Genomic DNA, 57,671 nt, shown 5'->3' on the forward strand with positions numbered 1-57,671 from the left:
CGAGCCCCGCGGGGGAGTCCGAAGCGGCACCGGTCACGCTGATCGCAGTGTCGGATGAAGCCGCTTGGAACGACTCGATGAGAGGAGCGGACTTATCGACGACGAAGCTGACGGAGCGCTCGACCGTATCCGTTCCGTCGTCTACAGCGAACTTTATGGTATGCGTACCTTCGGATAATGTACTGAGGTTGATTGCATTAAAGCTGACCAACTGTTCCGTTGCAGTGTTAGAGATTCTCTTAGTATCTCTTGGCGAGGCCTCCGAATCGATAAAGTACTTGATAGTGAGGTTCCCATTAATCGTATCGCGTACCTTCACCGTTGGAACAAAAGCGGTATCCAAGTCACTCAGCATTTGTTCGTTCATCGGTGTGACGATCTCCAGTTTGGAAGATTGAACCGGGATCTGTAGAACTCTGCACATAGAATTCCAATCGCAAATCAAGAACATTGCGTTATCGGGGTCGCCTGCGTTTCTAGCTGATAAAACTCTCTTAATTTTAGCTCCAGCATTGTATGTTGACGCCTGCTTTAGGATGTTGCCATTGCTTCTATCTATAATGGTGTACTTGACTCCGCCGCCTGCCGGGTCCGGGATTGCTACAGTCGCGTAATTTCCGTTCAAACTCGTAGCATATTCAGGCGGTTCCACATAAGAATATGTATTCCCAACCAATGAAGTTGGGAAATAAACTTTATTCGGCAGCGGCACGCTCAATATTACATTTCCCGACGAATCCGTTTCCTTATATGTTATATCGCCTTCGTAGTACGTCCCCTCTCCTGTACCTAGCGGCCCCGCAGGCCATCCGACGACAACATAGGAGAATCCGGTACCATTGTACTTAATTGCATCCGGAGAATACGCAGAGTATGAACTCTTTAAGTCATCCGCCGGGAACTTCCCATCCGTACCTTCAATTAGTCCCGAGAGGCTCCCTGTATCTGGATCGAAGTCCTCGTAATAGACTGCGTATCCTCCTCCGCTGGTCGCTATCGAAGTGTAAATACGGTTTCCGACTTTAATCGTTTGAGTTGCCGGACTGAATGCATAGGAGTTCAACGGACGAGTCGTATTGTTTGTCGGAGAAGCGCTGTAGCTGTTCCAGTTCGTCCTGTCATCCGTTCCTGCAAAAAATCCCCCTTGTGTGGCACTTAACGCTTCGGCAAGGCGAGAAATATACAGCACCTTCGCTCCGTCCGTTTTAGTAAGGAAAACACCGTCCAAGTCGCCGATTTTCTCCAGATTAAAATTGTAGTAGCCCGCCGTAAGCGCCCCGGAATCTTCCAGTGTACTTGAATACACATAGGATCGCCCATCATTCCAGAGAGCAGCGGCATAGGCAGAGAATGGTCTCCCTTGGTCATCGACACCAAGAGATCCCATTCCTCCCCACGCGATTTGAGATAGGGACAAATCCGTATTTATTTTGGAGCCGCCGGGAATGTAGTAGTTCCCCCTGGCATATACCAAATCTTTTTTCCCATAATAAGTGAATCTTTGGGTGCCTTCTGTGTACTTAGGGAAAACCGCTTGTTTCTGAAACACCTTAACCTTTATATAGGGGGTTGAAGTCGTAATCGTATCCAACACCGTTTCACTGGTTGATCTATTGATAAAATCATCCCAGGCCCCGACCAGGTTCACCTCGTTATAGGAGTAATCCATGGTCCAAACTTCCACTCTATACGACATTAACGGATCGTAATCCCATTGCCATCTCATGGAAGGATTCGACGAAGGATACACACTGATAGTGGAAGAGTAATTATTTACATTCATCGTTTGGATTAGTTGATTATTCGAGTAAATCCGTGCATCGCTATAGCTTCCAAACGTCTTGATCAAGGTCCAACTTATATCTGCTGCCTCCGCTCTTCTATTCACGTAATCTTTAAGCGGCGTGACAGCCCCTATGAACTCAAGAACAAGCAAAACAATCAACAAGCATGAAACTATTTTTTTCATTCTCAATGCCCCTTAGAGTGCTTTTCCGCTATTCCACCAAATAAGCAACCTTGGTATTCTCGTTCGTCTTGGCCAAGAACACGACCGTGTTGACGAACGTTTTATTCACATTAACAGCTTCAATAACGATCTCCCCCGGTACGAATCGGGTGACCGTCATGTTCGTCCCTTCGATCGGACCGGCTTGCCGTTCTGCGACCGAAGTCAACCCGCTTAGATCCAGCACTTCAAGGGACTTCGCATCGTAGGTGATCGTGATCGTTCGACGCGTAACTCCGTAGCTCTGAGGCACGGCTATCAGCAGGTTAAACTTATTGTCTTTCCCCGGATTGACGACGATTTCGGGAATTGTGCTCTTTGTATATTTTTCCGACCATTCACTTGCACCGCCCGAATTAATCGTTCTCACGCGGAACACATGCATCGTATTGGCTTTAAGACCTTTAAAGACGTAGTTGGGAACCTCCGAGGCCGCAGAGGCAACTCTGGCAACAACCTTGCCGTCCATCTCCACGTCGTAGCTGCTGCTTCCCGATACGGTTGACCAATAAAGCGTGATGGCTTCGGTTGTCGCAGTCGCGTAAAGAATTGTCGGCACGTTCGATTTCACGATTACGACAACCGCCTCGCTCCACTCGCTATAGCTTTCGCCCGTTTTGGCCCTGACCCTGTAGGTATGCGACGATCCGGGAACCAACCCTTTATGGAGATACAGCTTGTTCGCTGCGTTGTCGACGACAGTCCCATCCACTTCAATGTCATAGCCGGATGCCCCGTCGACCTCATCCCACTGGAGCTTGATCTCCGTGCTGAACGACTCTACTTTCGTAATAACAGGTGTCCCCAAGCCCGTCATTCTCCGATAGGTCTCGCTCCATTCCCCGACCAGATCCGCACTCTTCGCTCTCACGCGGAAAATATGCCAGGTGTTCGGAGTTAAGCCGCTAAGAGTAAATTCCGTTACATTCCCAACTTCGACAAGCTCTCCATCGACGGCGAGCTCGTAACCCGATGCCCCGTCGAGAACATCCCAAGAGATGGTTATCGAATCCGAATTCGATAACAGCTTGATATTCGCCGGAATGCCCAGTCCTGTCGTTTGAGTAATCGGTTCGCTCCACGGTCCATTCCCCGCCGCCGTCACGGCACGTACCCGATAAGTATGTTGGGAATTAGGCGCCAGACCTTCATGGACATAAGATAAGCTCAATCCATTCGAGATGACCTTGCCGTCCGCCTCAATGTCATACCCCGCAGCGCCGATGACCCGATCCCACGTAACGGTAATTTTGTTGGAAGCGGCCGCAGCGCTTAAGTTGACAGGCACTGCTGATAGAGTTGTCCGGATGAGCAAGTCGGTCCAATTCCCCTTAATGCTTCCGTTAACCGCGCGAACGCGATAAGTATGTTCGGTATTGGAATCCAATTCGGCATGAATATAAGCCGCAGCGAGCCCGTTCGACACAACGACTCCATCGACTTCGACCTCGTATTCCGTCGCCCCCGATACTTCCTCCCACTCCAGTCTGATCTCCGCATTCCCGACCGTCGCATGCAAGCTCTGCGGAATGGAAGGCAGCGTCGTTACCGCTACAATCTCGCTCCATCCGCTAGTTCCTTCATCATTAATGGATCGAATTCGATACGTATGAGACGTATTGGGCAGCAAGTCCCGATGAACATATTGGGTTTGATAAACAGGGTCCAATACAACCCCATCCACTTCCAGGTGATACCCCGTCGCTCCCGAGACCGCATCCCATGAGAGCGTAATGGTCGTATCCGTTGCCGCTGCGCTCAAGGCGGCCGTTAAGCCGGGCAGCGTCGCCTTCGAGACGATCGGGCTCCATTCCCCGTAGCCGCTGCTATTCTTGGCCCGAATTCGATAGGTTCGCTGAAGGTTGGAATTGAGACCGGTCTCCGTATATTCCGTCGAATTGCCGTTATCAATGACGTTGTTATAGGTCTCAATATCGTACCCCGTGGCTCCCTGTACCTCGTTCCATTGAAGGGACACGGAGCTGCTGGTCGATTGCGTGCGAATGTTCTGAGGAACTCCCGGCAGCGTCCACAAGGACGAAGCCGTCGACCACTCTCCTTTAATATCGCCGCCGTTCGCTCTGACTCTGTAAGTATGCTCGGTTCCCGAAGTTAGCGGATCATGGACGAACGAATCGACTGCTCCCAGCGGGTAAACGATTCCGTCCGCTTCTACCTCATACCCGTCGGCATTAAAGGACTGCGACCACCGCACGGTCATGTCCGTCGAGGAGGGGAATGTCGCCGCAAGAGGTGCGGCAAAAGGCTTCAACTGGTTCTGCGGAATGAGATTATACGACTCCAAATCGCTCTCCCAATACAGCGCCGCCTTGGGCTGACCTCCTAAGTTGGCGTAATCCATCCGAATCTCATAAGGCACGCCGGCTTCCAAATCCAATTCTCCGGTAAATCGATTGGTTCCATTGCCTGCATCCGTCCATCGATCAATGAGCAACACATCGTTCACCCACAGCTTGACGCCGCCCTTCGCCTCGGTCGTGAAGCGGTAATGTTCCGAATAACGGGCCTGAAGAAGCCCCGTCCATCTTGCAGAGAAGATGCCGTCGTCGAGCCCGGCGGAAGTAATCGGGGATTGCAGACTAATGTCTATCTGCGGATCGAGCGAAGTGATTCTCTCCCCGCTTAAATCCGCTTCGGAGTAATACTCCGCCTTTAACCCGTAAGAAGTAATCTTCAGCTTCGTCCACCCGCTGCTCCCTGCTCCCGTATGTACGGTGGGAAGCTTGTTGGAATTGATGTTGCCTCCAACCGACAATACGCCGCCTGTATCGATCTGCAACTGATCGTTGACCTGCACGTCATCCCGTACGAACATATCCCCGTTATTCACGACGATATTAGCGGTTTGGTTATTGGATACCAGAGCACCGACCATCATCTCATTCTCGATAGTCATCCATACCTTCGTATTAATATGAAGGCTGTTCTGAACGATCAATCGACTCGCCCCTACGTTAAGCGAACCGTTGTTGTAGATTAATTCTCCCGCAGCGAAATCCCCGTCTGCGAGAACGCTCGAATCGCTGTTGAGATGCATTGAGCCCTTCACCCACAGGTTGCCCGCCCCAGTCATCGTGGACATATTCGGAGCCTTAACGGTTAAAGACAGATTGGTGTTGCCATTAATGCTGCCATTGACGACCATGGCCCCGTAGACAGTGATGGATAGATTACGGTTCGAATTGATACCGTCAACGATAAGAAATACCGGTTTATCCGCCGAACCCAACGTAACGGAAGACTCTAAATTCAGGTAACCGCTCTTCAGATATACGATAGAGTCCGCACTATTTGCAATTGCCGCGGCCAAGCCTTGAGCGTCACAGCCTGAGCAAGATTTAGCCTGTTGTTCCGCCAACTGCTGGATTTGTTGCAGAGACTGCAATTGAGCGTCCAAATACCCGCCGATCGTATCCTTAAGCCCGCTTGCCTTGATAAAAGGAAGGGTTTGGTGCACGTTGCTTTGATTGCCTTCAAGAATGATTTTGTCTCCTGGAATCTTGTTCTGAATCGCCGGCAGCCCGATGTACGGAAGGTCCATATTTACCGTTTGAGGTTGCACCGGATCGATCGTAATTCGGCTAACGTAGGTTTGGCTCGACTCTTCGTTTCCCCGCAGCGTCAATTTTCCGTCCTTGACGCTGATCTTCTTCTGAACCGTGTCCCGTTCTCCCGCATTCAGAACCTTATGGTCCCATAACAGCGTATTTTCCACGAATAACGTATTGTCGCTCTCATAGACGGCACTGCCTACGCTCACCGATACTTGATAGGAACCGTTCGGGAGCGCAACCTCCCAAGCCCCGTTCGCCAAGACCGGGATGGAGCTGTCGGCATCAGGCGCATATACGCTGGCGACCACGGAAGTATCGCTCTCACCGGTCGTATCATAAACAGTATCCGTAATCGAGCCTTCGTCCGAAGGTTCATACACGGGCTCCGATACCGGAGCAGCAACTGCCGAAGTATGGTCGAAGTTCCAGCCGTATGAATATCCATTGCGATCCCCGTATACTTCACCGTAATCAGGCAAGGTGCCTTCTTCGACCGCAATAACCGGAGATTGGAAGCGAATATCCAGGCTAGGCACGGACGTGTCGGCAGAAACCGGCTGCGCCTGCCATGGGATTCCCCCTGTTAGCAGCAGTGTGAGACAAACAAGTCTGGCAATCCATGCAGTAAACTTTCCATTCATTCAATGATTCCCCCTACTAGAATCTGGTCCCAGAAAAACAAAAAAACCACTCAAACCGGCAACCCGGCTACCCTAACAATCTCGTTTGTTGCGACGATTGTCTTAGGCCCGTGGCTTTGCGCCCCTGTCTTTCGGTCAGGTTTGCCTTTTTCAATTAAGTTGGTTTCTGAATAAACTCATTACCAAATAACTAATTCGAAATATGTTTATTCTACATTTTTCGCTAAATTCCTTCAATTACCTTGGGTAAATTTTCCGTTTACATTGCCGAAGGCAATAAGAAAAGCGGCCCCGACGGAGCCGCTCGTTCTTCTTGAAGTCACAACAGTCTGCTCAGCGCAATCCCCGCCAGCAACGCGCTGCCGACCGGGATGCATTCCTCGTGCAGCGTGAACTTCGGGTGATGCAGGCCGTACGCCTTCTCGGCATCGCGCTGCGGGCCCGATCCGAGCCAGAAGAAGCAGCCCGGCACCTGCTCCAGGTACAGCGAGAAGTCCTCGCCCGCCAACGTCGGCTCGGCCGCGCCGCGATTGTCCACGCCGATGATCTCGTCGATCGCCGCGTCGACGAACCTCGTGTTGTCAGCGTGATTGACGAGCACGGGAACCTGCCGGATATACCGCAGCTCCGCAGAGCAGCGGTGGGCGGCGGCGATGCCTTGCACGATGCGCTCGAGCGCGTCCGGCAGCCGCTCCTGCACGGCAGGATCGAACGTGCGGATCGTACCGATCAGCTTGCACGTCTGCGGGATGACGTTGTTCGCCTCGCCCGCATGGATGGAGCCGATCGTGACGACAACCGGGGCGAACGGCGACACTTCGCGGCTGACGAGGCTCTGCAGCGACTGGATAAGCGCGGCGGCGCAGACGATCGGGTCGATGCCCTGATCGGGAATCGCGCCGTGGGCGCCCCGGCCCTCCACCTCGATCTCGATCCGGTCGACCGACCCCATCATCGGGCCGCTCCTCGTCGCCACGCGTCCGGCGGGAAGCGTCGGCAGGTTGTGCAGGCCGTAGATCTCGGCCACGCCGTCCAGCGCTCCCTCGCTTAACATCGCCCTCGCCCCGGCGTTGATCTCCTCGGCCGGCTGGAAGAGCAGCCGCACGACTCCGGCCATGCGGTTGCGTTCCTTCATTAGAATCTCCGCCGCCCCGAGCAGAATGGCGGTATGCGCATCGTGCCCGCAGGCGTGCATGACGCCGGGCCGCTCCGAGGCGAAGTCGACCTCCGCCTCCTCCTGTATGGGCAGCGCGTCCATGTCGGCGCGCAGTGCGATGACGGGCCCCGGCTGGTCGCCTGCAATATCTGCGACGATGCCGTGGCCGCCGATGCCGGAGCGGAAGGGGATGCCGAGCGCGGCGAGCTGTCGGGCGATCTCGCGGGCGGTGTAGCCCTCGTCCCCGCTCAGCTCGGGACGGCGATGGATCTCCCGGCGCAGCGCAATCCACTTGCCCGAATTCTCGCGGGCATCCGCCAGCAGCAATGGAGTGCATTCATGAATGGAGTCCGTCACTCCTGCTCCCCTCCCTTCTGCTCATCCTTGGGTTCGTCCTTGGGTTCGTTCTTGTTCCCATACAGCTCCTTCATGATTCGGCGGCCGGTCGGCGTCTGGGCGAGGCCGCCCTTCGCCGTCTCGCGATGCTTCTCCGGCATCGCGGAGCCGACCTCGAGCATGACGCCGATCACCTCGTCGGATGGAATCGCGCTGCGGACACCGGCGAGCGCCATGTCCGCGGCGGCAAGCGCCGTCACGGCGCCGAAGCCGTTGCGCACGATGCACGGAATCTCGACGAGCCCGGCGACCGGATCGCAGATGAGGCCGAGCGAGTTCTTGAGCGCCAGACCGACGGCATGCATCGCCTGCTCGGCCGTGCCGCAGCGCATCTCGACGAGCGCGCCCGCGGCCATGCCGATCGCGGAGCCGACTTCGGCCTGGCAGCCGCCTTCCGCGCCGGAGACGAACGAATTGTTGGCGATCACGTAGCCGATCGCCCCGGCGGCGAACAGGCCGCGCACGAGAACGTCGTCGTCCCAGCCGAACCGCTCCTGCGAGCTGACGAACACGCCGGGAATGATGCCGCACGAGCCCGCCGTCGGCGTGGCGATGATGCGCCCCATCGAGGCGTTCACCTCGGAGACGGCGAGCGCATAAGCCATGGCGGTCGCGGCTTCTCCCCCAAGCGAGGACTCCCCCGCCGCCGCATAGTCGCCGACGCGCTTCGCATCCCCGCCGGTCAAGCCGCTCCGCGACCTCGTCCCGCCCTGCACTCCCTTGCGGACGGCTTCCTTCATCACCTGGTAGTAGACCGTCATCTGCTTCACGACCTGCTCCTCGGCCGCTCCGCTCTCCCGGGCCTGATCCGCGATCATGATGCCGGCTATCGTCTCCCCTTCGTCCTCGCACAGCTTCCTTAATTGAGCCAAGCTGGCAAATCTCATTCGATCCCATCCTTCTTCGCCGCGAGATCGATCAATCGGACTCGGCGGACGCCCGCGATCGCCGCGATCCGCTTCAGTTCCTCGTCACCCGGAAGCTGATCGCACTCGATGACCGTCAGCGCAGCTCCGTTCCGGGATTCGCGATCGACCTGCATATGGCTGATGTTGACCTGCGCGCCCATCAGAATGGCGGACATCTCCGCGATCATGCCCGAGCGGTCCGCATGGAAGACAAGCAGCGTCGGCTGGATCGCCGAGAACTTCACGTCGAAGCGGTCGATGCCGACGATCTCGATGTTGCCGCCGCCGATCGAGCAGCCCTTCACCCGGACCTCGCCAATGGCGCCGCGAAGCAGCAGCGACACCGTGTTCGGGTGAACCTCGGGTCTGGTCTCGGCCCGGAAGCTCACCTTGAGGCCGCTCTCTTCGGCCAGCCGCAGCGCATCCGGTATCCGCTCGTCGTCGGTGCCGTAATCGAGCAGCCCCGAGACAAGCGCCACGTCGGTGCCGTGTCCCCGGTACGTCTCCGCGAACGAGCCGTACAGCGAGACGACCGCCTCGAGCGGAGGCTCGCCGAGCGCCTGCCTCGCCGAGCGGCCGATTCTGGCGGCCCCCGCCGTATGCGAGCTGGAAGGCCCGATCATGCTCGGGCCGATAATGGAGAATACGTCCTTGAAGCGCATTGTCGCATCGCCTGACTTCCCATCGTGCTAACTTCTTTGCGTCTTATCCTTCTTACATAATTTCGACTGCATATCGCGGCCAGCGGCCAGACCGTCCCGCGTTCAGAACGACTGGCTTCCAATTGAAACCCCCTATATAAGCCGAACTAGAGAACTTAACAGACTCCCCTGTCACGATGCCCCGCGCAATGTGGACGCAGGTCACGAAATGTAGTCGGAATTTCATGTTTATTCATTCGTTTGGGGCGCAGACGAAGCCAACGCATATGAAATTTCACATACATTCGGCGAAATCGCGGCTGGATCGGGCAACGAATATGAAATTTCACATACATTCGGCGGAATTGCGCGGTTGGCCACGGATTGTAGTCGGAATTGCTTGCTTATTCGCTCGCCCCGGACAGCAGGTCAAGAGCTTCCGGTCCGCAACGATACGCGGTTTTAACTTACCGGGTTAGCTTCATTCGTTCAGCTTATATAGTTCAACTCATATAGCGTCCCGTCTTCCCGGCGTCCCATCCACTTATTCGTCCGCGAGCCATTCCGCCAGCCCGGCCGCGACGAACGCGTCGTCGTTCAGGTGCGGATACATCGCATACATCCGGTCGATCTCCTCGCTCTGCCCCGGCGAGAGCTGCTCGTGCGGATTGAGGCACCAGGTTCCCTTCATCAGGCCTTGGCGGACAAGCACCTCGTGAATGCCCGGAATGCAGCCCGCGAAGAGATGCGCCGGATCGAAGAAAGCCGCGTTCGTATCGGTCACCTGAACGGCGCGGGTCATCCATTCCGCCGCAATCGTCTCGTGATCGCGAACGCGCTTGACTTCCTCGAGCAGCTCGACCGCCCGCCGCGTCCACACCGCCCAATGCCCGAGCAGACCTCCGACGATTTTTTTCTCCACTTGTACGCCATCCACCTCGAACCGATACGTCGTCAGCAGATCGACCACGATGTTGTCGTCGTTGCCCGTGTACAGCGCGATCTCGTCGCGACGGGAGGAGGAGATGACCGCCCTCGCCACGTCCAGCGTCTGATAACGGTTGAACGGCGCCATCTTGATCGCGACGACGTTCGGAATGTCCGCAAGCCCCCGCCAGAACTCATAGGTGAAAATCCGGCCGCCGACGGAAGGCTGAAGATAGAAGCCGATGACCGGCATTCTCGTCGCCACCGCCCGGGTCCGCTCGAGCAAGTCGCTCTCCGTCCAGTCCTTCAGCCCGCCCATGCTCAGCAGCGCCGCGTCGTACCCATGCTTCAGCGCCACATCAACCTCTCGCAGCGCCTGCTCGGTTGGCCCGCAGATGCCGGCCACCTGGATGAACGGACGATCAAGGTTCGACTTGCGCACCTCCTCCGCCGCCATCGCCAGCACCGTCTCGAACAGATTGTGCTCGGGATCGCGAATCTCGAACTGCGTGGAATGAACGCCGACCGCGATGCCTCCGGCTCCGGATGCGAGGTAATAGCGGGACAATGCACGCTGGCTGGCTTCGTCCAGCTTGCGCTCCTCGGTCAGCGCGAGCGGATGCGCCGGAATGACGAGCCCGTCGTGCAGCGCCGCCAGCAGCTCGGGGGACAGCTTCTTCGTCCTCTGAAGCCTTTGTTGTCCGTGCTGTCCCTGTTGTTCGTGTTGTCCTTGTTGTCCTTGTAGTCCCTGTTGTCCGTGCTGTCCCTGTTGTTCGTGCTGTCCCTGTTGTCCTTGTTGTCCGTGCTGTCCTTGTTGTCCTTGTTGTCCTTGTTGTCCCTGTTGTCCCTGTTGTTCGTGCTGTCCCTGTTGTCCTCGCTGATCTTGCATTCCTTGTGCCATCGCTCAGAAGTTCCCCTTTCTCTCCTGGAAGTGAGTCGGCTTGTTCCACGTCGCGCCGCCCTCCTGCACCCACTCGGCCGTCCAGTCGATCATCTGCAGCAGCGGCACGCGCGGGTAGCCGAACAGTTGGTGCGACTTGGTCGCATTGTTCAGCAGCGCCGTCTCCGATTCCGTTCCCGTGAACAGCGCTTCCTTGCCGAGGCGCCTCGCGAATTCCTTCGCCGCCCAACGGATCGACATCGTCTCCGGTCCCGTGATGTTGATGACGGTCGGCGGGCTGCTGCACTGCGTCAGACAGCGGATCGCCATCGCGTTGGCGTCGCCCTGCCAGATGACGTTCGCGTAGCCCATCGTCAGATCGATCTCGCGGCCTTCGTTGACCGCCTTCGCCAGCTCGAGCAGCACGCCGTAGCGCATGTCGATCGCGTAATTCAGCCGGTACATCGTCATCGGCGTGCCGTTCTTGTGCGAGTGATACTCGAAGATCCGCTCGCGGCCGAGCGTCGACTGCGCATATTCGCCAAGCGGCTCCGGAGCGACCTGTTCGGATGCCCCGCCGCTGGCGACCGGCTGGAACGGATAGATGTTGCCCGAGGAGAAAACAACGATGCGAGACTCCTTGAACTTCTCCGCGACGCGCCCCGGCAGGTACGCATTCATCGCCCAGGTGAAGTGCTCCCGCCCCTTCGTCCCGAACTTGTTGCCCGCCATGTAGATGACGTTCTCGACGTTCGGCAGCGCGCGAAGCGCATCGTCGTCCAGCAGCTCGCAGGAGATCGTCTCGACGCCCGCTTCCTCCAGCTCCCGGCGAGCCTCGTCATTGGAGAACCTCGATACGCCGATCACCCGTTTATGCAGCCCGCCCTCGCGGATCGCGTTCTTTGCGAGCCTGGCGAGACTCGGACCCATTTTGCCGCCGACGCCCAGCAGCACGATATCGCCCGGGATGTTCGCCAGGTCCCGCACCAGCGCTTCGGACGGCTCCGCCAGCTTCGCTTCCAATTGTTCGATCGTTCTCATTCGTCCAGCTCCCTTCGTGTCCGTTGCCCTGCTATCAGCATACGTCTCCAAGGGATATAAAGACAGGAGATTAAATCGTCTTTAAATAGAGCGGAACAGCCTACAGCGACTTGCCCATCAGAAAAGTAAACCGGTAAACCTGACGCGGACGGCCCTTCGGCATCTTCTCGTACCCGGCGATGTCCACCAGGCGGCCGTCGATCCACTGAAGCAATAGGCGGTGGGCGCTGCGGACGGTGATGCCGAGCAGCTCGGCCAGCTCATGCACCTTGTACTCGTACTTGCCGGTCTTCGCCATGTGCTGCAGCAGCTTGCTCAGGTACGCGCTCGTCATGCCGGCTTCCTCCGCCCGCTTGATCAGCTCCGCATCGGTCGGCGAGAGGATCGCCTGCACCGGGTCCGCCATCTCGAGCGGCCCGATCAGCGTCGCGTCCTCGCGGATGATGAAGCATGCGTTGCCTCCCGCCTCCTTCGCCTTGCGCAACGCGCTGCGGGCGTTCGTCCCGGCATCGTTCGCCGACGTGCCGAAGCCGATCCCGACGCTGAGCGAGAGACCGTAGCTCGTATAGGCGTCCTTGGCCAGCGGAATCGTCTTATAGCCGCCGGTCTCCCTCTCGAAGATGCCTCTTGTGGTGAGAAAAAGATATTCGTCGCCGCCCAGAGCCGTCAGGTACCCATCGAGCAGCTCCACGTAGTTCAGCACCATGCGGTGGATGTCCAGCTTCAGCTTCTGCACCTCGTGCTCGCTTGTCCGCTTCATCGCGAGCTTGCCGAAGTCGTCCACGTTGATCATCCCGACGACGATCTGCGACTCCTTGCCGCGGCGCGATTCGGTCGACAGCAAGGCCCGCTCCAGAATAACGATGATGTCCTGATCCGAGGGCGCGATTCGCTCGCACGGGATCGCCAGCTCCTGCAGCCGCTTCGCCGCCTGCTCCGCGCCCGTGAACGCCGCCCGGCATTGGCCGGACTCGGCAAGCTGTCGGTGATACGCAACCAACTGCTCGGGGGAAGCGTACGCCGGACCGTCGTAGACGAACACCTTCGTCTCCTCGAGCCCCAGATCGGTCAGCGTGCGCATGACCATCGCCTTCGTCAGCGAATCGACGGAGATGCCGCCGTCAAGCCTCCCCGCGCGGAACGCGGCGAACAGCGCCTTGTACAACCCCGCCCCGTTCAGCGGCACATGGAACGTCGGCACGCTCGGTGCGGCGCTCAGCTTCACCGCCCGGCCGGGCAGCGCGCCGGACAGCACAAGCGCCTCGACCTCAGGGCCGACTTCCTCTGCGGCTTGAACGGCCTCGCGCTCGTTCGCCGCCGCCCGAGCGACCGGCTCGAACGTCGGGAACGACTTGATCACCCGCAGGACTTGCCCAATGAACGCTTCCGTTCCGATAATTCCGACTTTGATTCGCATGAAGCGAGGCTCCCTTCCGGCCTCCGCGGAGCGGACGGCCGACCACACATTCCGAATTTCAAGCTTGCTATGGAATCTATCATACTTGAATAGGCGCAAGAGGTTCAAGGAGCCGAGGCGGGCGGCTTCACTCCCAGCGTCGATTCCCTTGCGACCAGGCGATGCGGGACGATCCGCGATCGGGGAGTGGGAGCTTCTCCCTCGCAGAGCCGCAGCAGCAGATCGACCGACGCGGTGCCGATCTGGTCGATGCCGACGTCCAGGCTTGTCAAGGAAGGGATCGTCCAATCGGCTATGGAGCTGCTGTTGAACGCGACCAGCGCCAGCCGCTCCGGCACGGGAACGCGCAATTCGACGAGCGTGCGGAGCACGAAGATGCCGAGCCGATCGTCTCCGACGATGAGCGCGGTAGGCGGATTCGGCTGCCCCAGGAACAGAGACAGCGTGCGAAGGGCGCCGAACGACAACCCGTCGCCTTCGAGCAGCCACATCTCCGCGGGCTCGACGCCGATCTCCCTCAGCGCCTGCTCGTAGCCTTCGAGCCGATCCCACGACGAGGTCAAGCCCCGCGGCCCGAGGACGAAGCCGATCCGGGCATGGCCCAGCTCCGCAAGATGGCGGACGGCCTCCCTCGCTGCGAGCCGGTTATCCGTGTCGACGGAAGGCACTCGCTCCCGGAACTGATGCCTTCCGATCCGAACGAACGGAAGGGACGACTCCTCAAGCCGATCGAGAAGCGGATCGTCCTCGCCCGAGCCGAACAGAACAACGCCGTCCACCCGCTTCCCCTGAAGGAGACGATCCAGCGAGGACAGCTCCTCGAGCATCGATTCCCCGCTCGCCAGCAGCAGATCGTAGCCGGAGCGCGCAGCCCGGGAACCGATGCCGCGGAGAAGCTCGGGCAGCAGCGCATGGGAATCCCCGTACGCCGCCGTGCGGGACAGCATGATGCCCAGCCTCCCGCTGGCGCCGTTAACGAGCCCGCGGGCCGCTGAGTTGGGATAATAGTCCAACTCAGCCAGCGCCCGACGGACCCTCCGCCTCGTCTCTTCGCTGATCCTCCCCTCGTCCGACAGAACTCGCGATACGGTAGAAGGAGCGACTCTTGCCCGCCTGGCCACCTGCCGGATCGTGACGGGTCGCTTCATCCCTTCGTCGCCCCTGCCGTCAAGCCTTCGACGAGGTAGCGCTGCAGGAACAGGAACAGAAGCGTTACCGGAACCGCAACGAGCACGGCGCCCGACGCGAACAGCGTAAACTCCGTCGAATTGCGTTGGCTGACCATCTTGTACAGCCCGACGGCGAGCGTGCGCTTCTCTTCCGTTCTCAAGATCAGGTCGGCGAAGATGAAGTCGACGAACGCCCCGTTAAAAATCATCAGGCTGGCATAGGTAAGCATCGGCGTGGACAGGGGGACGATTACGGCGAGGAACACCTTCATGTGGCTCGCGCCGTCGATCCTCGCCGCATCCTCCAGGCTTCGCGGGATCGTGTCGAAGAAGCCCTTGGCCACGAACATGTTCGCAATGATCGAGCCGGAGCTGTACACCAGAATAAGCGCCCCGTGCGAATCGAGCAGGCCGATCGCGTTGAGCATGACGAAGATGGCGATCATCGCCATGAAGCCGGGGAACATCTGAAGCACGAGAAAGGCTTTAAGCGTCGCCTTGCGGCCGACGAACCGGTACCGCGAGATGGCGTAAGCGGATATCAGCAGCAGGAATGTCCCGAGCACCGTCGAGCATACCGCCACCTTAAGCGTGTTCAGGAACCAACGGGGATACATCGTCGTCTCGAACAGGTCCCGGTAATGCGCCAAGGTCATCTCGTGCGGAATCAGCGTATCGCTGTACAGGCTGTTCCCTTCCTTCAGCGAGGAGAGAACGATCCACAGCGCCGGATACAAGCTTATGAAGGTCAAGAGGACGAGAATGGCGTACGTCAGCAGCAGCTTCCCGCGATCCGCGAATCGGCTCATTGAATCATGTCCTCCTCCCGGTAAGATCTCGTGCGCGTATAGCTCCATATGGAGAGCGAGCCGACAATCAGGAAGATAAAAATACCGATGACGGACGCGAAGCTGAATTGCGACTGGTTGAGCGCGAGCTTGTACAGCCAGGTCACGAGCAAGTCCGTATGCCCGGCGAATTGATAATGGATGTTGACCGGCTCCCCGTTCGTCAGCAAGTAAATGACGTTGAAGTTGTTGATATTGCCCGCGAACTGCATGATGAGAATCGGCGCCGTCGAGAAGAGCACCATCGGCATCGTGATATAGCGCAGCCTATGATAGGCTCCCGCGCCGTCCGCGTCCGCCGCCTCGTACAGGTCCTTGGGAATTGTCGTCAACACGCCGAAGGCCAGAATCATCGAGATCGGAATTCCGATCCACATGTTGACCATCAGGACGGTCGCCTTCGCCCAGAACGGGTCGGTCAGCCAGGGCAATCCGCCAAGCCCCATTCTCCGCAAGTAATCGTTGATCGGTCCGAATTGATTGTTGAACATGTTCCTCATGACCAATAACGAGACCATGTTCGGGATCGCGAACGGGATGATCAGCGCCGTTCTCCAGAACTTCTTGAACCGGACGCGCGGCTGGTGAATCAGAACCGCGACCAGAATTCCCCCGACATAGGTCGTCGCCGTGGCGATGACCGCCCATACGACGGTCCACAGAAGAACTCCTCCGAACGTATGGCTCCATTGCCGCAAGCGCAGCATCTTCGAGAAGTTGTCCAGGCCGACCCAATCGACCAGCTTGGCCGGCGGCAGAATCGGGTCCGCATAGTTCGTGAAGGCGATCAGAATCGAGAAGACCAGCGGCAGAACGGTTAGAAAAGAAATCGAGACGAACGCCGGAAGCAGAACAAGATACGCGAAGTTCCTCTGCCCCATAGAAGAGAGCGACTGCTTGAAGCTGCGCGCTGCTCCTCCTGCCTCTACCGCTTTGGCCACGAGATAAGCGTCCCTGATATTGAGCACGTAGAAAAAAACGAACAGCAGCGCCGCAACCAGCGCGACGAGCCCCCGGATCATCATGAAGATGGAGTGGTCGCCTTCCACCATCTTCGTCAGCTTCCCGACCTTCACGAAGCCGGTAGGCTGGGTGCCGAGCGTAATCAATCCCTTTAATTCATCCGCCAGCCCGAAGATCAGGGCGTACAGACCGGCGGCTCCCAAGGCGGCGAATACGAAGCCTTTGATCCACTGGCGATTGCTCCATTGCCCCAATCCGCACAGAAGAGCGGACAGAATCGCCGCCGCGGCAGGTTTCCTCATGCTTTGTCCCTCCTTGCCCAACGGGCACGGCGTGGAGACATCCCCGTTCGCGGCCTCGGCCGAGAACGGGGACCGCTCCCGCCCCCGCTTATCCTCTGGATGCCAATCCGTCCTGAATCGTCTTCACCATGTTGTCCAGCGTCGTCTGAATATCAAGGCTCGGATTGTCCCAGAGGGAGATAAACGTTGCCTTCAGCGCTTCCCAGGCGAGGTCCATGCCCGAATTCGACGGCATCGGAGTGGAATGGGCGAACTGCTGAACGAATCCGCTCGTAATCGGATCGCCGGCGATCAGCGGATCTTCTCCGGCTTCCTTGTTCGCCGGAATCGCCCCGGTCATCCGGTAGTTGAGCAGTTGGTTCTCCTTGCTGCTCGCGAAGGAAGCGAACAGGCGCGCCGCTTGCGGATAATTCGAATAGGAATTGACGTAATACGACTTAACGCCCGAGAAGGACATCGCGTCGTTGCCGTTCGGCAGCTTGGGCAGCGGAGCGACGCCGAAGTTGACCGAATCCTTGAAGGCCGCAACGGACCAAGGACCGTCGATATTGAGCGCAAGCTTGCCTTCCTTGAACAACTGCGTCTTGACGTCGTAGGTAATGTCGCCCGCGTTCATCGGCAGAATCTTCTTCAACGAGCGGAGGAATTCGAAGCCCTTCGCCGTGTCTCCCTTGTTCAATCCGATGTCGTTGTCGTCTGCACCGAACAGATAGCCTCCGTACCCGCCGATGAACGGATAGGAGTAATAGCCGACGAACTCCCACATGATCGCGTATTTTTTCTGAGCGGCATCCGTATAGGTCTCGCCGAACTTCAGAACCTCATCCCAGGTCTTCGGAGGCTCCGGGAACAAATCCTTGTTGTAGAACAGCGCATACGTCTCGATCGACTTCGGATAGCCGTACAGAGTGCCTTCGTAGGTCGATGCGTTCAGGGCCGCTTCGACGGACGAAGCCCGCGTCTCGTCCTCGAAGACATCGTTAGGCAGCAGCAGGCCCGCCTTCGCCGCCAGGCCGAGCTGGTCGTGCGGCAGCGTCAGCACGTCGGCCGCCGTCTTCGAAGGACCGTCGGTCGACAGCCGCGTGCCCTGGTCCCCGCCGGCGACGACCTCTACCGCAACCGGAACGCCGTACTTCGCCTCGAATGCCGCCCCGACCTGCTTCATGTACTCGACCTGCTCGCTGGCTTCCCAGACAACCAGCTTCGCTCCGGGCTCGGGCTCAAGGCCCGGTTCTTCTTCGGCGGCCGGACTCCCCTGTGCGGACGGCGATGCCTGAGGCGAAGCCTGGCTCGGCGTCGCACCTTCGGAGCCGCCTCCGTTCGTATTGCCTCCGCATCCCGCGAGCAGCAACGTCGCGGCCAATAACGCGCTTGCCGTTTGAACCGTTCTTTTTCTAAGTGCCATGTGTTGACCTCTCCCTTTGCCAAAATGGATAGAATCGTCGACGGTTCCGCTCCCGATCGCTTCCGGACGCAACAAAAAAAGGGCACATCCTCGACGTTACATTAAGTAACCGAGGATGTACCCTTTTGCGGGTAGCAGGGCCTTCAACTTGGTTCCGATTATAGAATGCAAATAAAAGCGCTTGCAAATGCCATATAGACCGATAAATCCGCTCTGCACGCTTCTTCTCTTCCTTTTCCTTCCGTTCGCTCTTTGTTTTATTCTTTTTATGGGTTTTTCCCTTTATTTTACTTTGATGATCTTTGGGATACGTGTCGAACTATCGCAGCGGCGATTTTATGCGATTTCTCGCATTCGTCGGCTTGGAACCGAATCAACGGAGCGCTCGTGCCCGGAAAGCGAAGCTCGACGCCCGCTCCCTCTACTCCATCGCCTTGCCGACCTCATAATCGTCCAGGTCGATATCGGTCGCCCGGTCCAGAGCCAGCTTCGCCAACTGGCTGCCCAGATATGGGCCGACCGTGAGCCCGGATGAGCCTAGCCCGTTGGCCGCGAGCAGCCCGTCCCAGCCCGGGACGGCGCCGATGATCGGCAGGAAGCCGGGGGTGAACGGGCGGAAGCCGATCCGCATCTCCGCGAACGTCGCGTTGGCCAGCCCCGGTGCAAGCTCCACTCCCTTGTTCAGAACCTCCTGCATTCCGCCGGCAGTGATTCGCGTATCGTACCCTTCGACGTCGTTCTCGTGCGTGGCCCCGATGACGATCCTCCCTTGCTCGAAGGCGAGCAGGTACTGATCGGTCGGCGGCATGATTACCGGCCAATCGCCGGTGGCCGGCTCGTTCGCCAACTGAAGATGCATGATCTGCGCCTTCTGATAGCCGACGCTCAGACGGATGCCAAGCGGCAGCAGCAGCTCTCTCGCCCAGGCTCCGGCGCAGACGATTGTCTTGTCCGCCTCGAAGCGGCGTTCGCCGACCATGGCCCCGACGACTCGCCCGCCTTCCCGGATCAACTTCGCGTCCCCATGGACAAGCGTCGCCCCATGCCGGACAGCCGAGCGGATCAGCGCATCGCGAAGAGCCCGTCCGTCCACGCGGGCGGCGCCGCCGACCCGAACGGCCCGATAGCCTCCGGCCAGCGGCGGGAACGCTTCACGGACCTCCCCCTCGTCCAGCCTCGTTATCTCGCCGATCTCCGGAGCGTCCGTTAGCCGCAAGGTTGCCCTCTCCTCCATCTTGACGATTTTCCCAGGATCGGTATGAAGGCTCAGAGCGCCGACCCGGGCGTAGCCGGTATCGGTCTCCCCTTCCCGCTTAAGCTGCGCGATCAGCTCCGGATAATGCCGCGCGCCGGCCTTGGCCAACCGGTACCACGCCTGATTGCGCCGCTGCGACAGCCAGGGACAGATAATGCCGGCCGCCGCGTCCGTCGCCTGCCCCGCGTCCTTGCGATCGATCAAGACAACCGCCGCTCCTTGCCTTGCCAGCTCGTATGCGGTCGAAGCCCCGAGAATGCCCGCTCCGATGACGATAACTTTGTTCATTCCCCTAATCCTTCCCGTTCTCTATCCGCCTGCTATCCATACTACCATCTTCCGTTCCTCGGATGAAGCATGAATAAAACTCCGCAATTCGGGTAAACTAAAAAATGTCGAACAATATTGATTGTTCGACATTTTGCAGTGCTTTATTCCTATTTGTAAGGATTATATCCTACTTCTGGAATCAGAACAAGACCTCATCTATTAAATGTCTCATACTATCTGCCACGAAATCCGGCGCATTCTTCTGCATCAACTCCACGGTGTGCAGATATCTCTGCGTGGTATTGATCTGCATATGCCCAAGCGTATGCTGAACCTGTTGAAGGGACGCTCCGTTCAGCAGCGCCATCGTAGCATTCGTATGGCGAAGCCAGTGCGGAGTAACCTTCTTGTCGATTCCGCATTCCTTGCAGGCGATCTCGAGAATTCGCTCCACTTGACGGACGGACAAGGGGAATATCCGCTGATCGGTGTCGGCGTTCATGCCGCGAGACTTCAGCTTCGTGCGAATGGCCGGGATATTATGCAGCTTCCATAAGGCCTCCGGAACCTTGACCTGCCGGCTCTTGCCTCCCTTGCCGTTGACGATGCTTAGCCACACCCCGCTGTCCGACGGGCCTTTGATAAAGTCCCCCCAGCCGATCTGAGTCAATTCGGACACCCTCAAGCCGAGTATCGCCATATCCAGCGCCATCATCCAGTCCCGCATGCCTTTCTTGCGGAGGTACTCAAGCAGCAGCGTGAGTTCGGCTTGCGTCAAATAATGATGGCCGCTCGTCACGTGGATTCGCGGCAATCGGACACGAGATGCGGGGTTGTGCGTGAACAAGCCGATATTGGCGTCGCTCCCCCATTTAAAGAAGGAGCGAAGAGGCGCAATTAAACTGGCGACGGCCGAAGGAGACAAGGATTTGGAAGCCTCGTTTCGCCCAAGCAAAGAAGCTTTATAGCGCTCCACGTCATGCCACGTCACGTCCCGCATCGGCTTCGAGCCCATAAACGACCTGAAATTCATTAAGGCCCTTCTATAATTCCGAATGGTATTCGGCCTGTGATAGCCTCCGAGGAAGCATTCCACCATCTGTTCGTCGTCCAGCTCCAAACTTTGACTTATCTCCCGATCTTCTACGGTCCCGACACGCATTCGGCCAGCCTCCCTCTCTGCTTCAAACAATCAATATTGTTCGACATTGGGCCACTGCGCTTCCCCAATAGTGCTAGAAACAAGAATAGGAAGTGACCTTGCCTTGAAAGCTTCTCTTCTCGCCGGTCTTCGGACCTTAGGGCGACAGTTGGATTCCATTACCTTCTCGCATTGCCTGCGAGTGGGCTTGCTTGCGCAAGCCGCGTCTGTTCATCTGCGCATGTCCGACGAAGATCGAAGCAAGTTCGCTCTCGCCTGCTGTTTCCACGACATTGGCAAGCTGCGCATTCCTTCATCGATCCTGATGAAGAACTCGTCTCTCGAACCATTCGAAGCCAGACAATTGCGCGACCATCCGATATATGGGCTGGAATATACCGCCCAGCTTGGATGGAACGATTCGCGCATGCTGGAGACGATCCGCTCTCACCACGAACGGTGGGACGGATCGGGTTATCCGGACGGATTGTCCGGGGAAGGCATCCCGGCCTGGGCCCGCCTGTGCGCGGTGATCGACGCCTATGACGCCATGGTTCAGCCGCGGTCCTACAACTGCGTCAAGTCGATCCCGGAAGCGATGGAAGAGCTGGATCTTCAGCGGAATGCCCACTTCGACAGCGCGTGCATCGACTTGTTCTTCCGCATTCCGAGATCGACCATCGAATCGATTCATTGCATATCTTAGTTCCCAATTCCATATGACAAGGCAGGATGACGACCCATGACTCAAATCCCAACCGGAAGCGCTCTTCCGGGACAGACGTTGGCCAAAGCCGTCGTCAGCAAGAGCGGAATGGTTATTCTCGGGGCCGGAACCCGCTTGACCGAGCATTACATTGCAAGACTTAAGAAGCTTGGCGTTCCTGATATCTCCATACGCAGGGAAGCTCCTCCTTCCCCTTCTCCTTCTCCCCCGGCGCCGGAGGTGCCTTCCCGTCCGCGGGACGGCGGCGGCGACGGCTTCAAGACCTCCCTTGCCGCGGTCAAAGAAGCGGTGGAAGAATTCAAGGACAGCGAAGCGATTCGCAAGCGCTTGTCCGTCCCGATGCTCGGTCAGCGCTTCTTCCGCATCTACGGGCAATTGCTCGACTTGATCGGCCGCCAGCCCGTCATCATGGAGCAATTGGCGGCGCTGCACAGGAAGGACCCGTTCCTGTTCCGGCATGCGATGAACGTCTCCGCTTACTCCGCCATCGTCGGCTTCGCCAACGGATACGGCGAGTCGCAGCTTTACGAGCTGACCTTGTCCGCCCTCTTGTCCGACATCGGGATGACCGGCGTGCCGACGGCTCTGTATGCCAAGTCCGACACGCTGTCGAGGGACGAGAAGGAGCGAATCGAAGCTCATACGCTCGAAGGGTATCAGCAGCTTGTCCGTCTGGAGGGCATCCCCCATACGGCCGCCGTGTGCGCCTTGCAGCACCATGAGAGATACGACGGGTCCGGTTATCCGTTCGGCATCCGGAAGGAAGAGATTCATCCCTATGCGCAGATTATCGGGATCGCCGACATCTACGATGCGCTCGTATCTCCCCGCTATCACCGCAAAGCGTACACTCCCGGCGAAGCGATCGAGTATTTATTGGGATCGGGCGACACATTGTTTAATCTGCCCTACGTCAAGCTATTCGTCAGCCATGTCTCTATCTATCCGGTTGGAACACGCGTTCAACTCAATAGCGGACAAACCGCCGTCATCACATCGGTCGATCCCTCCTTCGTCCAACGCCCCATCGTCAGAATCATTCAGGAACCGGATGGCAGTATCGTTCTTTATCCGTACGAACTCGATTTAAAAGACCGGCTCGAGGTGGTTATCTCGGATATCGTCCAATAGGAGCCGGAACAAAGCCGGAACAAACAAAAAAGACCGTTCCCATAAACAGAACGGCCCTGCGGTCTCGTTGTCAAAACAAAGAAGTGGAATCATCAGGTTCGGCAGCCCGTTCGCAACAGCTTGCTTCAGGAACAGGTCGGCGCCTGCAGCTCGTCCTTGTGCAGCCACTGCTCGGTATGAATGATCAGACAGTATCATTAAGTATATCTTATCCGTTCCTATTGGAAAAGTTAAACTAAATGATCCGGCGAAATATGCTCTACTGCGCGGTGGGCGGAGCGAGGGTGGAGCGAGAGGTGGAGTGAGGGGGGCGAAGCGAGAGATGGTGCGTGTTCCCAGATGACTTTGGCGATTTTATATGAATTTTCACATTCATCGGCTTAAATTCGCAGGCAATCGAGGCGTTTTATGCGATTTTTAGCATATATCCGGCTCCGTTAGCCGGAATTTCCTCCACGAATGCGATTTTTCGCATATAATCGGGCGATGTCCCCGCTTTGGGGCTGCTCCAATACGGTTTTTCACATAAATCACATAAAAGGCGGCAGCCAACAAACAAGCCCTTGCCCGGCGCCGATGAATCGGGCCGAAGCAAGGGCTTGCTTATTCTGGCGATGACAGGAAGGCTACAGCCGATAGATCCGGTACAGGATCACGGCCGCTTCGGCGCGGGACGTGATGCCCTTGGGGTTCAGGCGGCTGCCGTCTCCTTGCACGATGCCGGCTTTGACCAGCGCCGCGACGGCGGACTTCGCGTAATTCGCCACTTGGCCGGCGTCCGCGAAGGCGTCAAGTTCGGCCGGCGCATCGTCCGTCAGCTCCAGCTTGCCGGACGCCTGGAGAACCCGCGCGATCAGCACCATCATGTCCTGACGGGCAATCGAGGCAAGCGGATCGAACTTGCCGCCCGAGCCTTGCACGATTCCGAGGCTCTTCGCAATCGCAACCGCCTCGGCATAGTAGGCGTTCTCCGGTACATCGGAGAAGGAGCCCGCTGCCTGATCTGCAGTCAGCTTAAACGCTCTGGCGAGCAGCAGGACGAAGTCCGCTCTCGTTACCGGCTTGGCCGGCTCGAACGTCGTGCTCGACGTGCCCTTGATGATGCCCTCCGCCGACAGCTTGGCGATCGCTTCCGCCGCCCAGGAGTAGGAAGCTCCCACATCCTTGAAGGTTACGGTTGCCGGAACATCCGTCCCGGGCTCTTCCGATCCCGAGGTATCGGAGCCGTCATCCGTTCCGGAGCCGCCGGAGCCCGTTCCCGTGTCCGTGTCCGTGCCTGTTCCCGTATCCGTGTCGGGAGTCGTCGGCGTCGATGGGGTCGAACCTCCACCCGTCGAGGTCGAGCCGATCAGTTGGATGCTGTCCACCCGCACATCCGCGTTCTTGAACACGAGGTACAGGTTATGCGTGCCGGAGACGGATGCCAGAAGATTCTCTTCGACATTCGCGTAATCGAGCTCGACGACCTCGAAGTCGCTGCCCGGCACGTCGCGCGTCGCCGCTTCCGTCGCGTCGAACGTCAGCACGGCCAGGCGGGTGCCCGTCGGCGAATCCGCCCGCACTTCGACGACCGAGGTCGCGTTCGTCGAAGCGCCGCGAAGCTTGATTCCCTTCGCTCCCGTCAGGTTCACTCCGTTCAAGGCAACCCAGGAGCCGCTGCTCTTGGACATGACGGCATAGTAGCCGTTCTCCGACTGCTTGGCCTTCAGCCCTTCGGCCGTGCGAAGCTTGGACACTTCGCGGTATACCGTATCGTTCGATGCGAACGCGTGGTCGAATACGTTCACCGCTGCCGTCGTCGCATCCAGTGTCGCGATGGCGGAGCCGCTGTACCGGAGAGTCGCCGTCAGCGGAAGATCCTCGGACGAGCGGCCCGCCAGCAGCGTATACGTGCCCGTCTCGGTCACATAGCTGCCGCGGTTGACGTCCCACACGGCGAAGTCGGAAGGATCGACCGTCAGTTCAATCGTCTTGGTCGCTCCCGCTTCGACGAACACCTTGCCGTACGAGACGAGCTGCTTCTTGGGAACATAAGCCCCATACGAGGAGCCGTCGTTGCGAACATACAACTGCACGACTTCCGACGTATCCACCGCACCGGCGTTCGTCACGTCAACCGTTACCGTGAACGGCTGATCGCCGGATGCGGATGCCGGAACCGCGAGCTTCGAATACTCGAAGCGGCTGTAGCTTAACCCGTAGCCGAACGGATACGTCACGTCGGCATCCGTGTACATGTAGGTCAGGCCGCTCTCCGCCGGATCGCCGTTCGTCATATCGACCGTAAAGCGCGGGTCGATCTGGCTCAGGGAAGTCGGCGAGCTTGCCGCCGGAGGCAGAGAGTAAGCGTTCAACGCCGGGAACGATTCCGTGCCCGCGTACCACGTCGATACCAGACGCCCGGTCGGCGCATAGTCGCCGAACAGCACGTCCGCCAGCGCCTTGCTGTCGTATTGGCCGGCATACGGCTGATACAGGATAGCGGCGACATTATCGTTATCCTGAATCTCCTGCAGGTTGACCGGCGCGTTCGCTTTGACGATGACAATCGTCTTCTTCGGGAACGCTTCGGCTACCTCGGACACGATCTTGTACTGGTCGTCGCCCAGGTTCAGATCGGAGCGGTCGGCCCCTTCCCCGGAGCTGTGGCGCGCCGGTGTGCCGACGACGACAACCGCGTAATCGTTATCGGTCGCCCACGCTTGCGCGTCCGCTCCCGCCTCCTTCAGCACGATCTCGCGGAACTTCTCGCTGCTCGTGCGAGCCGCCGCTCCGGCCGCGTTCGTCAGCGGCGTCGCCGCCAGCTCCAGTGCTCCGGAAGCGTTCGTCTTCACGAACTTGCCGGCCGTGTAATAAGCCGTCTCGAAGCCCCCGCCGAAGCTCTCGGTGTATGTGCCCGAGATCAGGGAGACGGTGCCGTCCGCATTCGTCTCGACGCGGAAGCGCCCCGGAAGCGTGCTTGCGTCCGCTACGTTGGAGAACGGATTCTCCTTAAGGTTAAGCGTTGTCGCATCGCTGTTCGCGATCGTTCCGTTCGTCTCGCTCTTCAGCCACTTGCCGTTCGCTTGGGACAGGAAGCTGTAGCCTTCTTGGCCCCAGGCATACGCTTCGAATGCCTCGGAAGCCGTATACGCCTTGCCCTCCGCCTTATAAGCGTAGACGCTGTCCGTCACGCTGCCTTCGGCGGGCGCTTCATAGGAGGCGGCAACCTGCGCGCCTGCCGTGTACACCGCTGCGCTCACCGAGAGGCCGTTCGCCGCAGATTCGAACGCGACAATCGGGGCGCCCGTGCCGAAGGCGACGTTGTCTTCGCCGATGGCCTCGCGAATGGCTCCGAGCGGCGACAAGCCGGCATCCGGAAGCGAAGGAGTCGCCGATACGGAATAGGTCGCCTTGAAGCGGGTATCCGCCAGCAGTCCCGTGACCGCAACCTTATTGGACTTGTCCAGCGGCAGCACATCGTCGTCGTTCTTGAGCAGCACGATGCTCTCCCGCGAGGCGTCCAGCGCAATACTCTGACTGTCGCTCGCCGCGTAGTTCTCCGGGCTGCGATCCTTCGCCAGCTCCGAGAACGGGTAGCTCTTCGGGGAGCCGTCTTCGTTCTTCTCGTTGAAGTAGCCCGTCCGCACCCACATCTCGATCTGGCCGCGAACGTTGTCCTCCAGTTCCTTGCGGGTTACGCCGTAGGCGCCCTTCGTCACCGCGCTCACGATGGCCGCCTGGGTGGAGCCGAACGCATTCGCGTGATTGCCGCTAAGCAGCAGCAGGGCGGCCTTGCCTTCGGCATCCGTGTAATTCTGGTACCCGTTGTTGAAGCCGGCAGTCATGTTATTGTCCGCAAAAATAAAATCGCCGACCGATATCATATTGTACGGGTTCGCGTTCGCAGCCCGGATGATGTTCGGCGAGATGTGATTCGGAATGCCGTTCGTCCGCCCATACGTCGTCATCAGGCTTTGCACCGTTCCGGCCTGAAGCGGATACAGGAAGCTTTTCAACTGATACTCATTCAAGGCTCTGGCACTGGCGTCGAACTGACCGCTCTGACGGAACCATTGGGCCAGGTAATTCGTGTAATGCTTCGTGCCGAGCTGCGCCTTCAGCCAGAAGCCGTCCTCGTTGCCGTCCTCCCCGTAGCCCGTAATTCCCTTGGCCATCTCGTTAACGAGCGTGCCCGCGAGCACGGGGTCCTCGCCGTAGCCTTCCTCGTACCTGCCGCTGAGCGGGTTGGTCCGCATATCTGATACCGCCGAGTACATCAGCGTGTTCGGGTCGGACAGGTTTACCTCGCCCCGGCGCTCGTTCCCGATCACCGTGCCGACCTCGTTCACCAGCTCCTTGTTCCAGCTCTGCCCTAGAGCGAGCATCGACGGCATGTCGGTGCTGACGCCCATGACGCGGTCAACGCCGCCTGCCGCCGTTCCCGGAAGCTCGTAGCCGGCCTGAATCGTCCTTGGGCTTCCCGCACTCTTCTGATCCGCATAGTAAGCCAGGTCCTCGATGCTCATGTCGGACAGAATCAGATCGACGAACGCATCCAGATGACCGGCTACTCCGTCGAAGACAGGTCGATTGGAAGCATCCCGTTGGAAAACAATCTCCGAATCTCCGGCCGCTTCCGCCGTTCGCGGAAGCGCCGCCGTTGCCATCGAGCTCATCAGCGCCACGATCAAGCCGAGAAGCGTCAGCTTCATCAGCAGCGAATGTTCCCGGTAGGTTCCTCTCATTATGCATGACTCCTTTTCCCATAATTGAACATCGCGCGGCCGTGCGCTTCCCGCCTCCCCCTCTGCCGGGCAACGCCAGTATTGAATCGCTTGCATGGATGTTCAACCCAATTGTAATCGCTTACTATCGACGGGATAAGCCATGCTTTTTTTGGCTTGGCTCCGGATTTTTTGGATCGGGGGGCTCCGCGGCGCCTACGGCTTGTCCCAGACCAGCATATAGCGGTATATTCCGGATTGCCGGCCCGGACATCTGCTGGAGTACGGAAGCGATGATTAGAGGAACAACGATTGAAGAAGCCGGCCGGGAAAACTCCACTAAGGAGCTATTCCGACTGGCTTGCGGTTGTTTCGAGGGGTTAAATTCATTCAACTTATATACTTATAGAAAAAGAGCGGGCTATCGATTCGATTCGATAACCAGCTCTTCTCTACCCGTACAACTACCAGGTCAACCAGCCGCTCGTTCGCACGTAGTTGTGCAGAAGATCGTACTGCTCGGCTTGCATCAGACGCTTCATTTTTGTTCGGTACAGGCGATAATCCGCCTTGCGCGCGGCTTTATTCTCCTTATTGAAGTGGGCCGTTCGCATGCCTTTGCGGTATTCCCTTGTTTTCTCTCGCCTTGGGTTCTTATGCTTCTTCGTTAAGCACGTCCCACGAAGACAAGCCATCTCCATCCCTGTTGCGTCGAGTCAGATTTTGGCTGTTGCAGCCAGGACAACAACACAACTAATAGAAGAAGACGCGAGGGTTGAACATACCCTTCACCTCAACGTATAGAATTGCTTCATTATACCATGAATGGCCCCTCTTACCTCTGCCCCATAACCCTCTGTATTCTACCTATGCCTCCCCTAACCTACACGGCCTTCCCCTCCGTCGCCAATAACGTCAGGATGACCTGAGCATAGCAGCGAATAAGAAAATCGTTCGGATGGTTCACGTGATTGCCCGTCAGATCGGCATAGTTCTTATGCCGCAGCAGCTCGCGATGGACGGCGGTCATGTCGGCGACAGCGATCCTTCCTTCGGCGGCCCGCGCCATCGCGAACAGCTCCTCGGCATAGTCGGCCTGGTTCCCGGCGAAGTGCGTCTCCGGATTGGCCAGCATCGGCGCGACCAGAATAAATTCCGCCGCGTCGTTCGCCGCGAGCACCCGGTCGACGATTGCCGAGAGGTTGGCCGCGTACTGCTCCTTCGGCATCTTCCCTGTTCCGTCGTTCATGCCGAAGGCGAGGATGGCCAGGTCCGGAGTCGTATCCTCCAGCACCCGGCCCACGAGCTGAAGTCCGCGTTCGCTCGTGATCCCGCCTACCGATCCGTTCCGGTATTCGACGGTCGAGCCGTACTCGGCTTCCAGAATTCCGGCGACGATCTCTCCCCATGTCGGCAGGAAGGGCGGGACGCCTGTCTTGCCGCTGGCATTGGCTCCTTCGGCAATGCTGTCCCCGAACACGAGCAGGCGGAGCGGCCGCCCGGCCCCGAGAATGGCGGCGGTTCGCTTCGGGCAGGCGGGAGCGACGGAGACGTTCGGGCCGCTTGCACCGTCCTTCCGGCAGGTGTAGCTAACCGAGATCATCTTATCGTGGAAAAAGTGTCCTTCCGAGAACAGGCTGTAGCCGCCGCTTCTTCTAAGCTGCACCCAGCCCTCCCGATCCTTATGCGGGAACAGTTCCTCAAGACTTGTGACGGGAACGCGCGAACCGGCCGGGAACCGCAAGCGGCCATGGCTCTTGTCCCATACCCAGTCCTTCCCCTCTTCGTAGACGACGTCCAGCCGGGCGTGGCGAACCTCCGCAATCTCATCCGGAGGATACAGCAGCCGTCCCTCCGCCGTTGCGCCTTCTACCGTTCGCAGCGGCAGGATAGACTCGCCGTAGACGGCGTCTCCCTTCCAGAAAGGAATAGCAAGCTCTCTTAAGGAATAATTGCCGTACCGTTTCTCGGTCATGGTTCTGCTCCCCCTATCGCCTATCCTCTAATGCTTCATTCTAACACTTCAAAGCGAATGTCAAACAGTCTGGCCTGATAGGGCTTCGGCAATCGAACCGTAAGCTGCCCCGTATTGGCGCTGTAGCTGGATTCAACGGAATAGCCCTCGCCGGGATAGAGAAGGTTAACCGTCGCCTTGCGCCCTCTCCACCGTTCCAGCGGCAGAATTCGATACTCGGAGCCGCTGCCCAATCTCCATACGGACAGCAGGATGCGGGAGCGGTCGGGCGACACGAGGCCTACGCTGGCCCAGCCCTCTTCGTCGTTCATCCGCGTGAAGCCAAGCGGCCAGATCGGATGAGATCGGGAGATATAAGCCCGCTCCTTCTTGTAGAGTGCCACTGCTTCCGCAATCAGCCCTCGGTTGGTCTCGTCGGCAAGGTGGAGATGCCCGGACAGGTACAGGCTTCCGCATAACCCGTTCACCAGGTTAAAGATCGTCTGCTCCCCGTCCTCCATGGTCCGGAGATAACCCGGTTCCTCGATGCTCGCGGGGTTCGCGAGCTCGGAATGCAGCAACGGATACGGATACGCCCATATCCCGAGCTGCTCCGGCAGGATGGCTGCGAGGCTTCCGCCAATGATGGAGGGGTACTTCCGATAGTCCTCCTGGTCGCTTGAGCTCTGAAGATGGAAGCGGGCCAATGCCTCGTAATCCGCCCTCATTCCCCCGGAGGCGCAGTTCTCCAGAATCAGCTCGGGATGGCGGCACTTGACTTCGTCGATGAATCGGTAGAAATCCCGCATCGCCTGCTGCAGGCCGTCCGCGGCCGCTCTTCCTCCCGTATCGTCCCCCGTGCCGATGCATAGGTTATAATCGTTCTTGATATAGCGAACTCCCATCCGCATCAGCCGATCGATGACGCCGTGCGCGTAGGCGCACACGTCCGGATGGCCGAAGTTAAGGAACCAGCGCGGCCCTCCGCCCGCGCGAATGCCATAGCGGCGGATAAACCATTCGTCCGGCTTGGCGGCCAAGGCCGCGTCCTCGCCGCATACCTCCAGCTCCAGCCATAGGCCGGGCTTCATGCCTGTATGCCGGATCGAAGCAAGCAGCGCTTCCAGGCCCTCGTCCCCGAACCGATTGCGGCTCGGCAGCCAATCGCCCAACCCGCTGGCCCACGAAGAACCGAGATCGCCGAACCATCCGGCGTCGATGCAGAAGTATTCGCAGCCCGCGGCAGCGGCCGCTGCGATAAGCGGGGCCAGCTTGTCTCTCGACGGGTCGCCCCAGAGCGTATTCATATAGTCGTTGTAGACGACGGGCGCCGGCGGCAGCGTTCCGTGCAGCTCCCTCGTCAGGTACCGGCGATAGGCCGTCAGCTCCCGGATCGCATCGGCGAAGCTCCCGTCGACGCAACCGAACGCCGCCGGCACGGCGCGGCAGCTCTCGCCGGGAAGCAGCTCCTTGCTCCAGCCGCCAAAGCGCTCGTCGGCTCCGTCCGCGTGAATGAAGATCGCCCCGCTGTCCTCGCTCCACGAGCCGCGGTGACCGATCTCCATATGCCAGTTGGCGGACGTCTCGATCTGCCAATACCACGCCTTGCCGGTCTCCAGGTCTTCGAGCACGGCCATCGGCAGCAGCTTGCCGGTGCTCCAGCTTCCGACGGAAGAGAAGTGGACCGCCGCAGCGCTCGGGTGTCCCGACGTGGGGTACAGCCCCAATTCCTCAAGATCGCCGGAGCGCCATTGCCCTTCTCCGTTCCATGTCTGACGGCAATAATGAACCCGCACCTTGCGCTTATCGTACCAGGGAAGAGCGCCGTCGCTGGCAATTCCTTGCACGCACATCGAAGAGAGATGCGTCAGCACGACCGGAGACGAGCCTTCGTTCGTCACGACGGTCGACTGCCGGATAACTGCCGAGCCCGGGACGAAGCGCATCTCCGTCTCGACCTTCAGCCCCAGCGCTTCATGCTTATAGGCCATGAACAGCTTCTCCGCATCCGCGGAATAAGAGATTAGCTTCATGGCCTCCGGCAATCGCGTCAGACCGGAGATTAGCGCGGGCGAATGTCCGTACGGGATGCCCGCGATCGCCAATTCGAAGCTGGGAGCGGGAATCGGCGGGACCTTGGTTCGCAACTGCCGCTCCGTGTTGAACGTCGATTGCATGAGACCGTTATCCGTATTCGCCCAAGCCATGACCATCCCCGCGTGCTCGATCGTCAGCGCTTGATTGCATTCGGTCATTCTCCGTCCCTCCTATAGACCAGTTCCAATTCCCCAAGCGCGAACGAGCTCAGGACATAGCGGTCCGTCCACCTCGAACGATCGAAGAAGTGGGCCGGCGTCAGGAAGGCAACCTCCTCGTCGCCCTGCAGATGGTGCGGGCCGACCAAGTTCCGCAGGGAGCCGTTCATCACCAGCGCCAAGCGGCGGCTGCCGCTCCCCTGCAGCTCCGGCAGCTCCCATTCCCAAGGCGCCCATGCCCGGGCCCCGCAGGCGACCCCGTCAACGCGGAGCGAGATCGACCCGGCCCGGGGCCGCTTCAATCGCAGCAGCCAGCGCCCCGGCGGACGCTCCCGCGACGGCAGCAGCTTCTCCGTGTCCACCATGAAGCTGAACTCCATGCTTCCCGCATAGAACGGATACCCCTGTTCGGACAAGTCGCCCGAGGGATCAAGCACCGTTCCGTCCGGCGGCCCGATCGCGGGTTCAAGTCCCTCTCTCAGCCTGACGGCGAAGTCTCCGATCACATACAGATTTTCCATATGTCCGCCATATCGACGATCATCAAGCCATACCTCGACCTCATTGATTCCCTCTCTTGCGATATCGGCAGGCACGCCATAACAGAGCCAATCCGGGTCGATCCATGAGGCTCCGTCGGCCTGGAGGGGATGCCCGTTCCAGCGAACGTCCGCAGCCAGTTGCCGTTCGACGACAACCTGCAGCTCTTGCTGCGGCAGCGCTTCGCTTATGACGATGTCCGCCCGGTACCGATAGCCTCTTGGAGCGGAGCCGTCTTCCGCAATCCATTCCGCCAGATAACGCGCCTCGGACCAAGCGCCGGCGATGGAATCGTATCGCGAGAAGCGATCCACGACCAGCGCGTTCGGATGCAAGGGAATCGGCGCAGCGACCGGCGGAAGCGGAAGCGCTTCTTCCGTCATCGTCCCCGCCAGGAGCACGGCCCCTTCCCCCGGAATCGGACCCGTCGCCGGTTCGGCCCGCAGCAGCAGCGTCGCACGCGGCTCGAATTGCCGCTCCAGCTCCGTTCCCGTCCCGCCAAGGCACGGGGAGAGGAGGCGAGCTTCCCCGGTCTCCGCATCCCACTCGGTCAAACGAACGGGATGCTCGAATCGTAGAGCGACCCGGACGGTCTTCGTACCCGACATATTGGCGAGAAAATAAAGACGAGTCGGGCCGTCTTCCCGCTCATGAAGCCAGAGCGCAGCCGCATCCTCTCCCTCTATGACCATCGAATGCGGCGATTGCCGGCGAAGACATTCCTCCGAGAAAGGCTGGAGCGGAAGGCGACGCGCCTCTTCCGGCAAGCCTCCCCCTTCTGGATCGCGGTCGAACAGCACCGGGAAGCCGAGCTCCGCGAAGCGGTCCAGGAAGCGGATCGTGGTCGCTCGGAGCCGCGTGCAGCGCGGAATGACCACCGCTTGATAGACGGCCTCTTGAATGCGCAGCCCTGCGGCGGACACCGAACCGTACTTGGCCAGCAGGTGCTCGTTGCCGTAGTCGAAGCTTAGATGGGCATCCAGCAGCCGCAGGGACAATGCCTCCAGAGCGGCGTTCATCCCGTCGACCTGCGATCGATCCAACGGCGAATAGCATTCATAAGCCGATTCCATCGGATGAAGGACAAGAATCGGAGCCACTCTTCTGCCGCGCGTCAGCGCATAGCTCATTCGGGCCTGATAGTCCGTCAGCAGGCGATAATCTCCCCACCAGGGCTGCTGCGGACCGATGGTCGGCGGGTAGTCGCGCTTGCCCTCCCCTTCCAGCGAATAGGGAAGCAGATGCGGGCTGAACAGGTTAATGCCATGAATGAAGTGCCAGTCCGACATCCGCTTCTGCCGATTCATGCCGAAGCTCTGGCCCGCGCAGGCGAAGAGCTCGGACAGCGCCCGTTCTCTGCCAAGCTGATTCGCAACGCTCGACACTTGCTTCGCCGACAGCACCGTCGTATAGGGTTCGCCGTTATTCTCCGGCCGGTTCCCCTGAGAATAACGCCCCAGATGATCCAGACCGGGAATATGCATGTACTCATACTGTCGCATGACGTCGCCAACCCATTCCATCTGATAGCCCAGACTATCCTCGGCCATCAGGTGCCCGGTGTAGAGCAGTCCCCGCTCGTCGCACCACTCGTATACCGCCCTGCTGAAGTTCTCGGCGAACAGTTCCGTTACAAGAGACCAATAATCGTACCGGACACGGCGGCAGTCCCCCTCCGGCAGGAACAGCTCGTGCAGGCGGGGGCGCAGATCGTATCCATACTTCGCTACGAACCGTTCGTCCATCCCCGTTGTCCACGGCAAGGCCGGCACCTGGGGATCGAGCCATAGCAGGGCGCAGGCTTCATCGCTGAATACCCCCGGGACGGTTCCTCCGAATCGCGAGCCGAATCGCTCCTCATAGCGCCGGTGCGTGCTCTGGACAAAAGCTTCGGTGACGCGAGGGTCCAGCAGATCGACGTAAGCGGCATTCTCGAAGCGCGGGTCCCCCATCGGCTGGACCCACTCGTACAGATAGCTCGCGGAGCCTCCCGCTTCGAACGCCTCAAGCAGCCGGCATCCCTCGTCGTCCTCCCGCCGCTCCGGCAGCAGAACAAGCGCCTTGGCGCGATAATCCCGGCCCAGCGACGGAACGAGGCCGCCGGCAAAACCGCTCGGCCAGCCCTTCTCGTCATAAATCCACGCCTTCATGCCGAGCCGCTCCGCCTCCTCGATGCAGGCCCGCACGCAATCGAACCAGTCCTCGTCCAGATAGCCGGTCTTGAGGCCGTTCCTTGCGTGCATAAAGAATCCGCCGACTCCCGCTTCATGCATCCGTCCGATCTGCCCGATCAGCCGTTCGCGCGACAGAAGACCGTTCCATGACCAGAACGGAACGGGACGGTATTCGACCGCAGGCGCCCTGAACTCGTCCTCCTTCCACGTATTCCCGCTCTTCATCGCAACAGAATCCTTTCCCCCATGGAGCCGTATTCGATCTCTACGCCTTGCGGAGCTTCAATCGAAGCCGCCAGCCTTCCGTCCTCTCGCTTCTCCCAGCGAACACGGATCGGCCCGCGAGGCGTGCTGACCGTACCCTCGCAACGATTCATTCCCGGCATGGCCCGCGGCTGGAAGGCAATCTTGGCGAACCCTGGGGCGAGCGGCTTGACGCCCAGAATGTAGCGGCTCATCCATTGCACCGGCGTGCTCGACCAACTGTGGCATAGGCTGATCCGGTACGATTCGTAAGCCGTATACGTCGTTAACGAATGATGGAAGTCCGCGGACGGCGCCAGCGTGACGCTCTCCCAGAACGAGGTCGCCCCCTCCTCCAGCATCCGTCCCCATACCCGCTCGATCACAGCCCAGCCCTCCTCCGTCTTCCCTGTTGCCGCCAGCCTCTCCGCGAGCCAGAAGGCAGACAACGGAGTGACGGGGTCGCTTACCGCGATGCCGCTCAGGACGGACCGTTCCTGCTCCTCGTCGAGGCAGCCGCTCTCCGCGCCCAGCATCAAGGTAATCAGCGACGGACTGCTGCGGAACGCTGCGGAAGGAATCGTCGGCCGCTTAATTCCGCTCGCCGCCAGCCCGAGCTCGGGAATCTCCTCGTTTAACCGATTCACGCTGCTCAGGGCGATAGCCAGAACCGCGTGCAAGGTATGCCAGGCGTCCTCCTCGGTCATCGGCACCCACTCGATAAAGGCCTGATGCCGTTGTACGAACATCCCCGTCTCCGGATCGATATGATGAACAATCCAGCGCAGATGCCGTTCCAGAGCCGGCTTGATCTCCAGCACGAACGCCCGGTCGCCGGTGTGCAGGTAATAATCCCAGACGTTGACCATCCACCAGCACGTATAGGCCGGAATCGAATTCATCCAATAGCCGTACGGCGTATGCCCCAGCTCCAGGATGGTTCGCTTCAAGACGGAGAAGTCGTTCCACAGAACGTAGTCGGCTTTGGCGGCCATATAGAAGTCATAGGTCCAATTGAGCCTGTCCCGCTTCACCCCGTCCCATAATCCCGTCTGGTGGCAGATGCGGTTGGTATGAACGGAGGTATGATAGATTCGGTCCGCGACGGGATGATCGGAACCGAATTGCCCGATCTGCTCCAGCATCACGCCTACCTCTTCGAACCGGATGCGCAAGTCGAACGCTTCTCCCGGCAGCCCGATCAGACAGAACCGCACATACCGCATCCCCTGGGGCAGAATCGTGAACGAGCCGCCCGGATCGACCGGGAAGCTCTCGGTAATGCAGCCCGCATACCGCTCCAGCTCCGTGAGCGATTCCGCGCCGTTCCATAGAATGGTCGCCCGTCGTCCCGAATCGTTGTGCACGCGGAACCGCATGTTGTACTCGGCGTCCATCTCCAGGACAATCCACGGCGCTTCCCCAAGCCCTGCCCGTTCCTGATAGGCTCTCAGCTCGGCCCATTCCTGCTGCTTCCGCAGATGATAGAAGATATGCCGTTCGTTCCGGCGAACGCTCGGCAGCTCCGCTTGAACCGTATGAGTGCCCGACAGCGAGAGAACGCCGTTCGTGCGGCCGATCGCTTCTATGCCGGAGCGCTCCACGATCCCGTAGTCCGTCAGCGGCTTCGTACCGATATCCCCATAGCCCCCGCGTACGAACCAGTCGGGTCCATTTTCCAAGTCGCCGTAAGGCTCTTCCCCGAGCAGACAGACGACCCGGGCAGAAGCGCCTGCGGAGTCCCAGCGTTCATCGGTCGGCAGCCACAGCTCCGCTCCCTCAAGGTACCCGATGCACCCGACCCTCCGCTCTTGCAGATGGACGTTCACGTCCACAATCGGCATCGGCTCCGTGCAGCTTATCCGCAGCTCAAGCCGATGACGGCCCGCAGCGATGGAGTCGGGGAAGGCGTCTATGCGGATGAAGGACGCAAGATGCGCCGGGTGCTCCTCCAATTGTCCGACGACGACGCCGTCCCATACGATCTCGACATGACCCGTTGCCGCCACGAACAAGCGGACCTTCTCTTCGCCCCGATCCAGATGAAGCTCTCTGCTGAGTACGTGCTGCAGGCGGCTTGCGCCGTCTTCATGCCATATCCACTTCGGGATTGCGCTTGTCACAACCATCATTCCTTCCTGTTATCCTTTGATTCCCGTTGAGATGGCCGTGCCGGAGATCAGCTTCTTCTGGGCGAAGAAGAACACGAGAATGACAGGCACAATCGCCAGGCTGCAAGCCGCCATCAGTTGCGCGGTCGTAATCGTGCCGATCGTGGAGCCGCCCGCCTCCCCCGGCGACAGGGCGTACAGCCCGAGCGCAAGCGTGAAGCTCTGCTCCTTGCTTAAGTAAATAAGCGGGCCCATGAAGTCGTTCCAGGTGGACATGAACGTGCCGATCGCGACGACCGTCAATCCCGGCAGGCACAGCGGCAGCGAGATTCGCCAGAAGATATTCCAGAGGTTCGCGCCGTCGATCTTGGCGGCCTCGTCGAAATCAGGAGGGAGCGTTGCAAAAAACTGCCTGAGCAAAAATATATTAAAAGCTCCGCCGCCAAAAAAAGTCGGCACGATCAAAGGGAGCAGCGTATTGGTCCAGTGAAGCTTGCTGAACAGGACGTAGACCGGAATCATGGTGACGGCGCCGGGAAGCATCATCGTCGACAGCACGATGCCGAAGATGAGATTGCGGTACGGGAACCGCAGCCTCGCGAAGCCGAACGCGCACAGGGCGGAGGACAACGTCGCTCCGATGACGCTGCAGAGCACGACGATGCCGGTATTGCGAATATAAGTCGGGAACGGCTTAAGCGACCAGATCTCGCTGTAGGAATTCGCCATCCACTTGGTCGGGAACACAATCGGAGGAACCTTGTACAGATCGTCCAATCCCATGAAGCTTCTTGCAACCATCCAGATTAGCGGAAAAAGAAACACGATCGCGAATGCCGCCAGCAGCGGGTAGGCCAACAGTGCAGACTTGCCGGACGTTCTCATCTAGCGGACCTCCCCTTCGTAATGGACCCAGGAACGGCTCGATCGGAAGATAAATGCCGTCAGCAGCAGAACGATAACGAACAGCACCCAGCCCAGGGCGGAAGCGTAGCCCATATCGAGCGTGCGGAATGCCTTCTTGTAGATCATCACCATGAGGAAGTTGCTGGCGTTCAGCGGACCTCCCGCGGTCGTCGCCATGACTTGGCCGAACACCTGGAACGAACCGATGAACCCCATAATCAAGTTAAAGAATATAACCGGGCTGATCATCGGAATCGTGATGTTCCAGAATCTCCGGAACCGCGAAGCTCCATCCACGATCGCCGCCTCGTACAGATGCGCCGGAATTCCCTGGAAGCCGGCCAACCAGATAATCATGGAGCCGCCCGCCTGCCACAGCCCCATGATGATAAGGGAAGGGATGACCGATTCCGGTTGCGAGAACCAGGTGTAGGGCGGCAGCCCGAACATCTTCAGCAATTCGTTCGCGAAGCCGAAGGTCGGACTGTAAAGCTGCTTCCAGAGAATGCCGAGGGCCACGACCGGAACGACGACCGGCAGATAGAAGATCGTTCGGAACAGCCCGATTCCTGGCAACTGACGATGCAGCAGCAGCGCCAGCAGGAACCCGATCAGCAGCGAGGCCGGCACCGATATGCCGGTATAGACGGCCGTGATCCTCAGCGATTGCCAGAACTCCGGATCATGCGCCATCTTCTCGTAATTATCCGTCCCGATCCAGACCGGCGACTTGATGATGTTAAACTTCGTAAAGCTGTAATAGAGAGACTGAAGCACCGGCCAAGCCGTAAACAGCAGGATGCCTATCGTCACCGGCGATGTGAACAGATAGCCGGCAATCGCTTCGCGAACGCTCTTCCTGGACTTCATGACGCTATTCCTCCTCCCAACATCCGGGCGGAGAGACCGCTCCCGCGTCCCCTCCGCCACGAACTCCCGCTATGCGTCTTCTCCCCTTACTTCCATTCCTTGTTGATTCGGTCTTCCCACTCCTGAAGCGCGTCTACGAGCGACAGCTTGCCGAGCAGGTACTTATTCATCGCGTCTTCGTAGCCGGCATTGGCTTCGTTGATCAGCGCGACCGGCAGCTCAGAGCTCAGAATCGGCAGAATGTCGGCTTCCGGCGCAATCGTGTACGCTTCGACGTTCTTGCCTTCCACCGGACTGTTCCTCCAAGTCTCGTCGCTCTCCATGGACTTAAGAACAGGAACCGAGTTGCCTGCCGAATTGAACGCCTTCTGGCCGTCCGCTGTCAGGAACATCGAGACGAACGCGCCCGCCTCTTCCTTGTGATCCGACTTGGAGCTTATGCTGTAGCCGCTTGTTCCTCCGCCAACGGCATGAACCGCCGGCAATTGCGGGAACGGCACAACGTCCCACTCGAAGCCCTTGGCCGCGGCAACGTCATTGATCTGGGAAGCGACGGACTTCACCGCGAAGTAGAAGGCTACCTTGCCCGCCAGGAACATATCCTCCGGATACTGGCCGTTCGGGTCCAGCGCGTAGCCGTCCTTCGACAGATCCCACAGGTCTCTCAGCCCTTCTCCAACCAGCGGATCGGAGGCGATTGTCAGCTTGCGGTTCTCGGCATCGAGCAGCTTGCCGCCATGCCCGAGCGCGAACGGGGTCCATACCGCCCACCAGTGAATGTTCGAGTTGACCGCCCACTGCGTTGTCGTGCCGGAAGCATCCTTCTTGGTCAGCTTCTTCGCATAGTCCATGAACGTCTCCCAATCCCAGTCATTGGACGGCAGCGGCAAGCCTTCGTTCTTCAAGAGCGTCGTGTTGACCAGCGTGACGACATGGGCGTAATCGCGCGGCACCATGTAGGTCTCGTTGTTCACCTTGCCCAGATCGAGCATGCTCGGGTACACGTCGTTCACATCCACGCCGTTCGGAGCGAAGTATTCGTCGAGCGGAGCCAGAATGCCCAAGTCCTCGAACTCTCTTACCGACGTGTCCGGCAGCCAGAATACATCCGGGAGCTCGTTCGCCGCCGCTTGGGCCAGCACCTTCGCATGGGGATCGCCCACCATCTTCTCGACGTTCACCGTAACGTACGGATACTTCTCTTGGAAGACGCTGACAACGGCCTCCACGTTCTCGGCTTCTCCTGCCCACTCGGGAACGCCCACCCGAATCTCGACCGGATCATGCGCCTTCTCCGAAGCCGTCTGAGAAGCGGTGCTGCCGCCGGAAGCGCCGCCTGTATCCGCTTTCAAGTTGTTGCTGTTGGAATTGCCCCCGCATGCGGCCAGCACTCCGATCATACAGCTCATAAGCAGAATAGCCAATCCGGTCTTTACGTTTGTCTTGTTCACTTTGTCGTCCTCCCTGGTCTCTGCTTCCCATGTCTCTTCTTCCCATGTCTCTTCTTCCCATGTCTCTTCTTCCCGCGTCATCTTGTTCTTGCCCCCGGAACATTCTGCGCGTTAACGGCTATGCACGTCTCTCTTCATTCGCAGCGTCCCCCTTCCGCACGCATCTCGGCATTGGATAAAATCGGATAAAACAATAAATAAAACGTTTAACTAAATGTAGTTTATATCAAGCTCATTTTAATGTCAACGTCTTCCCTCGTCCGAATGGGCAAAAAAAATCCTTCGCTAGGAACGTGTCGGGCATGCCCGTTATTCCGTTGCAAAGGATCTTCATTACCTGACCGGCACAAAGGTGCTGCGAATAATAAACTCCGCCCCAATGACAATGCTCTCGGGTTCGATTCGCCGCGGGTTGGCGATTCGCTTCATCAGCAAGCGGGTCGACTCCTTCGCGATCAGGTTCGTCGGAATGTGAATGGCCGATATCCCGTAGCTCTCCGCAAGGGGACTGTCGTCGAAGGTAATGATCGCCTTCTCCCGATGGTCCAGCCCCCGTTCCTTCAGGGATTCGATCATCCCGATCGCCTGCAGATTGGAACCGGCAATGAGCGCGGTCGGCGGCTCGTTCAAGCTCAGAAACTGCTCCATCGCCCGCTTGCCGCTCTGAATATCGCCGTCGCCAATCGAGACATAGGATTCGTCGTAAGCAAGATTGTGGCTGAGCAGCGCTTGCCGGTAGCCCGAATGACGATCTCCGCTCACCAGATAATCCATCGGCGCCGGAGAGGAATACGCAATGCGCGTATGCCCGGATTTAATCAGAGAGACGGTCGCTTGATAGGATGCGTCCGCATTGTCGACGTCCACCCAACTGCAATAGACGCCTTCCGGCGGCCGGCTCATCAGGACATAGGGGAAGTTAAGATCATTCAGCGTGCGGAACGTCTTGACGTCGTTGAGCGGCACGAAGAAGACCAGCCCCCGCACGATGCCGCTCTGGACCAGATCCAGCACCTTGGAGCCGCCCAACCCATCCTCCCAATCGAGCAGCATGTTGTACTTCTTCTCGCTGGCCACCTCTCCGACGCCGCTCAGAATGTCCATTCCGACGAAGGGCAGGAATTCGGTGCCGGGCTTCGGTATGATCACGCCGACCGTATTGATTTTATTGTTCGTGACCAAGCCTTTGGCCAGGGCGTTCGGCTTGTAGCTCAACCGCTCCGCCGCCTCGATAATCTTGGATCGGGTCTCCTCGGAGAGACTCCCCTTGCCGTTAAGAGCCAGAGAAGCGGCAGCGATCGAGACTCCCGCTTCCTTGGCGACATCCTTGATTGTAGCCAAATAAACAACTCCTAAATCGTTTAATTATTAAAAGGAATATATCATAGTCCCACTTCGGATTCAACCTGCCCTTCTGCGTTCTGTCGTTCTGAGGTTAACTGATCTGAGGTTAGCTGATCTGATAATGATAGATCGCAACGCCTTGGTACGTCAGACTGGCCGGCCAATTCGCATCGGCGGTGGAGGCGGTGGCCACGCGCAGTTGATTCATGTTGTTGTCGATCCAACTGTAATAAATATAGAGGGTCGAGTCCTTGACCACGAAGGAAGGCTGACCGGCCCCATAGACGAGCGGACTGCCGTCGTAGACGATGAACGGCTGCGGATAACCTCCCCATCCTGTGCCGTCCCACTTCTCCCAAGTCCCCGTCGGACTGGTCGATCGGGCGACATAAATCTGATTGTTCGTGCCTCCGCGATTCGTCGTTGACGTGTACGCAATATAATAATAGCCGCCGAACTTGATAACGCCGGGATCGCACGTCGAGAGCGCATCCATCGAACCGGCGGTCGGAGGCAGGACAATCTGGTCGCTGCCCCATGTCAGCCCTCCGTCCGTTGAGCGCTGGTAACGGATATAGTCGTACGGAAGCGGACTGCCTCCCTCCGAGCAAGCCCACATATCAATGCTGTCATCGTCGTTAACGATAAAGGAAGGTCCATAGCGATAGCCGCCAATCGTTGCGCCGCTGTAGATATCCCAGCCGGACGAACCGATGACCGCCACGTGCTGCGCCGGGGAAGAGATCGCGCCGGCTGAAGCGGGCAAGCCTAACAAAACAAGCAAAAATACGGGCAACCACCGACACATTTTCTTGTTCATCATAGCCCTCCAATTTTAGTGAAACGTTTTATTTTTCATTTAGATCTTAATGTAAGCGCATTAAATTGGCAAGAGAAAAAGAGATGGAGCTGCCCGGGAAGCGACTTCCAATTCTTCTCTAGCTCCTCTCTGGCCCCTCTAGCCTCTCTAGCCCCTCTAGCCTCTCTGCCCCTCTAGCCCCTCTTAAGGAGGGGGCGACTCGAAAAGCAACTTCGGGCCATCCGTACTCTCCCCGCCTTGCTATTCGTTCCTCTGGTTTGGTGACTCTTGCGGTTTTATGCGGTTTTTCGCATTCGCAGGCTTGGATTGGCGGGAATCGCGGGGTTTTATGTGATTTTTGGCATACATCCGGCTTGTCGGGCCGGAATTAACGCCATATATGCGGTTTTTCGCATTCATCGGGCCCCGAGGCTCCTTTGCCCTTCGAACGTATGCGGTTTCTCGCATAAAATCGTCCAAACGTCAACGGCAACGCTCCAATGAGGCTCCGGGGCGGGGCGGAGCGGGACAGACATGAAGCTGCACAAAAAAGCCGCCCCCAAGTCATCAGGATGACTTGGCGGGCAGCCCCATCTTCGCTCTTGCCAGAACCGATCCGGCTCGGCTCGGTTAACGCTGCTCCATCACGGCGAAGTAGTTGTCTTCCTCGTCCGCGAAGTTGAATACCCGGCCGAACGGGAGCTCGACCAGCTCGCCGACGGTGACGGACTTGCTCTTGCAGTCGGCATACAGCGCATCGATATCGTCCGTGTAGAACATCAGAGACGGCGTGCCGAGATGCAGCTCCGGCGACATCTTCGCGACCGCTTCCTTGTCGTGAAGCACGAGGCTTGTCGCCGCGTCCTTCGGCGCGACTTCGATCCAGCGGAATCCCTCGTCGGCGCCTCCTTCCGAGAGGAGCTCGAAGCCGAGCTTCTCCGTGTAGAAGCGCTTGGCCTTCTCCTGGTCGTTCACGTACAGCATGACTTGTCCGAGCTTGCGGATCATGTCTCCTCGCTCCCTTCCGCGGCCCGAATTCCAAGTCAGGTTCGTTGCCGCCCGTTCTAGCATTTCGACAACCCCGTCCCGCTATCCTCCATCCTGTCAATGTGATTTTCTTCACATTATTTGCACGACAGCCTCGATACAATGGGAGCAGATTCAATCATCCGATAGCCCAATGGAGGAATCGTCCATGGAACTGATGTCGAACCTGCTCTCGATCGGTCAGAGCGCCGCCAAGGTCGCTGCAACAGGCGGACAGCTAATTGCGGACAAGCTGAGCATCTTCGGATTCTTCGCGGTGTGCCTGGTGTTCGTCGGCGGCTTCTTGATCGTCCCCAACCTCGTCTACGAGAAGTATTACAAGGTCGAAGACGACAAGGCGTAAGGCAGCTTGTTCTCTCCCCCGCGCGGACGTTACAATGAACGGAGCATACCGCGGGAAGGGGCGTCACGATGGAACGATTCGCCTGCGTCACCGGAGCCGACCACGGGCTCGGGTACGCCTTCGCGGAAGGCCTTCTGCAACGGGGCTATTCCGTGTTCGCCGGTCTGTACCGGCCCATAAGTGAAGAGCTGGAACGTTTGGCGGAAAATCACCCCGGAAAGCTGCTTCCGCTCGACCTCGACATCTCGAGCGACGCGAGCGTGACGGCGGCGGCGGAACGGATACGGGAGACGACGGATCGGCTGGAGCTGCTGATCAACAACGCGTCGATCCTTGGCGATATAACGGCCACGGCGGCGGACAAGCTCGACTTCGAGCAGATGAAGGACGTCTTCAACGTCAACGCGCTCGGCGCGCTGCGGGTGTCGAACGCGCTGCTCCCGTCGCTGCTTCGCGGCGAGAGCAGGCTGATCGTCAACATCTCGTCGGAAGCCGGCAGCATCGGCACGTGCTGGCGCGACGGCTGGTTCGCCTACTGCATGTCCAAGGCCGCGCTCAACATGCAATCGGCCATCGTCCACAACGAGCTGCGCAAGTCGGGCGGACAGGCGATGGTGTTCCACCCCGGCCACGTCCGCACGTTCATGCGCGGCCATCTGGATGAGACGGGCAGCCTCACTCCGGCCGAATCGGCGGGCCATATCCTCGGCTTGATCGCCCGGCACGAGGAGTTCCGGGGAGAGCATCCCGTCTTCCTGAGCTACGACGGGACGCCGATGGAGTGGTGAGCGCCTGGCTATAAGCTTCGTCAGTCCTTGGCCTTCAGGTAGATCTCCCATGCTTCGAGCACAGAAGCCCCCGTCAACCGCAGCGTCTCGGGATCGACGAAGCACTCGCGAAGCCGAAGCTGCAGCCGGGACAGCAATTCCCCCGGCTTGAACTGCATCATCAGCTCAACCGGTCCCTGTATGCGATAAGGGGCCATGCTCCCTTGCGCGGCCAGCTCCCTGCACATCAGCGCGCCCTCCGTCAGGTAACGTCCCGTCCATTCCGAGGGATAACACAGGGCGGAGGCAGGACCGAGCGATTCCTTCACCGACACCGTAATGACGCCGGCCATCAGCTCGCGGGCTTCCCGCGCCCCTTCCGAATCGCCGGTCACCATCGCCAGCGGTACGCCCGCCTCTCCCGCAATGGCCGCTTCCAGCCCAATCTCGCCGATCGGTTCTCCGTTCAGCTCCATGCGGACGATATCGTGCTCGTAATTGTGCGCGAGCAGCGCGTTCGGCGTTCCGGCCCGGGCGTGCAATCCCTGCAGGATCATGCCGTCGAAGCGACCTGACAGCCACCCCGCGTTCGCGACGCCGTAATGCGGCTTGCCGGCGATCACTTGCACGCGGCGATCCAGCCGATCCGGGTCGATGTTCCGTCCGGCGAAGTGAATATCGTAGATCACGACCTCGTCGTCTTCCTCCTGCAGCAGTCCCGCCAGAAGCGCCTGCAGATCGTGCATCAGCATCCATTTGCCGAAGGCATATTCCGCCGCTCCGGGAACGACCTGCTCCATCGAGACGACACCGGTCACCCCTTCCATATCGCTGCGAATCATCCATCTCATAAGCGTTCCGCCTCCTGCCATGCTTGTTCCAGCTTGCGGATGAACAGCTCCGCGCTGCTGCGCTCCGTCATCCCCGGATAAGGACGCATCTCCAGCGTCAATGTCGGCGATTCCTCGCCTTCGACTTCGAAGTAGCCGGCATCGATCAGGCAGCGCAGAAATTCCGCCGCCTCCGCCACATCGTTCTCGCCGCCCGGATATCCCCAGGGCGGATGCATATCTCCGTATAACGGGTCCCGGGAATCCCGCATGACGCAACTGCCGAGATGCACGTGCCGGATATGCCGGCCGGCCGTCGCGACCGCGTGGCGGAAGCTTTCGCCCATCAACGGAATATGGCCCATATCCACCAGAAGGCCGATATTCTCGCATCCCGCCGAGCGCACCGCTTCGACGACCGCCACCGCTTCGACCGTCGGACCGATAAGCAGATTTCTCCCAATGGAACGATCGAACGGCTCGATCATGAGGCAAAGCCCGGCTCCGGCATAGGCGCACAGATCGATCATATAAGCGATCATAAGCGCCATCTCCTCCTCGCGCCGCTCCGGGCCGGGATCGTCGCCGCTTGCGACGACCATCTTGCGGGCGCCAATCGACTTGGCGCGATCGATGTGACGCTTGGCTTCGTCCCGCGTACGTTCCCGAACGACGACGTCGGGGTGATGCGGTCCCCAATCCGGTCCGAGCATTAACGGACAATTGTAAATCGGCTCTCTGCCGGAGGCGGCGATTCTGGCGATCGCACGCGTTTGCGCCTCTTCTCCGGAGGACGGCACGTAACAATCCGTCACTTCGAAGCCGGGCAATGCCAGCGCTTCAGCCAGCGAATCGCCATGCGCGGACGCCGAATCCAGCGAAGCCGGATACAGCAGATGATGGTTGATGCCGAGTCGATAGTGCGGCCTGCTCATCGGTTATCCCTCCATCCCCGCCAAGTGCTGGGCAACCGCCTGCGAGACGGTCATCGCTTGGCCATACAGCCTCAGCCCGTGCAATCTCCCGTTCAGGGACGGAGCTGCGGCAAGTTCTCTCCCTGCCGCGCCGACGGTTCCGAGCGTCGGGCCGAACCGGCCCCAGCCGAACTGCCGCTGCGCGCCGCCGTCGCACAGAACGCCGTCCGCGACGAACAGAATCAGCTTCGGACCTCCGTCGACAATGACCGCGACATGTTGCAGGCTGCCGGCCCGCAAGATGCCGCTGTCGCTGTCCCAATAAGCGCCGCTGCGACCGTCGCTCAGCTCCAAACGAAGCGCACCGGCTTCGATCGTCACCAGTCGGAAGCCTTGTCCCGCGGCATCCGTCGCGTCGGCCACCACCTGCCCGGGCGCCAAGGAATCCATAGAGAGCCAGAGCTCGAGACTAAAGCTCCCGCCTTCGGACAGCGCGCCGAATCCGGGCAATGCGTGCGAAGCGCCGGATGCGCAAGCTTCCCGGTCCAATTCCAGCAGCAGCCCCTCCCGATCGACCTGCCTCCGCTCGCCTTGCGCCCACATTCCCTCCAGCAGCGCCTTGTCGATCGGATGAACGCGGGCGATCTCCTTCTGCGTCTCGGTGACGTAATAGTCGCCGCCGTCCTCGATAAAATCCGGATAGCTGATGCGCACGGCCGGATCGTCGTCGTAGAGCAGCACTTCCGGCTGCGACCAGTGGATAACGCCGTCCCGCTCCACCCCTCCGCTCACCCATGCCGGATTGCGATCCGCATAAGCCAGCCACGGACGTTCAATGAAGCTTCTGCCGTGGTTGTGATACCAGAGCAAATACTTCCCGTTGGCGAACTTCTTCACGAAGTTGGCGGCCCGCGGATGCTTGATCGCGCGTCCGCCCGGCGAGTAGGCCGCGTGCTCGGGCTTCGTCCAAGAGCGGCCGCCGTCCCGGCTGTACGATTGCGCGTTATGACCGGCAACCGTACGGAACGTACAATAGAGACTTCCGTCGTTCAGGCCGACGGGATTATGCTCGTCGCCGACCGGTCCGAGCGGAGCGCGAAGACCGAAGTCTCCTTCCGGCAGCGTCTGCCAGCGGATTCGCGTCGGGTCGGACTCCTCCAGAATATTGTCGCTTCTCAGGAACGCGCCCTCCGACTCGGCCATCCATCCCGGCCCGAACGACCCGACTTTGGCGAACCCGATGTAGACGGCCCCCTCCTGGACCATCGGCTTGCCGACGCCCCACAGATACTGCACCTCTCCGCGATGCCGGTTGCGCCTGTCGATCTCGAAGCTGCGAATCGGAATCGTATGCCGCTGCGCAGACCAGGTGCGCCCGTGATCGTCGGAGTACTTGAATACCATATATCCAAGCGTATCGACTCGTTCGTGCAGCACTTCCCCCGGCTCGCCGTCGAAGTGGCCTCCGGCAACCTGACGGATATTGTCGGCATTGTACAAATAAAAGACGTAGACGCGCCCGCCCGGCACAACGAGCGGCATGGCCCAGGAAGCTTCCGGACCGCCGGCCGGTTCGATATCGACCAGCGCCGTCCAGGTAAGTCCCTTGTCGGCGCTGATCGTCGAGACGACATGCTGCCCGCTCTCTCCTTCCAGCCCGCGACCGGTCGTCATGACGCAGAGCCAATGTCCTTCGGCGGTAATGACCGCATAAGGCTGATCGCAATAATGCTCCTTCGGCAACTCCCGCCCGTTCTTGATATTGCGCCAATCGATTCGATCCCGTGCCAATGCGCCTCTCCTCCAAATCTGCCATTCATTCTGATTGCAGCGGGGCGATTCGATTACCGCCGGAACAAGACGATTGCGTCCGAACCGGTATTTTGCGTCTGCTGCGTATAAACCCCTCCCTTGTTCATGCCGAAGGCATACGAACCGGGCAGCAGCTCTCTGGCGGTCTCTCCCGAGACATCGGTCGTTCCGAACGTACGCCAGCTTCCCGCATAATAGGTCGCCGCGCCGCCGCTAAGCGGTTGATCCGCCCCATCCAGCAGCCGCACCGTCACACGAATCGTTTGGAAGACGATAATAGCGTCAATGGCGGTATTCTGCGACTTCTGCACATACGTTCCCTCGTACGTCATCCCGAACGTATACGTGCCGGGCAGCAATTCCTTGCTGGCCTCCCCGCCGCTGCCGATCGCTCCGAACGTACGCCAGCTTCCCGCATAGTAGGTCGCCGCGCCTCCGGACAGCGCCTGGCCGTCGCTGTCCTTCAGTTGCACCTTGACGCTTATCGTTGCGAACGATACTACCGGGTCCGTCTCCGTATTTTGCGGCTTCTGCACATACGTTCCTTCATAGGAGATGCCGAACGTGTAATTGCGATCCGCCAGCGATCGACGCGCTGTGCCGTCGACTCCCGTAACCCCGAAGCTCTTCCATCCGCCGTCGTAATACGTCACCACAGCGCCGGTCAGCGGGTTCCCGCTGCTGTCGCGCAGTTGCACCTCCACCTCCGAGGCGGCCAGCGTGAAGCTGACGCTGCCGACCGTTCCAATATTGCCAGCGTTGTCCGTCGAACGATACATCACCGTATACGCGCCTTGACGGGTGAAGGCGATCGGTCCGTCGTACGGCAGCCATGTGCTGCCTCCATTCAAGCTGTAGACGGTATCCGCCACCCCGGAAGCATCGTCGACGGCGTTCAGCGTCAACTCGACCGGTCCGGCATATGCGCCGTTCGAACCGTCCGGTTCGGCCGGCGACAGCTCGGCAGTCGTCGTCGGAGCTGTCGTGTCGGGCGCTCCCTTCGCAATGCGCACATTGTTCCAACGCGCCGTCGTATCAACCCCGCCGGTGCTTCCGCCGACGACGATCTTGCCGAGCGATTGAACCGCGTTGCGGAAGCCGCCTTGGTCGACGACCTTCGTGCCGTCGATGTACAAATCCATCTTGTCCGTCGATGCGTCGGCGACGATGCGGATATGCTGCCACTCGCCGGGGGTCACCGGTGCGGCCACAACGGCAGTACCACCGTCCAGATACCAGAAGCCATCATAATTCGCCAGCAGCGAGACGCCGCTTGTCGCCCCGTCGGCCGCCTGCAAGTAAGCGACGATCGCCCCGCCGTTGGCCGGAACCGCGCCGAAGTCGACCTGGAAGTCGAAGTCGACCGTAATCGGACCGGTCTGCGGCGCAAACTCCGCACCGGCGGACGGGAAGCCGCTGCTCGCATTGTCGTAAGCCTCGAGACTGCGATCCTCGGACGAAGGAATCTGCGCTACCTTGATATAAGAGCCTCCGACCTCCGCTTGCGTCATGCTCCAGCCTGCGGGTGTCTCCGATTCGTCGTAATCGTCGAACGATTCGTCCAGCAGATACGGGCTTGGCGGCACGACGGTGACGGCAACGGAAGCCGTTACGGTAACGCCTCCGTGCGTAAACGAGGCCGTAAGGGTAGCGCTGCCGGCGGCTTGCGCCATAACGGTGCCGTATCGATTCACGGTCGCCACGGCCGGATCGCCGCTCGTATACACGATGTGTTCCCCGGTGACGTCGACCTCGGATTCCGTGCCGTCATCATCCATAACGGCTGTGACCGTCAGCGATGACGCAGTGCCGGCGATCAGGCTCTCCGGCAAGCCGGACAACCGCAATGCGCTCAATTCCCCGGCCGGCAATGCGACATCGCCGGTCGTGACGGATAACGCTTCGAACACGGCCGTATTCGTCCCTCCCGCTGGCCCGGCGGCGGCAAAGACGCCGGCCAACGGATTGCTCATCGTCAGCGAATGCGTCCCGAGCGGAGCCCCCCACGTCACGCCGTCTGCGGAATAGTACGCCGCGAACGCGCCGTTGTGCCGTTCCAGCTTGACGTATCCCGGCAGCTCCGCCGAACCGAGCGCAGCCGAAGATACCGCGCCGTTGTCCGTATCGCGCCAGACAAGCTCCAGCCCGCTCCCCTTCGTCGCTTGCACAGCGACGAATCGGGCGTTGGACGCCGCATTCTCACGGATCATCACGCCGCTGACCGCACCGGTCGGCGCTTCCGAATCGTGCGGAAGCAGCCTTGCGCTGATCGTGGCATCCTGCAGAGGCGTCGCCCCCAGATATTGATATACGTAGGCGATTTGATCGGCAGAGCCTTGATCGCCGGTTGTCGGCACGTGTTGCCCGCTTCCTTCGCTCGTGACCGACAGCGTGCCGCCGGAAGCCGTCGCCGAACCGTCCTTGGCCGGGCTGCCGACATTGATGCCGGACCACGGGGCGGCAACGGCGAACGCTTCCGGATCGGGCGTATCCTCGCGGGAGACGCGCACGATCCCCCACTCTTCCAGCTCGGGAATGACCAGCGTATGTCCGCCCGAACCGTCCGAAGCCAACTCCAGCGGCAGCGGATTGCGGCCGGGGCGGTACAGCACGGCGCGAATGTCGGAGCTGCCGAAGAACTCGGCATCCGCAATCGTCAACGTCGCGTCGTCAACCGGGACGCCGCTGCGATTCAGCAGGTGCACAACCTTAGGCGCGTTCGCGTCCTCGCGGGAACGGACGGCTGCATACAGCTCGCCGTCGCCGGCAATCTGAACCGCCGACCGGGCAGCAAGCCAAGCTGCGTCCGCATCCTCCGGCGCGACGACCGGAATGCCGCTGGCTGCGATGACCGCCTGATCGGCGCTGCCGAAGCCGTCGAGCGGCGAATAGGCGATCAGCCGATCCAGCCCGGCGAATTGCGAAGCCTGCAGCCCGTAATGCGGAAGCGATTCGTTCGCGACCAGGTCGCGGAACGGCACCCCCGCTTCGAACAAGCGCATGGACAGTTCGCTGAGCGCAGCGGAATCCAGCTCATTCCAATCGATTAGCACGCCGGTTCTGGCCGACGCCTCGTAGCCGTCGAACAAATACGGGTACTGGCGAATGAAATGATACATGTCGCCGTAATCGGCCACGGTTCCGTAATAGCGGGTGCTGCCCTCCAGCCAGACGTCCCATGGCACAAGCATGTATTGGCCCAGCGCGTAGGAGGCTGCGATGCCTTCCCGGATCGCTTCCGGATGCTGCGGCAGCGGCGATATGACCTGCGGCTTGCCCAGCCCGGAAGCGAGCGAGCCGAACGTGACAATATTGCCGATGCCAAGAGAGGATTCCGCGCTCTCGCCGATCTCATAATCGAATATATCGTGAAGATAATGATCCTTTGTTTGGGGATATTGCATGATCGTCGAGTTGACGGAGAATTCGAGCGAATGCCCGGCATACGCTTCCAGATCGTCGTGCAGCCGCTGGTGGAACAAGATGCTCTCCTGTGTCATAAACTCGCGGAACGGCGCGTTCAGCGGCGATTCCGTCTTGCGGGTGCCGTAGTCCGCGGGCGTCACGATGCCCAGTTGCGTCTGCAAATACATGCGGTAATCGAATGTCGCGATGTCGGCGATTCCCCAGGCGGCCAACTGCGAGAGTGAATAGGTATCGGCCAAGTAGTCGCGGAACCTTGTCATGCAAGCTTCACAGAAATCTCCGTTCATGTCATATGCCGCCTGGCTGCCCCGCCAGTCGTCGAACTGGAACGAGGTGACGCCGGCGTCGATGCTGCTTTTGCCGCGCTGCAGCACCAGCTCGTAGTAGACGGGATCGCTCATGCTACCCCAGGTCGCGTTCCATTTGACCATCCACGGCGCTATGATCTCTGTCCCGTCCAGGTAACGGGCTCTGCCCGTCGTACCTTCATTCATGTTCAGCGTGCCCTGGAAGCTGACGCCGAGACGGACGACATTGCCGATCTTGGCCGCATCCGTCTCGTAAGTCCACTTGTCGTCGGTCGCCATGAACCGCTTGAGCGCGTCAAGCGTGCCGAGTTGGCCGTTCTCGCCGCCTTGCCAATACCAGCGCGAGGAGAGGAACACGCTCGAGTGGCTGTCGAACGACTGCCGTTCCACGCCGGGAGCGGGGGGCACGACCGGCTCCGGCGACGGTACGAGTATCGCCCGCGGATAGATACGCACGTTGTCGAGGTTGACCAACCGCACATATTCGGCGTCATCCGCATAATATGCACCCGTCACTTGCAGCTTCGCCAGATTAAGAGCATCGTCATAACGGAACGGGACGGCACTGGCAAGAAGGGCATCATCGACATAGAAGTCGAACGTCCGGGTCGCGTAATCCGCCGAGATCGTGAGGTGCCGCCAGTCGCCCGCATTCAGCCCGGACGCCAGCTGACTGGACGTCGTGCTGCCGTTCGTCGTCCGCAAGGACACAATGGCGGTCGGCAGCAGGTTCAGCGCGATCGCCTGTTTACCGGCGCTGTCGAATACATAGAACAGAATGTTCTCCTTGCCCGACGTCGCTCCGGGCGGCAGTTGGACGTCCGCTTCCACCGTCAGCTTGCCGGTCTGCACGGGGAACGACTTGGAGATGCCCTGGGTTGCCATCCGGCTGGCGTCGACGATCTGCAGATAACGGTTGCCGTCGGCCGCTTCCGCGACGATAACCGACGAGGCGCCCGTCGCGTTGATTCCCCAGCCGGAAGGAGCGGAGCCGACCGCCAACGCTTCAAACGTCTCATCGACGAACATCAATTCGGGGTCTTCGTTCACCGTCTGGGCAACTGTCGCGTCGGCGTAGCCGCGCGCTCGCACGGTTATGCTGTAGCTGCCCGCCTCGGGAAATGCGCTGCCGTCGATCTGCAGACTGCCCGGCGCAACGGCATACGCCGCCCCGGACAATGTCGTCCCGTTAACGGCTGCGTCGGCAATGGCCGCACGCCAGGCCGCATCGTCGGCGAACGCGAGGTCCACCGACCGTCCCGCGTAGGCGTCGCTGATATCCTCCACAAGCGCAGGCGGCGTCTGCAATCGGATCGCCCCGGTGTAAATCAGCACATTGTCGAGATTGGCGATGCGGATATTGCTCGTCGTATCGCTGGAATACGAGCCGCTGACCTGCAGCTTGCTCAGTCCGACGGCATCGTCGTAACGGAACGGCACTGCGCTTGCTGCGAGCAACCCGTCGAAGTACAAATCGAACGTCTTGGCTCCGTAATCGGCGGCGATCGCCAGTTGGTGCCAACTGCGGCCCGGCACGATGCCGGTCATCTCCGTCGCCGTCGTCACGCCGTCCACCGTGCGGTAAGACAATATTTTATCCGCGTTCAGGTTGAGCGCGATGGCCGCCTTGTTCGCCGAATCGAGCACATAGAACAGGATGTTGTCCTTCCCCGGCGTTCCGCCTGCCGGCAACTGTACATCCGCCTGGATGACCGCCTTCCCGGTCTGCTGGGCGAACGTCTTCGTAATGCCGTTCGTCGCCTGCACGCTGGCATCGTAGATCTGCAGGAAGCGTCGGCTGTCTTCCTCCACTACTTGGACATAAGAGCTGCCGGTCACCGATACGCCCCATCCCGACGGCGTCGTTCCCGTCGCCAGGGCATCAAACGTTTCATTGACCAGATCGCTTCCGTCGTCCGCGCGCGCAACACCTGTTCCGGTGCCCGGCATTCCGGGATAAAACAAAGTCGAAAGCGCTGTCAGAACAACGAGCAGCGTGGCGATCGTGCGCTTAAACGCTCCCTTGCGGTTCCGCTTCATCAATGATACCTCCCCATGTATGGTCGAATAGCAAACGCGGCAACGGCGGGAAGATCAGCCGTCCGTCTCCCCGCCGTTGCCGCAAGCCGCCTTACTTCACCGCGAATTCGTTATAAAGCCCGACCCACTCGTCGATCTTGAAATTCTTGTAGCCAGCCATGAAGCTGTCCCAGTCGCTCATTGGCTTCTGGCCGATAATGAATTTGATCGCGTTCTCGGACGTGTACGTCTCAATCTGGTTGCCGAGCTCGGTTGATTTCTTCAACGCGTCGTCGTCGAACGATACGGGCGGCGGAGCTTCGTTCGTACCGCCCGCCTTGATGATCGCGTCGCGCGAGTTCAGGTACTTGAACGCCTTGGCTTCTTCGCCTGCCTTGGACGTCAGGGTGCCGTAGCGGTTAAACTCCGGAATAACCCCGTTCATCCACCAGACGCCCATCCCCAGATCCCCGCCGGTGATCAAGCCATCCGGCTGCTTGCCGTCGGCATCCGCCGTCCAGACGCTCTGATAGCCGATGATCTTGTAGCCGGACGGCGTTGAGGCATCCTTAACCCAATGCTCGCCTTCCTTGCCGATGAACATCGTCGTGTAGCCCTCTTCGCTGTAGAGCCAATCAAGCGCCGTCATAATCGCATCGGCGTTCTTCGACTTGTTGCTGATGACCCAAGGTCCGCGGAAGCTCGTATTGTAATGCGGCGACACCGCCTGGGTCTGAATCGCGCCGTCGACCGGGAACGGCATGATCGGCTGCAAGAGCGCTTCGTTGTCCACTCCCGCTTGACCGGCGTTGTTCTGCTCGCGAATGAGCGGGAAGCTGCCGCTGGCGTAGCCGGCGAACAGGTCGTTGTCCTTCATCGTCAGGAAGTCCGGGCTGAGCAGGTTGTTCTCATACATCCAGCGCTCGAATTCGACCCACATCTTGAACCGGTCCGGCGCCGCCGTGGGACCGTACTCGAATGCTTGGGTCTCCGGATTGTAGCGCGGGTCCTTGCCGTTGTTCTCGCCTGCCAGCCCGAACGGCGTCGACGACGTCCAGAAATAATAAGACCAACCGAGCCGCGACGAGGTGATCGGCTTGCCGCCGTTCTCCTTCTGCAGCGCCAGCATCGCCGCCTTGACGTCGTCGAGCGATTGGATCTGGCTGACATCCATCCCCTGTTTGTTCAACAGGTCATTGCGCATCCACCAGACTCTCGGCACCCACTCGAAATCCTGCACGAGCGGGAACCCGTATATTTTGCCGTCCGCCGGATTGCGAATCGCTTGCTCCACGTCGGGGTACTTCTCCAGGTATTTCTGGAAGTTAGGCAGCTTGCCTTCCTCCAAATAAGGATCAAGCGCGACGAACAGCTTGGAGCCGTACTTCTTGTATGTCGTGTCGTCCTGGAAGAAGCGCGTCAGCTCCGGGAATTCGTTGGAAGCGATCGCCAGGTTCAGCTTCTCCTTCTGCGAATCGCGAGGCACGGTCGTCAAGTTGAAGGTGACGCCGGTACGCGAGCCCCACTCCTTGAGGGCCCAGGTGTCGCTGCTCAGCGATACGCCGGGATCGAGCGGCAACGACAGTTCGATCGTCGGCGGCGTGGCAGGCGTGGCCGATGCGACTTCCGTCTGCGTAGAGGATGGAGACGGCTGGGCGGAGCTGCCGTTCTTGTCGTTCGACTGGCTGCAGCCGGCGACCGCTGCTCCGGACAGGATGACAGCAAGCGCGGTGATAACGGTTTTTCTCAACATTTGCATTTGACCTCCTAATGTAATAAATCTCTCTTATCCCTTGACGGAACCGACAAGCGCCCCCTTGACAAAATAGCGCTGAAGGAAAGGATACAGCAGCAGAATCGGACCGACCGTGACGAAAATCGTGGCCATCTGGATCGAGATATTCGCACCGAGCCGATAACGAGGGTCGGCGGTTGCCAGAGCCGCGTCGTCGAACACCTCCTGCGTAATCAGCACCCGGCGCAGCAAAATGGTGAGCGGGTACATGTCGTCGGAATTCAGGAAGATCAGCGGACCGAAGAACGCGTTCCATTGTCCGACTGCGGCGAACAGCGCGATCGTCGCCAGAATCGGCTTCGACAACGGCACGACGATACGCAGCAGCACATGCCAATCGTTCGCTCCGTCGATGCGCGCCGCTTCGAACAGCTCCTCCGGCAAGCTCTGGAAGTTCGTGCGCAGCAGCAGGATGTTCCAGAACGTGAACGCTCCGGGCACCACGAGCACCCAAATCGTATTCAGCAGGCCGAGACCCTTCATGAGCAGGAAGGACGGAATGAGGCCGCCGCTGAAAAACATCGTAAACGTCATCATGATCACGATCGGACGCTGCAGCAGCAGCCTCTTGGTGGACAGCGGATACGCGGTCAGGCAGCCGACCACCATCACGAAGAAGGTGCCGACGACCGTATAGCGGATGCTGTTCCAGTACGCGCTCAGAATGAGCGGCTCCGCGAAGACGCGCTTGTAGCTCTCGACATTGAAGTCCACCGGCCATAGATACACCTCATGATTCGACACCGCTATCGGGCCGCTTACCGACAGGTTTAACAAATAGTAGAACGGAAACAGAATGGCGAGGCCGAGCAGCGTAAGCGCAATATAGTTAAAAACATCGAATGACCGACTGCCGAACCCGTAGCTTTTCAAACATGACCCCTCCTCACCAGAACGATTCCTGCCGCAGACGGCTCGCCGTGCGGTTCGCCACCCACAGAATGAGCAGCGCGGCGATGTTGTTCATCAAGCCGACGGCCGCGGCGAAGCTGAAGTCGCCTCCGACGATGCCCCTGCGGTACACATAGGTCGCCAAGATGTCGGCCACTTCGTAAATCGCCGGATTCTGCATCAGGTACACCTTCTCGAAGCCGACGGACACGATATGGCTGGCGCTCAGGATAAGCACGATGCTGATCGTCGGCATGATCCCCGGAAGGCTGATATGCAGCATGCGCCGGAAGCGGCTCGCACCGTCCATGTAGCTCGCTTCGTACAATTCGGGGTCGATCCCGGTCAGGGCGGCGAGAAACAGAATCGAATTCCAGCCGATGCTCTGCCAGACGTCGCTGATCACGTACATGGTGCGGAAATAAGACGGATCGGTGAAAAAGTGGACGTTGTCGAAGCCCAGCTTGTTCAGCAGCAGGTTGATCAGCCCGTTCTCGCTCGTCAACTGCATCAGCATGCCGACGACGATAACGACGGCGATAAAGTGAGGCAGATAGCTGACGCTTTGCACGATCTTCTTGAACCAGGCGCGGCTGGCTTCGTTCAGCAGCAGCGCCAGCACGATCGGCGGCCAGAAGCCGAACAGCAGCGAGTAGAAGCCGAGCAGCAGCGTGTTGCGGATAATGCGCCAGGCCGTGGGGTCGTTAAAGAAAGAAACGAGGTGCTCCATTCCCACCCAATCGCTGTGCCAGAAACCGCTGATCAGATCGTAATCTTGAAAAGCGATCACAATCCCGTACATCGGCACGTAATGAAACAATAAAAACCCGAGCACGCCAGGCAGCACCATCAAGTAAAGATGGGGGTTGTGCCTGATATTGTCGATCAACCGCCGTATGGCGCCTCCGCTGGCCGCGTCCTTGTCGATCCGTTCCCGATGTGCCGAAGCGGGCAGCGTCGGTAGGCGATTCATGGCATCCACTCCTTTTCCTCGTCGAACACATTCCACATGTTACGGCAGTTTTGTAAGCGTGTACATGCAACTTTTCAAACACCATATGGACGATTTCGACTTATCGCGCGGCGGCTGTGTCCATCCCGGAACCGATTTGCTATAATCAAAACCAATCGTTCTCTATGGAAAGGAGCGCCCTCCTTGCGCAAGCCCTCCGGCTTTCATCGACGGCTGTTCCTGCTGTATTCCGCTCTGCTGCTGGCCGTCGTCGTCTCCTCGTTTCTCGTCTTTTATCTGCATGCGAGCCGACAGCAGGAGAAGATCTACGCGAATTCGTTCGAGCGCGAGCTTAGTGCCTACGTAGGACGCGTCGACAATGCCATCGCCAATGCCGACCGCCAGCTTGTCCA

Annotated in this window: 38 protein-coding genes and 1 riboswitch (1 of these 39 running past the window's edge); of the genes, 5 read left to right on the top strand and 33 right to left on the bottom strand. The window is 59.4% G+C overall.

Annotated features, from left to right (window positions below; all coding sequences use genetic code 11):
- The 14 genes from E6C55_RS10305 to E6C55_RS10375 all read right to left on the bottom strand — a co-directional run.
- Window positions 1-1,969 (bottom strand): hypothetical protein (locus E6C55_RS10305; RefSeq protein WP_211093556.1); only part of this gene is annotated, 1,969 nt, incomplete at its 3' end.
- A gap of 28 nt (window positions 1,970-1,997) precedes the next feature.
- Window positions 1,998-6,224 carry a fibronectin type III domain-containing protein gene (locus E6C55_RS10310; RefSeq protein ID WP_136369711.1) on the bottom strand — a complete coding sequence of 1,409 codons (4,227 nt, stop codon included), beginning with the start codon at window positions 6,222-6,224 and terminating at the stop codon, window positions 1,998-2,000.
- A gap of 54 nt (window positions 6,225-6,278) precedes the next feature.
- Window positions 6,279-6,380: riboswitch (cyclic di-GMP riboswitch) on the bottom strand.
- A gap of 163 nt (window positions 6,381-6,543) precedes the next feature.
- Complete coding sequence (locus tag E6C55_RS10315; RefSeq protein WP_230986634.1) at window positions 6,544-7,737, bottom strand: M20 metallopeptidase family protein; 1,194 nt, start codon at window positions 7,735-7,737, stop codon at window positions 6,544-6,546.
- Window positions 7,734-8,663 (bottom strand): L-serine ammonia-lyase, iron-sulfur-dependent, subunit alpha, encoded by a 930-nt coding sequence (gene sdaAA, locus E6C55_RS10320; RefSeq protein WP_136369712.1) that lies wholly within the window; start codon window positions 8,661-8,663, stop codon window positions 7,734-7,736. Before sdaAA ends, E6C55_RS10315 begins: the two co-directional genes overlap by 4 nt.
- Window positions 8,660-9,346, bottom strand: coding sequence for an L-serine ammonia-lyase, iron-sulfur-dependent subunit beta (gene sdaAB, locus E6C55_RS10325; protein ID WP_136369713.1), 687 nt, complete (start codon window positions 9,344-9,346; stop codon window positions 8,660-8,662). The genes sdaAA and sdaAB overlap by 4 nt, the downstream gene beginning before the upstream one ends.
- Window positions 9,347-9,869: 523 nt before the next feature.
- A complete protein-coding gene (locus E6C55_RS10330; protein ID WP_230986635.1) occupies window positions 9,870-11,153 on the bottom strand; it encodes a dihydrodipicolinate synthase family protein in 1,284 nt (427 codons plus the stop codon).
- Window positions 11,154-11,156: 3 nt separating this feature from the next.
- The gene (locus E6C55_RS10340) at window positions 11,157-12,173 is read right to left on the bottom strand and encodes an NAD-dependent epimerase/dehydratase family protein (RefSeq protein WP_136369714.1); all 1,017 of its coding nucleotides are present in this window, start codon (window positions 12,171-12,173) and stop codon (window positions 11,157-11,159) included.
- A 100-nt stretch (window positions 12,174-12,273) separates the two neighbouring features.
- Window positions 12,274-13,590 carry a hypothetical protein gene (locus E6C55_RS10345; RefSeq protein ID WP_136369715.1) on the bottom strand — a complete coding sequence of 439 codons (1,317 nt, stop codon included), beginning with the start codon at window positions 13,588-13,590 and terminating at the stop codon, window positions 12,274-12,276.
- A 104-nt stretch (window positions 13,591-13,694) separates the two neighbouring features.
- Window positions 13,695-14,738 (bottom strand): LacI family DNA-binding transcriptional regulator, encoded by a 1,044-nt coding sequence (locus tag E6C55_RS10350; protein WP_136369716.1) that lies wholly within the window; start codon window positions 14,736-14,738, stop codon window positions 13,695-13,697.
- A complete protein-coding gene (locus E6C55_RS10355) occupies window positions 14,735-15,568 on the bottom strand; it encodes a sugar ABC transporter permease (RefSeq protein WP_136369717.1) in 834 nt (277 codons plus the stop codon). Before E6C55_RS10355 ends, E6C55_RS10350 begins: the two co-directional genes overlap by 4 nt.
- Window positions 15,565-16,872, bottom strand: coding sequence for a carbohydrate ABC transporter permease (locus E6C55_RS10360; RefSeq protein WP_136369718.1), 1,308 nt, complete (start codon window positions 16,870-16,872; stop codon window positions 15,565-15,567). Before E6C55_RS10360 ends, E6C55_RS10355 begins: the two co-directional genes overlap by 4 nt.
- Before the next feature lie 88 nt (window positions 16,873-16,960).
- Window positions 16,961-18,277 carry a sugar ABC transporter substrate-binding protein gene (locus E6C55_RS10365; RefSeq protein ID WP_136369719.1) on the bottom strand — a complete coding sequence of 439 codons (1,317 nt, stop codon included), beginning with the start codon at window positions 18,275-18,277 and terminating at the stop codon, window positions 16,961-16,963.
- A gap of 421 nt (window positions 18,278-18,698) precedes the next feature.
- Window positions 18,699-19,820, bottom strand: a complete 1,122-nt coding sequence (locus E6C55_RS10370; RefSeq protein ID WP_136369720.1) for an NAD(P)/FAD-dependent oxidoreductase — start codon at window positions 19,818-19,820, stop codon at window positions 18,699-18,701.
- A gap of 181 nt (window positions 19,821-20,001) precedes the next feature.
- On the bottom strand, window positions 20,002-20,964 hold the full coding sequence (locus tag E6C55_RS10375) for a tyrosine-type recombinase/integrase (protein WP_136369721.1): 963 nt from the start codon (window positions 20,962-20,964) through the stop codon (window positions 20,002-20,004).
- 103 nt (window positions 20,965-21,067) lie between these two features.
- Here E6C55_RS10375 and E6C55_RS10380 point away from each other — a divergent pair, with 103 nt between their 5' ends.
- Both E6C55_RS10380 and E6C55_RS10385 read left to right on the top strand, forming a co-directional pair.
- Window positions 21,068-21,649, top strand: a complete 582-nt coding sequence (locus tag E6C55_RS10380; RefSeq protein WP_211093557.1) for an HD-GYP domain-containing protein — start codon at window positions 21,068-21,070, stop codon at window positions 21,647-21,649.
- Window positions 21,650-21,685: 36 nt separating this feature from the next.
- The gene (locus tag E6C55_RS10385) at window positions 21,686-22,801 is read left to right on the top strand and encodes an HD-GYP domain-containing protein (protein WP_136369723.1); all 1,116 of its coding nucleotides are present in this window, start codon (window positions 21,686-21,688) and stop codon (window positions 22,799-22,801) included.
- A 626-nt stretch (window positions 22,802-23,427) separates the two neighbouring features.
- Here the strand turns inward: E6C55_RS10385 and E6C55_RS10390 are convergent.
- The 12 genes from E6C55_RS10390 to E6C55_RS10445 all read right to left on the bottom strand — a co-directional run bounded on the left by E6C55_RS10390 (window position 23,428) and on the right by E6C55_RS10445 (window position 43,162).
- Entirely contained in the window at window positions 23,428-27,528 is a 4,101-nt protein-coding gene (locus tag E6C55_RS10390; RefSeq protein ID WP_168735566.1) for a glycoside hydrolase family 3 C-terminal domain-containing protein, read from the bottom strand.
- Window positions 27,529-27,971: 443 nt separating this feature from the next.
- Complete coding sequence (locus E6C55_RS34630) at window positions 27,972-28,121, bottom strand: hypothetical protein (protein WP_230986637.1); 150 nt, start codon at window positions 28,119-28,121, stop codon at window positions 27,972-27,974.
- A 269-nt stretch (window positions 28,122-28,390) separates the two neighbouring features.
- Window positions 28,391-29,482, bottom strand: coding sequence for an SGNH/GDSL hydrolase family protein (locus E6C55_RS10400; RefSeq protein ID WP_136369726.1), 1,092 nt, complete (start codon window positions 29,480-29,482; stop codon window positions 28,391-28,393).
- A 35-nt stretch (window positions 29,483-29,517) separates the two neighbouring features.
- Window positions 29,518-31,716, bottom strand: coding sequence for a glycoside hydrolase family 36 protein (locus E6C55_RS10405; RefSeq protein ID WP_136369727.1), 2,199 nt, complete (start codon window positions 31,714-31,716; stop codon window positions 29,518-29,520).
- Complete coding sequence (locus E6C55_RS10410; protein ID WP_136369728.1) at window positions 31,713-34,655, bottom strand: glycosyl hydrolase; 2,943 nt, start codon at window positions 34,653-34,655, stop codon at window positions 31,713-31,715. The genes E6C55_RS10405 and E6C55_RS10410 overlap by 4 nt, the downstream gene beginning before the upstream one ends.
- Window positions 34,652-36,805, bottom strand: a complete 2,154-nt coding sequence (locus E6C55_RS10415) for an alpha-L-rhamnosidase C-terminal domain-containing protein (RefSeq protein ID WP_136369729.1) — start codon at window positions 36,803-36,805, stop codon at window positions 34,652-34,654. The genes E6C55_RS10410 and E6C55_RS10415 overlap by 4 nt, the downstream gene beginning before the upstream one ends.
- A gap of 9 nt (window positions 36,806-36,814) precedes the next feature.
- Window positions 36,815-37,669: a carbohydrate ABC transporter permease gene (locus tag E6C55_RS10420; RefSeq protein ID WP_136369730.1), complete on the bottom strand. Its 855-nt coding sequence runs from the start codon at window positions 37,667-37,669 to the stop codon at window positions 36,815-36,817.
- Window positions 37,670-38,560, bottom strand: a complete 891-nt coding sequence (locus E6C55_RS10425; RefSeq protein ID WP_136369731.1) for a carbohydrate ABC transporter permease — start codon at window positions 38,558-38,560, stop codon at window positions 37,670-37,672.
- 86 nt (window positions 38,561-38,646) lie between these two features.
- Window positions 38,647-40,092, bottom strand: coding sequence for an ABC transporter substrate-binding protein (locus E6C55_RS10430; RefSeq protein ID WP_136369732.1), 1,446 nt, complete (start codon window positions 40,090-40,092; stop codon window positions 38,647-38,649).
- Window positions 40,093-40,344: 252 nt separating this feature from the next.
- Window positions 40,345-41,352 (bottom strand): LacI family DNA-binding transcriptional regulator, encoded by a 1,008-nt coding sequence (locus tag E6C55_RS10435; protein ID WP_136369733.1) that lies wholly within the window; start codon window positions 41,350-41,352, stop codon window positions 40,345-40,347.
- 109 nt (window positions 41,353-41,461) lie between these two features.
- Window positions 41,462-42,175 (bottom strand): glycoside hydrolase family protein, encoded by a 714-nt coding sequence (locus E6C55_RS10440; protein ID WP_136369734.1) that lies wholly within the window; start codon window positions 42,173-42,175, stop codon window positions 41,462-41,464.
- A 609-nt stretch (window positions 42,176-42,784) separates the two neighbouring features.
- Window positions 42,785-43,162, bottom strand: a complete 378-nt coding sequence (locus tag E6C55_RS10445; protein ID WP_136369735.1) for a VOC family protein — start codon at window positions 43,160-43,162, stop codon at window positions 42,785-42,787.
- Between the two features lie 187 nt (window positions 43,163-43,349).
- On the opposite strand from E6C55_RS10445, the gene E6C55_RS10450 reads away from it, so the two are divergent.
- Entirely contained in the window at window positions 43,350-43,544 is a 195-nt protein-coding gene (locus E6C55_RS10450) for a hypothetical protein (protein WP_136369736.1), read from the top strand.
- Between the two features lie 68 nt (window positions 43,545-43,612).
- Window positions 43,613-44,332, top strand: coding sequence for an SDR family NAD(P)-dependent oxidoreductase (locus E6C55_RS10455; RefSeq protein ID WP_136369737.1), 720 nt, complete (start codon window positions 43,613-43,615; stop codon window positions 44,330-44,332).
- 20 nt (window positions 44,333-44,352) lie between these two features.
- Here the strand turns inward: E6C55_RS10455 and E6C55_RS10460 are convergent, their stop codons facing one another.
- The 7 genes from E6C55_RS10460 to E6C55_RS10490 form a co-directional block, all read right to left on the bottom strand.
- Window positions 44,353-45,162: a M55 family metallopeptidase gene (locus E6C55_RS10460; RefSeq protein ID WP_168735567.1), complete on the bottom strand. Its 810-nt coding sequence runs from the start codon at window positions 45,160-45,162 to the stop codon at window positions 44,353-44,355.
- Window positions 45,159-46,076, bottom strand: a complete 918-nt coding sequence (locus tag E6C55_RS10465; protein ID WP_136369739.1) for a sugar phosphate isomerase/epimerase family protein — start codon at window positions 46,074-46,076, stop codon at window positions 45,159-45,161. The genes E6C55_RS10460 and E6C55_RS10465 overlap by 4 nt, the downstream gene beginning before the upstream one ends.
- A gap of 3 nt (window positions 46,077-46,079) precedes the next feature.
- Entirely contained in the window at window positions 46,080-47,846 is a 1,767-nt protein-coding gene (locus E6C55_RS10470) for a sialidase family protein (protein WP_136369740.1), read from the bottom strand.
- 53 nt (window positions 47,847-47,899) lie between these two features.
- On the bottom strand, window positions 47,900-53,641 hold the full coding sequence (locus E6C55_RS10475; RefSeq protein ID WP_136369741.1) for a hemoblobin-interacting domain-containing protein: 5,742 nt from the start codon (window positions 53,639-53,641) through the stop codon (window positions 47,900-47,902).
- Between the two features lie 91 nt (window positions 53,642-53,732).
- Window positions 53,733-55,373, bottom strand: coding sequence for an extracellular solute-binding protein (locus tag E6C55_RS10480; RefSeq protein WP_168735568.1), 1,641 nt, complete (start codon window positions 55,371-55,373; stop codon window positions 53,733-53,735).
- Window positions 55,374-55,406: 33 nt separating this feature from the next.
- Window positions 55,407-56,288: a carbohydrate ABC transporter permease gene (locus E6C55_RS10485; protein WP_136369743.1), complete on the bottom strand. Its 882-nt coding sequence runs from the start codon at window positions 56,286-56,288 to the stop codon at window positions 55,407-55,409.
- 13 nt (window positions 56,289-56,301) lie between these two features.
- Window positions 56,302-57,279, bottom strand: coding sequence for an ABC transporter permease (locus E6C55_RS10490; protein ID WP_136369744.1), 978 nt, complete (start codon window positions 57,277-57,279; stop codon window positions 56,302-56,304).
- A 183-nt stretch (window positions 57,280-57,462) separates the two neighbouring features.
- Here E6C55_RS10490 and E6C55_RS10495 point away from each other — a divergent pair, with 183 nt between their 5' ends.
- A protein-coding gene (locus E6C55_RS10495; protein ID WP_168735569.1) for a sensor histidine kinase crosses the window boundary here: on the top strand, window positions 57,463-57,671 show its start. It continues 1,624 nt past the right edge of the window; the window shows 209 of its 1,833 coding nt (coding positions 1-209); the start codon lies at window positions 57,463-57,465; its stop codon lies off the right edge, out of view.

This window comes from Cohnella fermenti (assembly GCF_004801405.1).
Classification (GTDB): Bacteria; Bacillota; Bacilli; order Paenibacillales; family Paenibacillaceae; genus Cohnella; species Cohnella fermenti.

Excerpts from the sequence above, each read along its gene's own strand:
- E6C55_RS10355 (WP_136369717.1), bottom strand. The coding sequence starts at position 15,568 with ATGAGCCGATTCGCGGATCGCGGGAAGCTGCTGCTGACGTACGCCATT.
- E6C55_RS10310 (WP_136369711.1), bottom strand. The coding sequence starts at position 6,224 with ATGAATGGAAAGTTTACTGCATGGATTGCCAGACTTGTTTGTCTCACA.
- E6C55_RS10350 (WP_136369716.1), bottom strand. The coding sequence starts at position 14,738 with ATGAAGCGACCCGTCACGATCCGGCAGGTGGCCAGGCGGGCAAGAGTC.
- E6C55_RS10475 (WP_136369741.1), bottom strand. The coding sequence starts at position 53,641 with ATGAAGCGGAACCGCAAGGGAGCGTTTAAGCGCACGATCGCCACGCTG.
- E6C55_RS34630 (WP_230986637.1), bottom strand. The coding sequence starts at position 28,121 with ATGCGAACGGCCCACTTCAATAAGGAGAATAAAGCCGCGCGCAAGGCG.
- E6C55_RS10405 (WP_136369727.1), bottom strand. The coding sequence starts at position 31,716 with ATGACCGAATGCAATCAAGCGCTGACGATCGAGCACGCGGGGATGGTC.
- E6C55_RS10390 (WP_168735566.1), bottom strand. The coding sequence starts at position 27,528 with ATGAGAGGAACCTACCGGGAACATTCGCTGCTGATGAAGCTGACGCTT.
- E6C55_RS10375 (WP_136369721.1), bottom strand. The coding sequence starts at position 20,964 with ATGCGTGTCGGGACCGTAGAAGATCGGGAGATAAGTCAAAGTTTGGAG.
- E6C55_RS10360 (WP_136369718.1), bottom strand. The coding sequence starts at position 16,872 with ATGAGGAAACCTGCCGCGGCGGCGATTCTGTCCGCTCTTCTGTGCGGA.
- E6C55_RS10440 (WP_136369734.1), bottom strand. The coding sequence starts at position 42,175 with ATGAACAAGAAAATGTGTCGGTGGTTGCCCGTATTTTTGCTTGTTTTG.
- E6C55_RS10425 (WP_136369731.1), bottom strand. The coding sequence starts at position 38,560 with ATGAAGTCCAGGAAGAGCGTTCGCGAAGCGATTGCCGGCTATCTGTTC.
- E6C55_RS10455 (WP_136369737.1), top strand. The coding sequence starts at position 43,613 with ATGGAACGATTCGCCTGCGTCACCGGAGCCGACCACGGGCTCGGGTAC.
- E6C55_RS10420 (WP_136369730.1), bottom strand. The coding sequence starts at position 37,669 with ATGAGAACGTCCGGCAAGTCTGCACTGTTGGCCTACCCGCTGCTGGCG.
- E6C55_RS10430 (WP_136369732.1), bottom strand. The coding sequence starts at position 40,092 with ATGACGCGGGAAGAAGAGACATGGGAAGAAGAGACATGGGAAGAAGAG.
- sdaAB (WP_136369713.1), bottom strand. The coding sequence starts at position 9,346 with ATGCGCTTCAAGGACGTATTCTCCATTATCGGCCCGAGCATGATCGGG.
- E6C55_RS10330 (WP_230986635.1), bottom strand. The coding sequence starts at position 11,153 with ATGGCACAAGGAATGCAAGATCAGCGAGGACAACAGGGACAGCACGAA.
- sdaAA (WP_136369712.1), bottom strand. The coding sequence starts at position 8,663 with ATGAGATTTGCCAGCTTGGCTCAATTAAGGAAGCTGTGCGAGGACGAA.
- E6C55_RS10410 (WP_136369728.1), bottom strand. The coding sequence starts at position 34,655 with ATGAAGAGCGGGAATACGTGGAAGGAGGACGAGTTCAGGGCGCCTGCG.
- E6C55_RS10365 (WP_136369719.1), bottom strand. The coding sequence starts at position 18,277 with ATGGCACTTAGAAAAAGAACGGTTCAAACGGCAAGCGCGTTATTGGCC.
- E6C55_RS10385 (WP_136369723.1), top strand. The coding sequence starts at position 21,686 with ATGACTCAAATCCCAACCGGAAGCGCTCTTCCGGGACAGACGTTGGCC.
- E6C55_RS10400 (WP_136369726.1), bottom strand. The coding sequence starts at position 29,482 with ATGACCGAGAAACGGTACGGCAATTATTCCTTAAGAGAGCTTGCTATT.
- E6C55_RS10445 (WP_136369735.1), bottom strand. The coding sequence starts at position 43,162 with ATGATCCGCAAGCTCGGACAAGTCATGCTGTACGTGAACGACCAGGAG.
- E6C55_RS10465 (WP_136369739.1), bottom strand. The coding sequence starts at position 46,076 with ATGAGCAGGCCGCACTATCGACTCGGCATCAACCATCATCTGCTGTAT.
- E6C55_RS10480 (WP_168735568.1), bottom strand. The coding sequence starts at position 55,373 with ATGTTGAGAAAAACCGTTATCACCGCGCTTGCTGTCATCCTGTCCGGA.
- E6C55_RS10415 (WP_136369729.1), bottom strand. The coding sequence starts at position 36,805 with ATGATGGTTGTGACAAGCGCAATCCCGAAGTGGATATGGCATGAAGAC.
- E6C55_RS10345 (WP_136369715.1), bottom strand. The coding sequence starts at position 13,590 with ATGCGAATCAAAGTCGGAATTATCGGAACGGAAGCGTTCATTGGGCAA.
- E6C55_RS10340 (WP_136369714.1), bottom strand. The coding sequence starts at position 12,173 with ATGAGAACGATCGAACAATTGGAAGCGAAGCTGGCGGAGCCGTCCGAA.
- E6C55_RS10460 (WP_168735567.1), bottom strand. The coding sequence starts at position 45,162 with ATGAGATGGATGATTCGCAGCGATATGGAAGGGGTGACCGGTGTCGTC.
- E6C55_RS10450 (WP_136369736.1), top strand. The coding sequence starts at position 43,350 with ATGGAACTGATGTCGAACCTGCTCTCGATCGGTCAGAGCGCCGCCAAG.
- E6C55_RS10370 (WP_136369720.1), bottom strand. The coding sequence starts at position 19,820 with ATGAACAAAGTTATCGTCATCGGAGCGGGCATTCTCGGGGCTTCGACC.
- E6C55_RS10490 (WP_136369744.1), bottom strand. The coding sequence starts at position 57,279 with ATGAATCGCCTACCGACGCTGCCCGCTTCGGCACATCGGGAACGGATC.